Source organism: [Scytonema hofmanni] UTEX 2349, assembly GCF_000582685.1.
Lineage (GTDB): Bacteria > Cyanobacteriota > Cyanobacteriia > Cyanobacteriales > Nostocaceae > Hassallia > Hassallia hofmanni.
On record NZ_ALWD01000002.1, the window covers coordinates 1 to 57,671 of the forward strand.

At 42.3% G+C, this 57,671-nt stretch carries 42 protein-coding genes and 1 pseudogene (1 of these 43 running past the window's edge); 19 read left to right on the plus strand and 24 right to left on the minus strand.

The window, feature by feature from the left end:
* Positions 1 to 490 precede the first annotated feature (490 nt).
* Together TOL9009_RS0100230 and TOL9009_RS46685 are read right to left on the minus strand one after the other, a co-directional pair.
* Positions 491 to 805 carry a Zn-binding domain-containing protein gene (locus tag TOL9009_RS0100230; RefSeq protein ID WP_029630355.1) on the minus strand — a complete coding sequence of 105 codons (315 nt, stop codon included), beginning with the start codon at positions 803 to 805 and terminating at the stop codon, positions 491 to 493.
* Positions 806 to 1,394: 589 nt separating this feature from the next.
* Entirely contained in the window at positions 1,395 to 1,535 is a 141-nt protein-coding gene (locus TOL9009_RS46685) for a hypothetical protein (RefSeq protein ID WP_186227436.1), read from the minus strand.
* 94 nt (positions 1,536 to 1,629) lie between these two features.
* On the opposite strand from TOL9009_RS46685, the gene TOL9009_RS0100240 reads away from it, so the two are divergent.
* The 3 genes from TOL9009_RS0100240 to TOL9009_RS0100250 all read left to right on the plus strand — a co-directional run bounded on the left by TOL9009_RS0100240 (position 1,630) and on the right by TOL9009_RS0100250 (position 5,085).
* Entirely contained in the window at positions 1,630 to 1,830 is a 201-nt protein-coding gene (locus TOL9009_RS0100240; RefSeq protein WP_029630357.1) for a hypothetical protein, read from the plus strand.
* 704 nt (positions 1,831 to 2,534) lie between these two features.
* Positions 2,535 to 3,185, plus strand: a complete 651-nt coding sequence (locus tag TOL9009_RS37185; protein WP_242055760.1) for a hypothetical protein — start codon at positions 2,535 to 2,537, stop codon at positions 3,183 to 3,185.
* 466 nt (positions 3,186 to 3,651) lie between these two features.
* Positions 3,652 to 5,085 (plus strand): vWA domain-containing protein, encoded by a 1,434-nt coding sequence (locus TOL9009_RS0100250; RefSeq protein ID WP_029630358.1) that lies wholly within the window; start codon positions 3,652 to 3,654, stop codon positions 5,083 to 5,085.
* A 62-nt stretch (positions 5,086 to 5,147) separates the two neighbouring features.
* On the opposite strand, the gene TOL9009_RS0100255 is transcribed toward TOL9009_RS0100250, so the two are convergent.
* The 3 genes from TOL9009_RS0100255 to TOL9009_RS0100265 form a co-directional block, all read right to left on the minus strand.
* A complete protein-coding gene (locus TOL9009_RS0100255) occupies positions 5,148 to 6,662 on the minus strand; it encodes an IS5 family transposase (protein ID WP_029630360.1) in 1,515 nt (504 codons plus the stop codon).
* Between the two features lie 233 nt (positions 6,663 to 6,895).
* The gene (locus tag TOL9009_RS0100260) at positions 6,896 to 8,305 is read right to left on the minus strand and encodes a hypothetical protein (RefSeq protein ID WP_029630362.1); all 1,410 of its coding nucleotides are present in this window, start codon (positions 8,303 to 8,305) and stop codon (positions 6,896 to 6,898) included.
* A complete protein-coding gene (locus TOL9009_RS0100265; RefSeq protein ID WP_029630364.1) occupies positions 8,295 to 8,525 on the minus strand; it encodes a hypothetical protein in 231 nt (76 codons plus the stop codon). Before TOL9009_RS0100265 ends, TOL9009_RS0100260 begins: the two co-directional genes overlap by 11 nt.
* A 531-nt stretch (positions 8,526 to 9,056) precedes the next feature.
* On the opposite strand from TOL9009_RS0100265, the gene TOL9009_RS0100270 reads away from it, so the two are divergent.
* A complete protein-coding gene (locus TOL9009_RS0100270) occupies positions 9,057 to 9,890 on the plus strand; it encodes a hypothetical protein (RefSeq protein WP_029630365.1) in 834 nt (277 codons plus the stop codon).
* 51 nt (positions 9,891 to 9,941) lie between these two features.
* Positions 9,942 to 10,580 carry a HesA/MoeB/ThiF family protein gene (locus TOL9009_RS0100275; RefSeq protein WP_029630367.1) on the plus strand — a complete coding sequence of 213 codons (639 nt, stop codon included), beginning with the start codon at positions 9,942 to 9,944 and terminating at the stop codon, positions 10,578 to 10,580.
* A 385-nt stretch (positions 10,581 to 10,965) separates the two neighbouring features.
* Here TOL9009_RS0100275 and TOL9009_RS0100285 read toward each other — a convergent pair whose 3' ends face one another.
* The 4 genes from TOL9009_RS0100285 to dnaX form a co-directional block, all read right to left on the minus strand.
* Positions 10,966 to 11,889, minus strand: a complete 924-nt coding sequence (locus TOL9009_RS0100285; RefSeq protein WP_029630370.1) for a ParB/RepB/Spo0J family partition protein — start codon at positions 11,887 to 11,889, stop codon at positions 10,966 to 10,968.
* Positions 11,870 to 12,511, minus strand: coding sequence for an AAA family ATPase (locus TOL9009_RS0100290; protein ID WP_029630372.1), 642 nt, complete (start codon positions 12,509 to 12,511; stop codon positions 11,870 to 11,872). Before TOL9009_RS0100290 ends, TOL9009_RS0100285 begins: the two co-directional genes overlap by 20 nt.
* 341 nt (positions 12,512 to 12,852) lie before the next feature.
* On the minus strand, positions 12,853 to 13,845 hold the full coding sequence (gene holA, locus TOL9009_RS0100295; protein WP_029630374.1) for a DNA polymerase III subunit delta: 993 nt from the start codon (positions 13,843 to 13,845) through the stop codon (positions 12,853 to 12,855).
* The gene (gene dnaX / locus TOL9009_RS0100300; protein ID WP_029630375.1) at positions 13,842 to 15,284 is read right to left on the minus strand and encodes a DNA polymerase III subunit gamma/tau; all 1,443 of its coding nucleotides are present in this window, start codon (positions 15,282 to 15,284) and stop codon (positions 13,842 to 13,844) included. The genes holA and dnaX overlap by 4 nt, the downstream gene beginning before the upstream one ends.
* A gap of 140 nt (positions 15,285 to 15,424) precedes the next feature.
* Here dnaX and TOL9009_RS44895 point away from each other — a divergent pair, with 140 nt between their 5' ends.
* Positions 15,425 to 15,640 (plus strand): hypothetical protein, encoded by a 216-nt coding sequence (locus TOL9009_RS44895; RefSeq protein WP_144238092.1) that lies wholly within the window; start codon positions 15,425 to 15,427, stop codon positions 15,638 to 15,640.
* 186 nt (positions 15,641 to 15,826) lie between these two features.
* Here TOL9009_RS44895 and dnaN read toward each other — a convergent pair whose 3' ends face one another.
* The 5 genes from dnaN to TOL9009_RS0100325 form a co-directional block, all read right to left on the minus strand.
* Complete coding sequence (dnaN, locus tag TOL9009_RS0100305; RefSeq protein ID WP_029630377.1) at positions 15,827 to 17,059, minus strand: DNA polymerase III subunit beta; 1,233 nt, start codon at positions 17,057 to 17,059, stop codon at positions 15,827 to 15,829.
* Between the two features lie 269 nt (positions 17,060 to 17,328).
* Entirely contained in the window at positions 17,329 to 18,633 is a 1,305-nt protein-coding gene (locus tag TOL9009_RS0100310) for an ATP-dependent DNA helicase (protein WP_029630379.1), read from the minus strand.
* A 240-nt stretch (positions 18,634 to 18,873) separates the two neighbouring features.
* Positions 18,874 to 19,293, minus strand: a complete 420-nt coding sequence (locus tag TOL9009_RS0100315; RefSeq protein WP_029630381.1) for a hypothetical protein — start codon at positions 19,291 to 19,293, stop codon at positions 18,874 to 18,876.
* A 130-nt stretch (positions 19,294 to 19,423) separates the two neighbouring features.
* The gene (locus TOL9009_RS0100320) at positions 19,424 to 22,339 is read right to left on the minus strand and encodes an NHLP bacteriocin export ABC transporter permease/ATPase subunit (RefSeq protein WP_029630383.1); all 2,916 of its coding nucleotides are present in this window, start codon (positions 22,337 to 22,339) and stop codon (positions 19,424 to 19,426) included.
* Positions 22,340 to 22,370: 31 nt separating this feature from the next.
* Positions 22,371 to 23,087, minus strand: coding sequence for an S-layer family protein (locus TOL9009_RS0100325; protein WP_029630384.1), 717 nt, complete (start codon positions 23,085 to 23,087; stop codon positions 22,371 to 22,373).
* Between the two features lie 112 nt (positions 23,088 to 23,199).
* Between TOL9009_RS0100325 and TOL9009_RS0100330 the strand changes: the two genes are divergently transcribed.
* The gene (locus TOL9009_RS0100330; protein WP_029630386.1) at positions 23,200 to 24,723 is read left to right on the plus strand and encodes an IS5 family transposase; all 1,524 of its coding nucleotides are present in this window, start codon (positions 23,200 to 23,202) and stop codon (positions 24,721 to 24,723) included.
* 45 nt (positions 24,724 to 24,768) lie between these two features.
* Here TOL9009_RS0100330 and TOL9009_RS37190 read toward each other — a convergent pair whose 3' ends face one another.
* Together TOL9009_RS37190 and TOL9009_RS44205 are read right to left on the minus strand one after the other, a co-directional pair.
* The gene (locus tag TOL9009_RS37190; protein WP_051502707.1) at positions 24,769 to 25,077 is read right to left on the minus strand and encodes a reverse transcriptase N-terminal domain-containing protein; all 309 of its coding nucleotides are present in this window, start codon (positions 25,075 to 25,077) and stop codon (positions 24,769 to 24,771) included.
* Between the two features lie 310 nt (positions 25,078 to 25,387).
* Positions 25,388 to 26,493, minus strand: a protein-coding gene (locus TOL9009_RS44205; RefSeq protein WP_144238094.1) for an IS630 family transposase whose coding sequence is annotated in 2 segments (ribosomal slippage) — positions 25,388 to 25,984 and positions 25,987 to 26,493 — 1,104 coding nt in all. Because the reading frame shifts where the segments join, the coding sequence is not laid out codon by codon here.
* A gap of 369 nt (positions 26,494 to 26,862) precedes the next feature.
* Between TOL9009_RS44205 and TOL9009_RS44900 the strand changes: the two genes are divergently transcribed.
* Positions 26,863 to 27,093, plus strand: a complete 231-nt coding sequence (locus tag TOL9009_RS44900; protein ID WP_144238095.1) for a hypothetical protein — start codon at positions 26,863 to 26,865, stop codon at positions 27,091 to 27,093.
* An 896-nt stretch (positions 27,094 to 27,989) separates the two neighbouring features.
* Complete coding sequence (gene ltrA, locus TOL9009_RS0100355) at positions 27,990 to 29,660, plus strand: group II intron reverse transcriptase/maturase (protein ID WP_029630392.1); 1,671 nt, start codon at positions 27,990 to 27,992, stop codon at positions 29,658 to 29,660.
* 97 nt (positions 29,661 to 29,757) lie between these two features.
* Here ltrA and TOL9009_RS0100360 read toward each other — a convergent pair.
* The 8 genes and pseudogenes from TOL9009_RS0100360 to TOL9009_RS0100395 all read right to left on the minus strand — a co-directional run.
* Positions 29,758 to 30,138: pseudogene (locus TOL9009_RS0100360) on the minus strand (two-partner secretion domain-containing protein); the annotation flags it as partial.
* Positions 30,139 to 30,309: 171 nt separating this feature from the next.
* Positions 30,310 to 32,565 carry an NHLP family bacteriocin export ABC transporter peptidase/permease/ATPase subunit gene (locus tag TOL9009_RS0100365; RefSeq protein ID WP_029630395.1) on the minus strand — a complete coding sequence of 752 codons (2,256 nt, stop codon included), beginning with the start codon at positions 32,563 to 32,565 and terminating at the stop codon, positions 30,310 to 30,312.
* 423 nt (positions 32,566 to 32,988) lie between these two features.
* Positions 32,989 to 36,906, minus strand: a complete 3,918-nt coding sequence (locus TOL9009_RS0100370) for a two-partner secretion domain-containing protein (RefSeq protein WP_029630397.1) — start codon at positions 36,904 to 36,906, stop codon at positions 32,989 to 32,991.
* Between the two features lie 606 nt (positions 36,907 to 37,512).
* Positions 37,513 to 38,952 carry an NHLP bacteriocin system secretion protein gene (locus TOL9009_RS0100375; RefSeq protein ID WP_029630399.1) on the minus strand — a complete coding sequence of 480 codons (1,440 nt, stop codon included), beginning with the start codon at positions 38,950 to 38,952 and terminating at the stop codon, positions 37,513 to 37,515.
* Positions 38,953 to 39,553: 601 nt separating this feature from the next.
* Complete coding sequence (locus tag TOL9009_RS0100380) at positions 39,554 to 40,645, minus strand: cyclic nucleotide-binding domain-containing protein (protein ID WP_029630401.1); 1,092 nt, start codon at positions 40,643 to 40,645, stop codon at positions 39,554 to 39,556.
* 70 nt (positions 40,646 to 40,715) lie between these two features.
* Positions 40,716 to 40,991 carry a CTB family bacteriocin gene (locus TOL9009_RS0100385; RefSeq protein WP_029630403.1) on the minus strand — a complete coding sequence of 92 codons (276 nt, stop codon included), beginning with the start codon at positions 40,989 to 40,991 and terminating at the stop codon, positions 40,716 to 40,718.
* Positions 40,992 to 41,189: 198 nt separating this feature from the next.
* Entirely contained in the window at positions 41,190 to 41,441 is a 252-nt protein-coding gene (locus TOL9009_RS0100390) for a CTB family bacteriocin (RefSeq protein ID WP_084763046.1), read from the minus strand.
* 78 nt (positions 41,442 to 41,519) lie between these two features.
* Positions 41,520 to 41,771, minus strand: a complete 252-nt coding sequence (locus TOL9009_RS0100395; RefSeq protein ID WP_029630406.1) for a CTB family bacteriocin — start codon at positions 41,769 to 41,771, stop codon at positions 41,520 to 41,522.
* Between the two features lie 322 nt (positions 41,772 to 42,093).
* On the opposite strand from TOL9009_RS0100395, the gene TOL9009_RS0100405 reads away from it, so the two are divergent.
* The 10 genes from TOL9009_RS0100405 to TOL9009_RS0100445 all read left to right on the plus strand — a co-directional run.
* On the plus strand, positions 42,094 to 43,170 hold the full coding sequence (locus TOL9009_RS0100405) for a Tll0287-like domain-containing protein (RefSeq protein ID WP_029630410.1): 1,077 nt from the start codon (positions 42,094 to 42,096) through the stop codon (positions 43,168 to 43,170).
* A gap of 84 nt (positions 43,171 to 43,254) precedes the next feature.
* A complete protein-coding gene (locus TOL9009_RS37195) occupies positions 43,255 to 44,076 on the plus strand; it encodes a MinD/ParA family ATP-binding protein (protein WP_051502708.1) in 822 nt (273 codons plus the stop codon).
* 151 nt (positions 44,077 to 44,227) lie between these two features.
* Positions 44,228 to 45,628, plus strand: a complete 1,401-nt coding sequence (locus TOL9009_RS37200) for a S8 family peptidase (protein WP_072022069.1) — start codon at positions 44,228 to 44,230, stop codon at positions 45,626 to 45,628.
* 525 nt (positions 45,629 to 46,153) lie between these two features.
* Positions 46,154 to 47,614 (plus strand): hypothetical protein, encoded by a 1,461-nt coding sequence (locus TOL9009_RS0100420; RefSeq protein WP_029630412.1) that lies wholly within the window; start codon positions 46,154 to 46,156, stop codon positions 47,612 to 47,614.
* A gap of 49 nt (positions 47,615 to 47,663) precedes the next feature.
* Positions 47,664 to 48,956: a DUF1822 family protein gene (locus TOL9009_RS0100425; protein WP_084763041.1), complete on the plus strand. Its 1,293-nt coding sequence runs from the start codon at positions 47,664 to 47,666 to the stop codon at positions 48,954 to 48,956.
* 179 nt (positions 48,957 to 49,135) lie between these two features.
* The gene (locus TOL9009_RS46690; protein WP_186227437.1) at positions 49,136 to 49,303 is read left to right on the plus strand and encodes a hypothetical protein; all 168 of its coding nucleotides are present in this window, start codon (positions 49,136 to 49,138) and stop codon (positions 49,301 to 49,303) included.
* A 12-nt stretch (positions 49,304 to 49,315) separates the two neighbouring features.
* Complete coding sequence (locus tag TOL9009_RS0100430; protein WP_029630415.1) at positions 49,316 to 51,742, plus strand: CHASE2 domain-containing protein; 2,427 nt, start codon at positions 49,316 to 49,318, stop codon at positions 51,740 to 51,742.
* On the plus strand, positions 51,735 to 52,457 hold the full coding sequence (locus TOL9009_RS0100435) for a hypothetical protein (RefSeq protein WP_029630417.1): 723 nt from the start codon (positions 51,735 to 51,737) through the stop codon (positions 52,455 to 52,457). The genes TOL9009_RS0100430 and TOL9009_RS0100435 overlap by 8 nt, the downstream gene beginning before the upstream one ends.
* A 168-nt stretch (positions 52,458 to 52,625) precedes the next feature.
* Positions 52,626 to 56,612 (plus strand): beta strand repeat-containing protein, encoded by a 3,987-nt coding sequence (locus tag TOL9009_RS37205; RefSeq protein WP_051502709.1) that lies wholly within the window; start codon positions 52,626 to 52,628, stop codon positions 56,610 to 56,612.
* A gap of 198 nt (positions 56,613 to 56,810) precedes the next feature.
* On the plus strand, positions 56,811 to 57,671 hold the start of the coding sequence (locus TOL9009_RS0100445) for a CHAT domain-containing protein (protein WP_029630419.1). It continues 1,779 nt past the right edge of the window; 861 of the gene's 2,640 nt are visible here — the first part of the coding sequence; the start codon lies at positions 56,811 to 56,813; its stop codon lies off the right edge, out of view.

A 57,671-nucleotide genomic window follows, 5' to 3' on the forward strand; every position in this document is an offset into this window, starting at 1 on the left:
AAAATCTATGATTCAAAACGAGAAATAGAGGCTTTCATATTTTTCTTTTTTCGTATGAAACCACCCTGCTCATCGCTTGCGGGGAGGGGGTTGGGGGTGGGGTTCTTGTACCTCATGACACCGGGAAGTGCTGTATATTGCAATGGATATAGAAAAAATATGGCTTGCTAAGTTCCAAAATCCACTCTCATGGTATCCATTCAACTATCTCAAATTCTGCGGTTGGAGTAAGCAAAAAATAGTTTTCCAAAAGATTCTAGAAGCATGAAACTTGAGACAATAAGTATCTAGAAGTATTTGGTATCGGGTTCCTGTTTGAGAATAAGTCTGAGAAAATCTTCTGTTTACTTATGAATCGCCTTATTTTACTTTTCCAGTCTTTTCAAATCTTTTTTAATCTTGGATTCAGCTTAGGAAAAATGTTAAACAAGCGTGGGAGCGTTAAAAATACATTAGCCTCCACGAGTTAATTCCTAGAGGCTTTGATATTTTAGAGAGTTGGGAGTTCCTGGGGGATTGCTCTGAGTAAAGTTATCCCAAGTTGTTTGAGTAGACCTTTATTCCCTTGCGGACACTCATGTTGTTGAAGGCATTTAGGACAAGCAGTTTCGCACTCACAAGACTGGGCAAGCTGTGCTGCTGTACTCGCTAGTTTGGTAAGGTTTTGGAAGACAGCCTCGCTTGCGCCATTGCCACCTTCACTGCAATCGTAGAAAAGACCGTAATATCCTCCATCGCCGATGCGTTCAACAACGTAATTAATGTCGTTGTGCAAAGAAAGAACCACCACTGATAGCGCTGCCATTACCTGATGTCCGAATGAATGGAGCGCAATTAGATTGCTTGTGCCTTTTGGGTAATAGCTAGGACTTACGCACGCTCTCAAACGAATCATCTTGTGTAATAACGTAAATAGGTCGTTTCAGCCTTTTACAAACCATGCTTTGTTATTTGCTCCCGGCAGCTTGCCGTAAGCATCACAAAAATCTAGCTAAAAGCCCTGAAAAGCATATTTGCCATTTCGGCTTTTCTGTCAAGCGTAAGTCCTAATCTTATAAGTAATTAAGCGAACATGACATGACACACATAATTAATACGAAATTTGTAGCATCCCCTTGACATTATGTAGAGTAAGTACTACATTTGTAGTATAAAAATAAAGAGGACAACAAAAGGCAAAACTAAAAGCCCTTGGAACCTTGACAATTGCATAAATGCAACTTTTGGGGCCGCGATTGGTGTTCGACTGCTCCGAAGCCAACAAACGGACGGTTGCAGGATTCGGGTTCAATTCCCGACGGCTCCACTCTTTCTTGACTGCGATTGAAGTTGTGTAGACACTTCTGAGAGCAAGATAAGAGCATCGCAATTATGCTTTCCTTGGGTCTGTAGCTCTAACGGTAGAGATCCCGGATGTCACTTGTGCCCTGACAGAAAAAGCTTACATACTTGCTCAATGGTAGAGCGATCGTATCTAAAACGATAAGTTGCAGGTTCAATTCCTGCGGTGTAACCACAGCTTTTTCAACTTGCATGAGGTGTGAGTGTAACTCTCACAGGGAGGGTATCGGTTCAATCCCGATCAGATCCACTAATATCAGTTCGTAATTACAACAAGAGGTGATTGCAATGGTTCATATTCGATTTGAAGGACGTTCTGTTGATGTCCCAAAAACCCAATTGGGAATTGCAACAGGGATGAATGATGTAGCAGTGAAGGAGCGGGTTGCTCGGCATTTAGATGTGAATAGCGATCGCCTTTCTGCCTATGTAATCGATCGCCGTCCTAGTGGCGATTTGATCGTCCGCCCTGAAGCTGTCTATGGTTAACTTTCAGAGTCATCCGTGCCCCAACAGAAGAAGCATACATACACATTCATAACGGCCCTAAGGTAGTAAAGTTCGAGCGATCGAATAAGCGAAGCATGATTTCTAAGTCTCTCGCAGATTTAGCGTGTGTGCCCACTGCCAATATTTGGTAAGAGCGGCCGTAGCTGTAAAAAGCTTCTTGAACTTGCACGGAATGATTTAAGACTTAATTCCGCGCCCTAACTTGTAAAGCATACACACACTCCGGCAACGGAATGCAGGTTCAAATCCTGTCGCTCCCTTTGATGGGAGCGTAGCCAAATTGGTATAGGCAATTGTGAAAACTGCTTTACTAACTTGTGCGGAATTCCAATTATTTAAATCGGATTTATCAAACAGAATTCAGGAGTCAGGAGTCAGAATTCAGAATGAATTCTGTATAACTGGCGATGAATAACTGGGTTTAATACCCCCACCAAATCGTAGATTTAGTAGTCTTCAATCAGTCGTGAGTCGAATCGAATCTTCGACTGATAGCGTAGCGGTAGCGTTCGCGCAGCGTCTCGTAGAGAGGAACGAGCGTCTTGATTCTGACTCCTGAATTCTGACTTCTGAATTCTTCAATTATAACCTTTATTCAATACGGAGGTGAGTTCAATGATGTTAGCGTTCCTCATGTTTAATAACAACTCAATTAGTACAACTGCATTTAAACAACGTGAGATATGAGCGAACATCGTTTGAGCGAGATTGTAATTGAGCGTCCTCGCGGTGGGAGGAGAATTAGCCTCAAAAAGGTGACTGGCTTTAAGAAGCAATTATACAAAATCACCCAGGATGCAATTCAGGATGGATTGTTGAATCCCTACCTGATTAAACCAATAAATAAATCTAAGTATCTTTCAGACCATCTCGGCCCCTTGCGTCGATTTTTGCGTAGGCGTAGCCCGCCGCAGGCATCGCAAGTCGGACAGCCTTGGAATGACGTTTACAGCCAACTGTGTCAACGACTAGATCCTAGCACAATGGCAGGACAGCATGTTATCGATCATGTGTGGGACTACGTTGAACGGTATGTAGAAATAATTGATGGTGGTTTTTACAGCAAGCCTTATCGAGGGTATCGAATTCAGCTAGATGCAAGCCATCGCGATCGCTTCTATATCCATCCTGAAACTGGAATTCTTTGTGCAGCCGAGAAAATACCTCGAAAGCAGAAGCAAAAGCAGGAACAAACTGATATTGTCATCATTGATAATTATCATCAATACCAGAAGCTAAACGAGATTTGGTATTTAATTACCTTTGAAGATTTTCCACCGCCACCAACTCATTTTGTATTTAAAAATGGAGGTGAGGACGATGAAGAAGATTAATTCTTTCAACATCAAACTAAATCAAGAGCCTGAATATTTCTGGTTTTGAACCATCGAGCAAACGTCGTCGTGGCTACCCATCTGAAAAAGCTGTTAAACGTGGCGTAGGCGTAGCCCGCCGTAGGCATCGCCTTGTTCATGGCAACAAGGAACTACAAGAAAAGCTTGGTAACAATGACCTTTGTCTTTGTGGTTCTGGTCGCTGCTTTCAAAAAGTGCTGTCGCATTCTTCGGCAGATATGATGGCAGCTGGGAGCAGCTACTACTTTTAGGGAGTAGTACCAACGATTTCGATACTTTATATTACATCAAATTTCTATTTGGCAGTTGTTGCCGCGCCCTGATCAAAGAAGCTTACATAACTTTCCACAAGTTACACACAATGCTTCTACAACTTGCGCGGTGACTTTATCGCCCCGCGTGCAACATCTGCCTCCTCATCCATCACAATTAGAGGAGGTTTATAATGAACACCACAGAACGTGACCTGCGCCTGGAAATACTCAACAGTTTGCTGACAACTCCTCACCGCAAGCTTGAGCAAGTCGCAGAAATTCATCAGTTAATTATTGAACTCGATCCCATCTTCTACGGACACCTGGCAGTTTGGTATCAGCGTCATGGTGATGTCCGCGACCACAAGGAAGTGTTTGTTGCTCATTTGTTAACCAGTAATTTGACTGAACACCGAGATGCTGGATTTATGATGCTGCAAGAGTTTCCACCCTATCAGGTGGCTCGTGTGGTGGACTTCATGAAGCAGCAGCAGAATAAACTGCCTCGTTCCGCTCGGACTGCGGTACGGCGTTATCTAAAGGTGCGGGAGAGCAATCCGGCTCTATTCGATCGCGCCGCTTTGCGAGGTCGTAAAGCAATGAAGCACTTATATGCTTCACTGCACATCAAGCCAAATGAGCGGGCAAATGCGATTCTATTCTGCGATACTCCTCCAGAGGGTTCCTTAGCAAATGTGCTGAAGCAGCTTGCTAAGGCTGAAAATGCCGCAGAACAGGCACGGCTGATTGTGGAGTTCAAAATTCCATATACGATCGCAATTGGTGCAATCAAGCAACTCACACCAGTTGTATTGGTGGCGTTAATCAACAGCATGTCTCCACAGGAAGCGATCAACAACCTCAAGTCTCTCCAGACTAGAGGTGCAATGGATCACCCACAAGTCAAGAAGCTGATTGATTCCAAACTGGAAGCAGCGTCTAAGAGTGGGCGTGTCTCAGCATTCAAAGCACAGATTGCCACAGACGCAGGAGATTTTGACGCAGACACCGTTGCCCAACTAGAAAAGGTGACAAACGAACAGGTAAAGCGGCGTGGTGCGATCGCTCGTCCAACTGCTTTACTGGTGGACAAGTCTGGTTCAATGGAAAATGCGATCGCGACGGGTTTGCAACTCGCTGCCCTAATCTCTGGTATCACAAAGGCAGAACTGTTTGTCTACGCTTTCGATACCATTCCTTACGCTGTTACGGCAAAAGGCAAGGAGTTGACCGACTGGGAGCGTGCCTTCCAGCACATCAATGCAGGCGGTGGTACTAGCATCGGCTGTGCATTGGAAGCAATGCGGAAGAAGAAGCAGGTAGTTGACCAGATAATTTTGGTGACGGATGAGGGCGAAAATGCGGCTCCTTACTTCGGTGAAGTTTACAAGAACTACTGCCGGGAGTTGGCAATAATGCCCAATGTGGTGATTGTCCGCGTGGGTACTCATTACAACTGGGTGGAGAGTCAACTGAAGCAGCAGCAAGCACCTGTAGATACGTTCACTTTCGCGGGTGACTACTACAGTTTGCCGAACATCGTCCCACTGCTGACACGCCCCTCTCGTCTGGATTTGCTGATGGAGATTTTGGATATGCCATTGCCTGTGCGATCGGATAAATGAGATTATAAGTAGGGTTTGCTGAAAAAGTATGAAAAAGCAATTCTTTTGGGTTGACTAGTTATTCAAGTAAAATCAAAGATAAGCTTTTGTTGTTTATAAATAACAAAATCATAATTTTCAGTTATGCGAAACTGCATAAAAGGTGCAGTTTTCAAAAATAGACATAAAAAAGCATAAAAAACCCGCGACAGGTGAGTAGAAAGATTCATCACTAAAAAAGTAATAGCAATTGCAGTAAGAGAAGTGTGGGAAAGTTTCGCCATCACTCGATTGAGGCTAAACCTTCTTTTAGCTTGCCCAAATTTTCCTTCAATACAATTACGAATTCTCTCGGATTCTAAATCTTGCTTCTTTTTTTCTTTACTAACATTTACTGGTGGTCTTCCCAAAGCCGGTCCACTCATGATAATACCTCTTTCTTTGCACCAAGCTCGATTCTCTCTCGTTCGATAAATTTTATCAACATGAACGGATTCTGGATAATAGCCAGTATAATTTTTATATGCTTCTACTTGTGCTTTTAAGTCTCCAGATTCATTAAAATTATTCCAACTAATATGGTCTAAAAATACATATCCCTCAAAACAACTAGCAGACAATTTTGCCCCAAATTCTACAGGTTTACCTGCTTTACCCCGGACGATTGGACGGATATGCGGTTGGGTTAAACTAACAATGCGGTCGTCAATACTCTGTTTTTTATTTTCATACAACCATAGTTGTTGACGATAAACTTCTACAACTACAAGCAACATTTTATATTGTCTATTACTGAAATTTTCTAAAGTTGCTCCGTATATGATTAGCTGGTCAATATGGGATAAGTTTCTTTTGATATATTGAAGCTGCTTTTTAATCGCTTTTCTCCTATCTTTTTGGGATACACGACGCTTTTTAGCGACTTCTAGGTAGTCTTTTCTCCCTATTTCCCGATAAGTCCTTGGTTTTTTCTCTAATGTACCTTTTATCTGTTCATAAAGAAGGTCTATTATTCTTTCTGTCTGTTTTCTTGCTTGATTTAATAGCTCTAAATCTGTTGGATAGCTGATGTCTGCTGGCGCACAAGTCGCATCTAATATTAATTTTCCCCGATTTTTTGGCGTGTTATCTTCTTTTTCTAATTCTTCTGTTTTTTTTTCAGTTGATTCAGTTGCTAAAGTCAAAGATGTTGTCTCTAGCATCCTCTTAACAGTTTCTTCATTCACTTTGTTTACTAAGTCTGCACTAATTCTTTCACGAAAATGGACTAACATAGATGCATCAAATGGAGCTTCATTAATATAAGATGATATCCCTATGAAGTACTGTAGATAAGGATTTTCTTTGATTTGTTCTACTGTCTCTCTATCACTTATTCCTAGTTTTTCTTTGATTATTAATGCCCCTAATGCCATCCGAAACGACTTTGCTGGCGCTCCCATCTCTACAGAGAATCCGGATGAATATTCCTCTTCAAATTCTGCCCAGGGTATTAAATTTCCCAGAATAATCCAACGATTATCTGATGACAACTTTCCTTCAAACGGAAGTCCAAAATTTTCTGGTGAGACTGGAGGTTGCCCCTGTTTTCGATACATATGTACTAATAACCCACTCCTGAGTGCTAGTCACGTAGATGCAAGGATTTTGGGTTATTTTAGCCTCTTATCTTGCACCTGAATATATTTCTTTGGTCTGATGATCTGAGAATGTAAGCTTTTCTTTCTTTTTCAGCAAACCCTAAGTAGCATTGCCTATCATTTAACTATGGTGGGCAATGCTATACCTGTAACCTGCTACTCCTAACTCAGTTCGTTCTTAATTAGCGAAATTATTTATAATTATTACGAAACTCCTGCCATGATCTCCTAGTCTCCAAAGACCAAAAGATTTCATCCTGATCGCCATTTATAAACATATCTAAAGCTTGGACTACTTCCGGCCAACCATCAGGTAATATTCTGTGGTTATTTGTTGGTTCTCCGATAGGAATATCGGTGTAAAAATCTGTATCAGATTTAGATATTTTTTTTAAGATATGAAGCATGGCTTCTAGTGCTATACCCTCTGCAACTTGACTAGAATAAATTATTGGAAGTTCTGCATCTGTATATTTTCCATGCAGCAAATTGTTTCTTATATTCAAAAAATCAGGTGTTCCCTTAGATGTTTTGATATATTTATTCCAACTAACTCCTAGAGAATCAAGAAAAAATCGAATTGTTAAGGAAAGAGGTGGTGTTCTACCATTTGCATTCTTCGCTTCATTTAATGAGTCCTGAAAACTTCTATTTGAAGGCAAAAGAGGTGATTTTTGAATCAATGCATTTTCAAGTTCTTGAATACCTCCCAACTTTTTTAACCAGTAAGAGTAGAAGTACTCAATCGCAGAACAAGATGCATATAATTTTAATTCTGAAGTGACATCCAAAACTGTTGTCTTAAGCTGAAGAATACCATTACTAAGTTGCTTATCCAATGGACAGCACTCTAGGAAGGCTTCAGCATTATGATGTATAGAAACACCTAGCGTTGGCCATGCCTTTGATAATCTAGAAATCCTTGCTTTTTCCTGTATAGGAACTAATTTTCCTTGAATTTCCTTATCTAGGGATTTTGAATAAATTATAAATTCATAGTAAATTGGTATAATTTCATAGTCACAAAGTATGCTTAAAAAAGCACAACATTCAAACATTGCTTGTTCAAGCTCTTGAATCTTCTGTATTAATAAACTTTGATTAGTTTGAGGATTAATAGAACGTAATATATCTATGAAGCTAAATCTGTAGAATGTTTCTATATTCGGTTTTCTAAATGAATCTTGACTGTGTATTACATAGCTTTTACCACATTTTAGTTCATAGTGACTATTTAAAAAGCAGTATGGACTGAAAGACTGCGTTTCTGCTAAATTTAAATTATTATCGCGTTTCTTCGGTAAGCCTTGAAACTCAACTCCAAAAATTTCATCTGATGAAGAGACATCATCGTTGAGATATGCCTTTAACCGAACTAAATCACTAAAATCTTCTTCTAGAGACAAATTGGAATCCCAGCCGGAGTATATAAACATTTGGTAACATCTAAAGTTTATGAGTGGTGAATTGTAATTGGGCATATGAGCTATACCCATTAAAATAACTTTTTCTTGAATAACAATACTCTGCTTGTTGGCTTTATGTAATTTTATATTTATACCTGAGTAAAAGCCGTTTTCATCTTTATTATCATCTTTCAAAATTATTTTTAACTTTATGTAATTTTATATTTATACCTGAGTAAAAGCCGTTTTCATCTTTATTATCATCTTTCAAAATTATTTTTAACTTTAGTTCTGTGGCATCTGTAAATCTTAACTGTAGGGTAACATTTACAAGTAAAGTTAACTCATCTAATAAAAAATGGGCTTCACCGTGATAATCGCAGTCGCAAGGAAAGTCTCTAAACAAATTACTCATAAGCGCTCACCTATTTGTTATTAGACCCAAGTCTAAATTACTATTTGTAACATAAAATATTTAGATTTAGTATAAATTAACACTTTAGCTACAAATCCTTTCTCAACCCAACCAGGTGATACTGATGAGCGACATGAAGAAGGCGTATAAAGTAGCAGCGATCGCTTTACTCCAAAATCCCCCTTTTCATCTCTTCCAATTTTATGTAGTATATTGTATTATATTAATATCCTGCGTGCCCTAACTCTTGGAGCCTACATACTAGTACGAGAGGAACGGTACACTGTCAAATACAGTGGGCGTGTGTGAACGGGGAGTGCGAAGAACCTGGGAGGTAGGCTTAAAAGTAGCCATCCTTGAAAGAGTGTGTAACAACTCACCAGCGGAGTCCCTCTAGTAACTGAGAACACGCAATGCTCCACCAACTTGCACGCAGAATTTTATTAATTCGTAATTCGTAATTCGTAATTAAGAAAGTCAGATTTTATAGGGTTGCATTGGTAGCCTTATTTTTGAAAATTGGTATTAGTTATGACTAACATATTTAAGCTAATCAACCAAATAGCGATCGCAGAAGCACAGTTATATACCACTCAATTCCTCGCGCCCTGCGTCAAAGGTGGACGAGTTCGCACAAGGGTAGCCGGGATGATCTACACCTTCACGCCAAAGCCTAGTAAATTTGAAGGTTGGGGCATCTTTCAGGCTGTGGATGAAAAGACAGCAACGGTTGTAGAAGAAGCAGACTTACCCCAAATTGCAGAATATCTACAACACTTTTCCCAAATACGACTGCGGTTAGCACACCAACTGCGGGGACAAACTTGGTTAGTATACCCTGTGAATGAAGTAGATATGCGTCAACGGTTGAAGGTAGTTAAGCCGATCGCAGTTCACTTAGTAACTGAGGGTATCGCCTTTGAGCAAATCATTGCCCGTTGGAATGGACATTCATGCTGGTTCGAGGAAATCGATCGCCGTACCGATCCGACAATTGTGGAAACTCTGCAATCTGCAATGAAGCAACTCATTCCGGCTGACGAATTGCAATTCAAAGGCATCACTCCAGAAATCCGCACAGTGTATGAATTAGCAACTCGGCGCATTGAGGGATTTACTCAACCCCAACAGGATGAAAAGCGATTGAGAAAGGCATTGCAAATGGGTGGCGGTACCTTAAATCAATTCCATGATCGCAGCGATTACTGGACAGTCGATTGGACAACTGCTGATGGTGTTCGCCATAGTAGTGCGATCGCTAAAACTGATTTGACTGTTGTCAGTTCTGGTATTTGCCTGAGTGGACGCGATCGCGATTTTGATTTGCAATCCTTAGTGGGTGTTATGGAACACCAAGAGTATTAATTACGAATTACGTAGCTTGCTTCTCGCCTTTGGCGAGTATTACGAATTATTATGAGTATCTTTTTTCACGAGCAGCTTTACCGCACTAATGCTGTGATGGCAAAGCTAAAGAACTATCCTGTAACAATTTGTGGGGCTGGAGCATTAGGAGCTAACATTGCGGAAAACTTAGCTCGGTCTGGTTTTGATAAACTTACAGTGATTGATCGTGATCGCATTGAGGAACGCAATCTTTCAACTCAGCCTTACTACCGTTCCGATGTTGGAGCCTTCAAAGCGAAGATTTTAGCGAACAATTTATATCGAGCAATTGGTACTAAAGTTGATGCAAAAACAAAGGAGTTGACACCAGCAAATACAACTCAACTACTCAAAGACAGCCAGCTAATTGTTGATGTTTTTGACAATAGCGTGGCACGTCAAGCAGTGAAAGATTATGCAGAACAATTAAGCATACCTTGTCTTCATGCGGGACTATCGGCTGATTATGCAGAAGTGATTTGGAATGACGTTTATCGCGTTCCTTCTCTTGTTAATGATGATGTCTGTGATTATTCCCTAGCACGAAACCTGGTGATGTTAACCGTTGCTGTGACGTGTGAAGCGATCGTTTCATTCATTGCCACAGCAGAACAGCGTAACTTCAGTATCACCCAGAAGGATCTGACTGTTCAATCTCTGTTTTTGTAGATTGCGTAGACGCTCTTAGCGGCTTGTGGCAGACATCGCCCATCATAATTTACCAAATTCTGGGGATTTAAGTAAAGACCTAGAACTAGCCCTTTCAAGGTGTTGTGTAATGGGCTGATTTGTAGTTTGGTTTAGGGAGGTGAAAATATCTTTCTTGGAGAATAGAAATGTTAAGCTTGGCAGCTGTTTGAGCATTTTGTAAAATACAGTCCGTTATAGAGTGATGGTTCACGGACTTTTAGAGAAAGCGCTGTGTCCCCAAATCCTGGGTATTTTGCCAGCAGAATCGGGTAGGATTCGTTGAAGTTTAACTGCTTGGCTTCCCCGGACAGCAATAGAGACCTCTGGAGGTAAGGGATACCTCCAAAGCTTTGTCTGACCACTCTCATTCATTAGTCAGAAGTGTTTCTATCTGCGCTAGTAGTTGCTCTAGGTGTTTTTGCTTCTGGGGGTCATTCCAAATCTTTGATTTTTTTAAAAGACTATAAGTTGTATCCACTCGACTTTTGAGCGTTGCATTTTCTCCTTTATCGCTGGCTAATGGGCGGTTAATAGCGGCTATTTTTTCCTTAATCTGAGTTAACGACAAGTCAGAGGCGATCGCTTCCTCTAATAAAGCTTGACGTAAATCTTGGTCTTTTACCCTGGCAATAACCTGAGCTTTGGTATAAGCTATTGATCCGCTTCGTAGAGCTTCTTTAATTTCCTCTGGCAATTTAAGCAGGGGGAGACGAGTGGTAATAAAGGATTCCCAGCTAACTAGACCTAGTGAGTCAAACAAGGACTGAATAGCTTCACCTTCGGAGTTAGTCAAAACGTTTTGACTAACTATGCCGCTGGCTTCATTTCTCATCCGGTACAATCGTGCCACTACTTCGGACACATCCATTTCTAACTTGAATGACAGTAGTTGCAAAATCCCTTCCGTTTCCTCAACTGGGTTCAGGTCTTCCCGTTGTAAGTTTTCTATGAGGGAAAGTTGTAGTGCTTCAGAGTCACTGAGGGTGCGGATGGTCACAGGAACTTCACTTAACCCAGAGGCAACAGCTGCTCGGTAGCGTCTTTCTCCAGCCACTAGCTCATACTTGCCTTCATTGTCGGGCAGTGGGCGTACCAGTAATGGCTCTAAAATACCATGCTCGCGGACTGAATTCGTCAGTTCCTGAAGCTTTTGAGGATCGAAATAACGTCGGGGCTGACTCGTTGGTAGAGTAATGGCAGTCAACGGCACGATCTGTTGACCTGACGGTTGTGCCTGGGGTTCATCCCCGAAGACAAAATCCTTGAGACTACGCCTTGATGCGGTCATTGAGAACCTCCAGAGATTCTTTGAACAGAGACTCATAATCTTTGGCTGCTTCTTTGGCTGCTGCTCCTGACATTTGAAAAACAGTTTTCTCCTGTCCTGGGGCATCAGCAAGACACTGGCGCTGGTAAATTGTGGTGGAGAGGAGGGGAAAGGGATTTCCCTTGAGAACTTCTCTGGACTCCTGCAACAACACAGTCCCCTTAGTAGCGCGGCTGAGGAACATAGCTGCTTTGGGCATTCCTCCTCTCAATTCCTGAGCGTGCCGAATAAACCTGAGAATCTTGCTACTGCTGTGGAGGTCAAGACCAGAAGGTTGACACGGCACAAGTGCCAGGTCAGACCGAGCGAGTATTGCTTTGGTTACTTCGCTGAGACTACCTGGTCCGTCAATAACTATGGCTGAGTATTGTTGGACAAGCGCTGGCAGGGTTTCAAATAACTCTTCTGGATCGCTGATTACTTGGTAGGGCAGATTCAAGTTTTTTAGCCAGGTGGAACTACTTTGTTGAGCATCGGAATCAACTAACAGTGCCGATCCCCGCTGGTTAAGCCAGTAGGTCATATGAACAGCAGCCGTTGATTTGCCGACCCCTCCCTTTTGATTTGTGAAGGATACAATCATGGTCAGAATGTCAAAATGGTAATTAAAAATCGCTACTTGAATAGCAATAGGTTCGTTTGATATTCAGTAAAGTGGTTTATTTATTGTTGGAGGTTAGCTTGAAATTTACCACATCAAAGCCAAGCTGAACTATTATTTAACTTGTGTGGAGTCTGGGAAGCATTAATTCCCCTGCCATAATATGCAGATTTGGCGGCGGGATCAAAGGACTCTCCAGCGAAAGATGTGGCATTCGATCAAAATTTATTTCTGGCATTGCATCAACTATTTTTATCTTACGACGGATGTTGCCTCTTTCCACCTTTAGTCGGATGGAAAGAGGTTATCAGTGCAGTTTCAAGTTACGTCGATTGGACTGGTTGAAATAATCGTGCAATTGTAAGTATTGAGGGCAGCATAGAATCTGTTTTTGCTCCCCGTTTGAGGGACACTTCCAACTCAAGCAGTAATGTTACAGCTTGAGCGAGAGCTAATTCAGATGTCGCTGCCACTTCTTTCTTGAGAAAATAAACTCGCTTTGGATTGGCAATTTGACAGACTTTGGCTATTTCACCGTCAAGTTTAACTCCAGAAACGATAGCGAAGCGCTGCTGCGAAGCGCAGATCGCTGTTTTAACCCAAAGCCACGTTCGGAACTGAGTGGAGAGCGTTGCACAAATCACCAGTGGGAATTCGGCACGCGCCAGAAGTTCATTGAGCAAAGTTATCGCCTTTCTAGCATTATTTTCTCGGATAGCTTCGGCTAACTGGAGGCTGCTTTGAGTCCGTGATGGAACCAGCGCCTGCACTTCGGCATTGGTAAGGCGGCGACCTTCTCCATAGATGGCGAGTTTTTGCAATTCCGATTCTGCACGGGTTAAATCATTCCCAATAGCTTGAGCCAAATAATCAACTGTGTTAGTGTCGAGTAGCAGCTTTAGGGACTTAGCTTGTGACGATATAGACTGAGCAATTAAATCGGTGCGCCACGGTGGGATCAGCATGAATTCCAAAAGCATGGCATGTAAGATTAAGAATTTGGAAACCTTCAACCGCTTGTCAAAGGACGGTGCAACAAACACCAAGTGGGAGAAGTCCGGTATTTGCGGAAGAAGGCTGAGAGTTTTCAGCATGTCGTCATCAAATTGCTTGAAGTTGCAATCTTCTACGACAATTAACTTTGTTTTTAAAGTGCCGAACGGGATCGTCAAAGCGCAGTCAATAGCATCACTGAGGGACGATTGAGGAAATCGGTGGTAGTTAAAGGTCGTCCAAGCTGGGTCGAGAGCGCTTTTGAAAGACGTAAGTTTTTTTTTGATAGCGTATTGATCGTCGCCGATTAGCAGTGTAATCATTTAACACGACGCTCCTTAATCGATACAGTCACTCTTGCTCCAGTAGCTTTCTGGAACATTTTCTCCACCTTTTCGGTATTGCAATTAAATTTGTGGAAATATTTTGCTTCGACTGTTATGACAGCAAAGTCACTCTTCAATTCAACAAGTTCAGCATGTGTCAGCAAAGAACGATTGTTAGGTGTTGCGGACTCCAGTACTTTGTTCCAAATAGCAGTCAGGTTATTCGTTGAAACTTTCGGCTGAGATTTTCTTTTGGAATTCAATACAGTCTTTGAGCCGTTGCCGTTGTTTGAGCCGTTGCCGTTGTTTGAGTTGTTGCTATGCTCAGATTGTGTTATGACCAGTCCCAACAAGCAGACTTCAAGCCAAAGATGAGGTTGGGCTGCATTGCGAAGTTGGTTTTCCGATTTTTGCAACTGAGTAAGCCCTGCACTGATTGTCTGGTAGTCCCAATTTGTCGCTAGTTGTTTGAGTTGGGAGTAGCTGATTGCCCCAGTAATCAGGTCTTGGCTTTTTGGGGAAGCTATAACTATAACCAAGTCGCGGTAGATGGTGAGCAAATTGCTCAAAATCAGTTTGGGTGTTTTGCCGTTGTCTAGGAGCGAGCGGGACAATTGCAACAATCCGAATATATTGCCAATCTTTATTGCTTGGAGGATTGCCACCAAGTCTGATTCTGCCACACTTCCTGAAAGTTCAATAACGTGGCTTTTAGTAATTTCAACTCCCAAGAGACTCAGCTGATCTAATAGTTGTAAAGCATCTCTTAATCCACCGTCAGCCGTGCGTGCGATCGCCACCAAAGCTTGATCAGCGATCGGCTTCGCCGCGCTGTAGGCGATCGCAATAGATTCTTTTTGGGCTACGAACCGAAGTTGCTCTACAATAGCGCTAATGGACAAAGCACGAAAGTTAAATACTTGGCATCGGCTTGTAATTGTCGGCAGAACTTTGTGAGGTTCCGTTGTGCAGAGAATAAATACTACGTGTGCGGGTGGTTCTTCAATGCACTTCAAAAGAGCATTGAATGCCTGTGGGGTAAGACAATGACATTCATCCAAAATAAAAACTCGATAGCGTCCTACCGCTGGGGCAAAACTACTACGCTCGATTAGACTGCGGGCATCATCGACCCCATTGTTGCTAGCCGCATCAATTTCGGCAACATCCAAACTGGTACTTTTATCAATAGAGCGGCACGAATGACACTCGCCACAGGGATGGGCAGTTGGTTTAGGGCTAGCGGTACAGTTTAGTGACTTCGCAAATATCCGGGCTGTCGAGGTTTTACCCGTTCCTCTGGAACCGATGAAGAGGTAAGCCTGAGCAATTTTGCCTGAAACAAGCGCATTGATAAGAGTTTTTTGAACGTACTCCTGACCTGCCAACTCGTCTAATGTGCGCGGTCGGTACTTTAAGTGCAAAGGTGTGTGCATTTTTGTAATTGTTGAAATTTTCAGGTTCTACCCTTAAGGGCAGTAAATGTGTCATTTTTAGGACTTACGCAAAAATCCTCAAAAACCTTAATTTATCGAACCGTTTTCGCGCCTCGCATCTCCGATAGGAGAAGGAGAAGATGCCAAGAACACCTTTGCGTAGCCGCGTGCCTCTGGTAGAGAAGCGTCTCGTACAGCGCTTCGCGCATGAAAACCGCGCAGCGTCTCCGCGATTGAGAAGAGAAGAATTCGTAGAGAGTCAGCAGATCGAAAACTTTTGGAAGTTGACGCTCATAATGAGGGTTTCAGCCGTCGGTTTTGGGACTGGCAATCATAGCCAGTTGCGATCGCTCTGAAGCCCACTCAGAACAAAAGTTCTTGAAACGCAGATTAAAAGCTGATTTCGGCTCCTGGTATTCCTAAGCGTAAATCAAAGACTGGTAAGGTTTCTGGAAAACTTTTCGGTCTACTGAGAGTGGGTAAGTCCTGATTTTAAGTCTTGAAGACTCATTGGAGGTAAAGAAGAGTGGAAATAAGAAAATTTAGCTTTTCGATTCTTGAGACATTGGCATTAATAAATACTTCGCCTCTATCCGCACATGAGGCTTGTCTCGATTGCCAAAGGGAACCAGAATTGCCGGACCGTCAGGTGAAGTCAGTTGCATTTGTACTTCAGAGCTTTTGATTGCCTTCACTCCGTCCAGCAGATATTTGACATTGAAGCTGATATATAAACTTTCCCCGGAAATGCAGGCTGGTATTAATTCTTCTCCTTCGCCAAAATCTCGCGCTATGAAGAGCGAAAGTTGTTGCAAATCACTGTTGAAGTAGAGCTTGACAGTCTTTTCCTTCTTGTCAGCCAGTACCGCAATCCGTTCTAAGGCTTTTACTAGGGGAACTTTTTCGAGTATTATTTGTTGCTTAAAGTCGTGTTTTAAGAGTTCTGGGTAAGCTGGGTACTGTTCACCTAGACAGCGGCTGACCAGACGTTGTTTTCCCCATTGGAAAGCGACGATTTCTTCTTCTTGTTTGTAGTACAAAGCCACTGGCTCAGTAGAAGTACGTATTTCCAGGATGCGTTCTAATTCACGCAATGCTTTGGCGGGTACAGTGAATGATAGTGACAGTGGTGCATCATCAGTCGTGTTAGACTGTTTCTTCTTTGGAGCGATGCCTTGGGTTGATGCTTGTAGGACTGCTAGCCGATGACCATCTGTGGCGGCAAACTCTAAAGTATCCTGCTCCAGTTTTAGATGAATACCTGTCAAGATTAGTTTGGTTTCGTCGGTGCTGGTGGCAAATAAGGAACCTCGCAATCCTTCTTTTAAAGTCTCTACTGGCAGGTGTATGGCTTGTTGCGCTGTTACTACAGGAATGCGAGGAAATTCCTCTGCACTAAGACAGCGCACCTGATAACGTCCTGAATCGGCAGTCAACGTGGCAATTAACGATTCGACGGTTTCCTCTGATTGCGCTGGTTTGTCTGCTTTTACCGCTTGGTTATTTAGGGTGATATTGCCATTTGGAAAACGTTCAACAATATCACTCAAAATTTCGACTGGGATAGTAATTTCTCCTCCTGTTCGGACTTTAGCATCAAAGCTTGTTTGAATTCCCAGGCTGAGGTCAAATACGGTTAGATGCACTTGCTGCAACGTTTTATCGGCGACCAGGAGAACATTAGCCAGCACTGGATGTGTTGGACGTTGCGGAACAGCGTGACTAACTAGTGACAGATTTGTGCTTAGGTCATTCTGACTGCAAATTATTTGTATCCCTTTAGTTTCTACTAAAGGTTGCTCATCAGTTTCGGTCTGTGGCTGAATTGGTGTTTCAACTGGCTTCGAGGTTTTTGAACGTTGCGTCTTTAGTGTTTTAGGCATTTTCTTTCATGTCAGGTATTCTGACATAAAGCTGCGTAAGCAGCTTGCAAAAAAAAAGAAGTAGCGATCGCACGGTAACGATTGTCCTATACCCAAAAGCAAATTATGCCAAGGTCAATGCGTGAAAGCGATCGCTAACTCAAAAATTGAATTAATTAGTGTTAATGAACAACGAAAACTCGACGACGTGCACGACTGGCAGCGACGTACCACAATTGATTGCACTCTCTAACTTTGTCGTTTTTGTTCAGGTCACATCCATCTATTCCCACTTCGTCAAAAGTGCTGCCTTGACTGTTATGCACAGTAAGCGCATAACAATTACGAATGTCCGCAAATACTTCAAGATGGTTGTAATAGGCTTTCCAAAGGAAAGGATTCTTTTTGGCATTCCGCAACAATTTTGCATTATCTTTCTTATACCTTTTGGTATCATCTTCATGCAAAACGTAAATTTGACGAATTGTTTTTTCATCCGTCACTACCTTTAATTGCCAAGCTTTGTAGCCAGAATATCGGTCTTCACAAAAGTCCAATATTTCAATTTCTGTTGAAGTTGGTAAAATGATAGATTTTCCATCTGGAGCCGTAACTGGACTTCTAGTAATTAGCCTTTCACCAACAATGAATCTAGGTGCGTTTTCTCCGTAAATTTTTGCCCGTATCTTTGAGTTATAGTAATCAACTTTGTTGTTAGTCCAGCACAAAATCCGAAAGCAATCTGGGTTTTGAGTAAAATTTTTCGAGACTTTCTTAAACGCATATCTCAACAAAGTATTTTCTTTAACCATGAATGCTCCATTAGTCTTATCTGGCAAATACTTTGAGAAAGGTTTGAAAGCCTTTTGACTTTTAACTGCTTTTCTACAACTTGTGACAAATTCCAGTAAGGGGCTATCAGTACCTTGTCGAACAACTTCAGTTAAAATCGCTTTATTAGGTACACTGAAGGATAGCGATTTAACTTCATCAACAGGAGGCAACTGGGCTGGATCGCCCATGAGGATTAGTTGCTTATTTGTAATTAAAGACCGACTGATGCTTTCAGTAATCCAATGCCAAAGCTCTTTGTTGACCATACTGCATTCGTCAAGAAAAACAAGGTCAAATAAACTGAGCATAGAAGGTGCGGTCTGCTCTAAAACCTTATTGCCGCCCCTTCTTACCAATCCAAGTCCCAGGAGTTGATGAATGGTGAAGAAATCTACTCCGTATATCTCATTTTTTGATGCCATACGTTGTAACACCCTCACTGCTTTATTAGTTGGTGCAGTCAGGGCAATTCGCTTTCCTCCACCAATAAGTATTTTTATTAACTGAAAGATAATTGTTGATTTTCCCGTACCAGCGTATCCAAGGATAAGGAAAATGTTTTTAGTGCTTTTGAGAAATTCGTTCATTAACTCAAGAGCTTTGAGTTGTTGAGATGTAAGACTAAAGTCAGCAGTTTGTAGGGTTTGGAGCATTTTGACTTTTCCGCTATGTTTTAAATTACAAACACAGCGTTAGCTGTCATAATATTAGCCACTGAAAGAATGAATTTTTCATTATCCCTGCCAATGCCTTGATGTCCTTTTCTACATCTTGAGTCGGTTAATATGCCCTTCAAGCAAACCCTTAGTTACTGAATGTGATTACCGCGATAATTATTAAATTTCCACCCTGTAACTTGGGGATAAAAGTGCGGATTGTTTACATTTTGTCAGTTACACAGTTGTATCAATCATGTCCTTCTTCAAGAGCAAAAGTTGTTCTAGTTTTTGCAACTTCTCCAACCTTTGTCGTCTGGCTGCAACCGCAGCCCCAGTAAGAGGCTTGCCTTTTTTATCCAAAAAGAGTGATGTCTCAAAACCACCATAAATATCATTTGCTTGTTGTTTAAAAGGCATAGTCTGGTGGTTATTTACCTCAACAAAGCATTCTCTATCAACTGTTGATTTGGTTAAGGAGTGCATTTCAGCAGTTGAGAGCATCACTTTTGATGAGCGTGACTGGTTAGGATTTTCAACAGCAGGTTGTTTAAATTGCTGCTTTTTCATGCATGAGCGATAATCAGCCACAAAAATGCACTCCACGCAGAAGATAAAAATGAACAAAGCGATCGCAAACAGTGTGTGTTCTGACATTTATTTAACTCCTAAATTAAATTTGAGAGCGGTGTGCAAAGAACTTAGTAGCGGCGGAAGCGGTAGCTTCCAGGCGTACTGAATTTTTCCGTTCCCAAATAGTTAGGAGCTATTGAACTTGAGCAAAACATTATAGCCGCTGCCGCTGGATGAGTTGACTAAATAGTCCTTCTTTGTGGGCGAGTTGATCAAAATTACCCTCTTGTACTAAGCGTCCATTTTGCAGAACGTAAATGCGATCGGCATTACGAATGGTGCTGAGACGGTGTGCTACAACGATACGAGTAACATTCAGCTTCTCTAAGCTTTTGCTAACTATCGCTTGCGTTTTGTTATCTAACGCGCTGGTGGCTTCATCAAAAAGCAGAATTCGCGGACGGAAGGCAAGCGATCGCGCAATCAATAACCGCTGTCGCTGTCCCCCGGAAAGATTTGTCCCACCTTCACTGACTACTGTATGCATCCCCATCGGCATTGCCGCGATATCATCAGCTAAACCCGCCATTTTTGCCGCTTCCCAGGCTTCATCCATTGTCAAAACGGCGTTACTGGAAATATTTTCCAAAATAGACGCAGACATCAAACGACTGCCTTGTAAAACAACGCCTAACTGTCTGCGGACTGCATTCACATCTAACCCAGCAAGTTCCTGTCCGTCGTAATGGATGCTGCCAGACTCCGGAGTGTCAAATCCTAACAAAATTCGAAATAACGTGGATTTACCGCTTCCAGAAGGACCGACGAGAGCGATAAATTCTCCTGCTTCTGCCCGTAAACTAACATCATCAACAGTAAGCGGTCCGTCGTTACGATAGCGAAATACCACATTTTTAATTTCGACTCGTCCAGATAATCGACCAGGGTCACTTTTACTACCATCAACTTCCGGGATGGCTTGCAGGATTGGTTGGGCACGTTCCCACAAAGGTAAGACTTCCAATATATCTACAACGGTGCTGCTCAAGCTAGTTGTGCCGCTAATAAACGTACCAAATGCAGCATTGAATGCTAAAAAAGTACCCGTGGAGAAAGTATCATTATTTGCAGGCGATCGCAGCAATGTTGTAGCACATGCAAAAATTACTGCCGGCGTTAATGCTGAGAGGATATTGTTAACGACCACAAGGTTATCTTCGATACTTTGCGAATCTAAAGTCAGGTGCAATTGATGCTGATATTGTTTTCCCCAGTAAGCAAATGCTCTAGCTTCGGCTCCAGCAGTGCGGAATTTTGCTACACCGCCGATAATTTGCACCATCATCCCAAAGAGTTTGCCTTGGAGGTTGAGCAAGGGACGGACTTTACGTAACGTCAATATACCAGAAATAATTGTAACTGTAACGTTAATTAAAGCAACAAATGTGGCAATCAGCGCCAAAGGAATGCTGTAGTAAAATAGTAATCCTAAATTGAGCAATGAAAAGACGCTGGAAAAGAAACTTTTCAAAAGAGTGTTGCTCAATTTGCCGCGAATTTGACTGATGACGGAGACACGAGCGCTCAAATCACCAATTGAATAAGAACGAAAAAATGATGCTTTGAGATTTAAAAGGCGATCCCAGACGGCAGCTTGGGTGGAAGTGTCTGCAAAAGTTTCCAAGCGCATAATTGCAACTCCTTGAGTGAGTTGAAATAAAGTCTGCGCTAGCGTTGTTGCAAATAGTCCCAATGCTAGCTGAAATAACAGCGCTCGGTCTGCGTCTGGTATGGCATGATCGATGAGGATGGCGATCGCTTGCGGCGTAATCATACCGATAATGGTGGTAGCAATTCCGGCAAACAGCAGCGTCAAAAGTTCTTTGGAATGTCCTCGCAATGCGAACCCAAGCAAGTTAAGTGGTTGAAGATTTTCTGGTAAGGGGCGATAGAATGTGTAAGCAGTGGGGGATAAAGTCGCAGCAATTTTTTCATTGCATAAAGAGCGCGTTTGTTGCAGGGGGTCGATAATTTGGTAACGGGTGTCAGATATTGGTAATATGGCGACTGGACGATTATCTTCTAATGTGTAAGCTAGTAGCGGACCGCTGTCTTGATGCCACCATTTATCTCGCAGGGTAATGCGACGAATGCGGATGCGGGAAGCACGGGCAATTGCCTCCAGAGGATCGCGATGGCGTCGCAATTCTGAAGAATTGCCAGGGGGATTAATAGTGATGTCTAAAACTCGCGCTACTGCACCAGCGGCAAATAGTAGCGCTTCTTCATTGTTTAGCGGTTGTTTAAGGGGAGAATTCGCTTTTTCGCCATCGAAGATATGAGCAAAGTTATCTAAGGTATTAGCGATCGCTTGATTATTCAGTTGTTCCCGTTGTTTTAAGCGTCCTAATTCTACTTTTATTGCTTTTTGTTCGAGTTGCCCAATTGCTTGTAATACAAAACTTTGCAGGCAATTTAAACCGTCTAATAAACTGCTAGCATCTAATATATCTGCATTTACCGAGTCAATTTCTAGGATATCCCTCGCCTGCAACCATAGATCCCCTAAAAGCGGAATTCGTACTATATCAGACGTGAGTTCTAATTCATCTAAGCCTAGTAAGTTTGCTTGTCCCTGGAAAACTTTTACCCAAACAACTATATCATGTGGCGGTTGAAACACTTCATTACTCGCTAAAACGGCGCATCCTGGTGCTTTTGTGGGAGTGGGTAATGTTGGCGAAGTAATTTCGGATACGGTTGAACTTAGATGATTTACCCAGCGTTGGATTTGGTCAATGGCGGATTTTTCTTGCCTAATTAGATTGCAGAACTCATATTTTGAAAGTTGTAAAAGTTCAGTTTCTTCGAGAGCGATCGCTAAAATTTGCTGCTGTCCATCCGAGGAAGTTAGCATTGCCGAAAACATCGCTTCACCCACTTTGACGCTAAATAAATAACGTCGTTTGCCCTTGGGAACCCCATGTTGAACGTTGATGGCAAAGAGTGCTAAACTGCCAGATTTAATGAGCCAAATAGTTTCTGGGTTGTCGAGTAACAAAGGCTCATTGCTTTTGAAAAAATATGGTTCACCAAATAAATTTAAGCGATGATTACTTTCTGCTAGCATAATTGAATATTTACAGTAGTTCTGTAAATTACTATTTCTGGCTAGGGTTAGGACATGCAGAAGTTGTCGGAGGCGAAGATGGTGTAGCTTGCGGTGCTAGGGCAACAAGAACAATTTTACCATCGGCAGTTTTCACCCAGCCTTGTGCTTCGATGATTGCTGTGGGGGGAGTAGGTGCTTTTATCGTTGCTTGAGATGTGTTCGGTAGATCGCTCTCCAAGGTTGCCAGCGGTGCAATACTGCTTGTACCATTCAATGGTTGCAGAGAATTGGGTGGTATGCCGCGTCCGGTGACGATAAACTCACCTAAAGGTTTGGCATTACGACCTCTACCGCAATCTTGAGCAATTTGGTTGCTGGCATCAAGGACTTGATTTGGTAGTTCGATTAGTCCTTCTGTAGGCTGGACATCGGGTTGTTGGATGGAGATTTGTCCTTGTACTCCTAATTCTGAACTTGCGGTAATATCGTTGGTTGCATCTGATGGTTTCGGACGCGGTTCAATACCGAGAATACTCCGAGCGCGAATGTTAATATTACCACCTTTGCCACTGTAAGCGTTTGCAATGATATCGCTATTTTCATTGGGTACAGCGACGATAAAGGGTGTGTTAATTGTGATGTTACCGCCATTACCTCCAGCTTGTGCGGTGCCTGCGGTGGTAGAAACAAAGCTATTGTTGCGTAGTAGTAAATATTCGGAAAGATTTAAATTAGGGTTTGCTGACAATGTAGAAAAAGCTAACACCGTGCGGATTGTAAAGCTTATACGTCTTGTTAAGTGCAAGAAAAAAGGATACAATAACCCAAAACCCTTGCACTACCATTCATAGTCAGTACAGTTGGTGTAATTAGTACCCATGTACAGGAAACAAGAGCAACCTCCAATTTTACCGGAAAATTTTGAACTGACCAACGAATGCAAATTATCTTCTGATAATCGGTGGGTAATTATGGCAGAACTAATACCATGGTCAGAATTTGAAGAGGAATATGCCTCATTTTTTCATCAAGAAATAGGTGCACCTGCCAAATCTTTTCGGATGGCGTTGGGGGCATTAATAATTAAAGAGAAACTGGGAATCACCGATAGAGAGACAGTAGAGCAAATCAAGGAAAATCCTTATCTACAGTATTTTATAGGGATGTCGTCCTATAGTAACGAAGCTCCATTTGATGCATCAATGTTAGTCCACTTTCGTGAAAGAATAAGTGCAGACTTAGTAAATAAAGTGAATCAAGAAATGGTGAAGAAGATGCTCTTCAAAACATCTTCTCAAGCAACTCAAAAAAAAATAGAAGAAAAAGAAAAAGAAATAAATGAGTCAGCCACACCTGCGGCAGAAACCCCACTAACGAAGCTGGAGAGTGAGCCAAAAAATCGCGGAAAATTAATATTGGATGCGACTTGTGCGCCGGCTGATATCGGCTATCCCACAGATTTAGGACTATTAAATCAAGCAAGGAAACACACAGAACAAATTATAGACTCTCTTTATGAAGTTAGGAAGGGGCAATTAGAGAAAAAACCAAGAACCTATCGGGACATAGCCAGGAGAGATTATCTAGAAGTAGCGAAGAAACGGCGTGTATCACAAAAAGAAAGAAGAAAAGCAATTAAAAAACAACTCCAATATATTAAAAGAAACTTATCTTATATTGATCAGCTTTGTCTCTCAGGCGCAACTATTGAAAGTCTAAGTAACAGGCAGTACAAGTTGTTGGTAGTAGTTGCAGAAGTTTATCGTCAACAACGATGGTTGTATGAAAATAAAAAACAGAGTATTGATGACCGTATTGTTAGTCTGAATCAACCACATGTCCGTCCAATAGTACGAGGAAAAGCCGGGAAAACCGTCGAATTTGGCGCAAAATTGTCGGCTAGTTGCTTCGATGGATATGTATTTTTAGACCATATTAGTTGGGATAACTTTAATGAATCAGGAGATTTTAAAACACAAGTAGAAGCATTCAAAGACTACACCGGATTTTATCCAGAATCTGTCCATGTTGATAAAATTTATCGCACAAGGGAAAACCGAGCTTGGTGTGCTCTAAGAGGTATTAGAATCAGTGGATCTCCTCTGGGAAGACCTCAGAAGAATGTTAGTAAAGAAAAAAAGAAACAAGCCAAAGATGACGAGAGGATTCGTAATTCTATTGAGGGAAAATTTGGACAAGCTAAAAGAAGATTTAGCCTGGGTCGAGTGATGGCAAAACTTTCTCACACTTCTCTAACTGCAATTGCTATTACTTTTTTAGTAATGAATCTTTCTACTCATTTATCACGGCTTTTTTACGCTTTTTTATGTCAATTTTTGAAAACTGCGCCTTTTTTACAGTCTTTTATTAGGAAAAATAATAGTTTGACTGATGCAATATAATACAAACTTATTCAAGACCCTTGCTTGAATATTTTACTAATCCTCCTATGGCTTTTTATTGAGTTTTTCAGCAAGCCCTAAATAGTTCATTTGTTCGCGTTGAAAGGGCTGGGATTTAACCCCATCTATCCCAGCCGTATTCTTTCCTTGGTTGTCTTGAGTTACCCTTCTAACTGCTAACATTTTTCCAGACCAGGACTTCATCAACGTTTTTTGAAGTCTGCGAACTGCTTTTACATCACCACGAATCGAGGCTTTGTAGATTCTCTTTTGCAACTTAAAAACCACCCGTTCTAACTTTCGCCAGTTCGTTTGATTCCACTCCACCGTAGTCTTAAAACTCGTATCGGTCATTTATTGCTACTTAAATCTCCACATTCCAAATCATCGTGAGTACGTTTGCATATCCTGTACATTACACACAGGCATTACTCCCTTCCTGCCAGAAGACTCCCTAAACTGTAAGATAGTAATTTACATATTACATAAATCTAGCTGAGGTTGATATTTGGGTAAATTTATACTTAACACTACCTTTAAATTAGATTAGGCGATCGCGCTGAATAGCCATAAGAGCGAGCGATCACCTGGGGTGTCCGTTCAGACTGTCACTAATTAACTTCTTTATTGGTGGCAAAAAAGACTCTTCTTCAACGATGGGAGATTACAAAACTAAAGCATAAATGTGTTTAATAATATTTTGGATTTGTTCTGCTGTCTGAAGTTGGAAATTTTGAAAATAAGCTTCTAGCTTTTCTCGTATTTGTTGAATATTGACATTGATGGGAAGATGATGTAAAAGTTGAACTCGTAAAAGGTGTATAAGATATTCTACTAAATTAAAATTTGGTGAATAGGGAGGAGTATAGAAAAATTCTACATGAATTTTATCTTGAATATTCAAATCGGATAAATGAGATTGTAAATATGTTTGCATTTTTTGCTTATGAGTTGAGTTATTATCTAAAATCACACTAAGTTTTTGAACACCCTGCTCAATACAATCGCTAATTAGTTCAGCCAAATAACTAGACACATCTTCCGACTTGGATTTTTCTTTTAATTTTAAGTATTCTTCACCCGTAACCGCATCTACACAGAGCATTCCATTTAATTTATTTCGACGTTTCTTTTCATTACTTGGTACTTGAGGACGAGTATTTTTTTCACCCCAACCGTAAAAAATACTTGGGCGCTCATAAACTGCAAATTCATCAAAAAATACTATTTTCTCCTTCTCTTCTCGGCACTCCAGTTTTTTTTTAAAGTAGATACAAATTGTTTCTGTTGCTCTTTATCTGCGTTAGCATAGTCTCGATGAGCTTTTTGGTAAGATAAGTTTAATTCTGCTAAAATTTCATAAATTCGGGCTGATTTCAATTCAATGTTCCATCGATATTTAATTACATTACTTAAAATTTCTCCTGTCCAAATATTTCTATCTATTCCATATTTGATAGGTTTTTGTTCTAAAATCATCCTTTTTAATTCTTGTTTTTGTTCCCTGCTTAATCTGGTCTTTACTTGATGTTTTATTGGTTTTAATAATTCTGATAATCCTCCAGAGATAAACTTATCTATCCAATTTGATAAAGTTTTATATGAACAATTAACCAATTGTGTTACCTCTTCTCTACTTTGTCCTTCATATAAATATTTAATTGCCCATAATCGTTGTCGTTGATATTCTTTTTGATGTAGATAGTATAACTTTTGCCACAAATCTAAATCTAATTGGCATACTTCTAGTCGGAATGTGCGGTTAGCCATAGAGAAAACTGAAAATCCTATTGAGCGTTAATGTGATGGAATATCTTAGTTTTTATTATAAAAAGTCCAATGAGACAAAGGAAGTAATTAGCGATCGCCCTATAGTACAGGTATGAACAAACGGCCATAGCCATCTCCCTTCCCGGACACCCCCTTTGCCTAATTCACAGTCTTTATTGAGTATAAACTCTATTAAGTACTAACCTCAGCTAGATTTATGTAATATGTAAATTACTATCTTACAGTTTAGGGAGTCTTCTGGCAGGAAGGGAGTAGCTTCTTACTCAATCTCACCCACTCGCTGCATCTGGTTAGCACCTACTTAGCAATCGACTTACTAAGAGCTAACAAGGGGTTACTTCGTTCCGAATGACCATACTATGTACCTTTAGAGTGATGCTCTTCACCGGGTTTATAGGAAGTGCTTATTGGTCAACTGAAAAATTGCCAATTCCTTATCCTTCACCATTTTGGTTCCAGCGTGACCCGATAGAAAATATCGGAAGCCTTATTTCGCTGGGTGCTAATCACGATGATTCAAACACACCTTCAATCCTGAGATTTACTCATGGGTACTTTGCTCAATGGACACCAACATAGGCTTGTCAGTGGAGCCATTTTTTACCCCCGCTTTACGGATTGGTAGGCTATCCTCTACCGTAGGGGACACAGTTTTTTTACCGTGTTCTGTATGCTTTCACTCCTGCACCTGGAGGGAGGGGTTTTCACCCTCATGGTCATTCAGTTGTCAAGGTTCTGTGATCATTACCTAGCAGCTAATCCTCTGAAACCTTTACAGGCTCTAGTTTCTAGCTAACGAATCGCACTTTCAGCCTTAGCGTACAATTTTCCCGTTTTGGGTGCGACACGACGGCGCACGAAGGGCTGGAAGCCCCTATATACAAAGCTTCCAAAAGATGAGTGAGGAACCGATTCCTCCAGTCCAGTGTCCAGGACTGTTCCTAACCTTCCCATGCACCACTGGTAACGGTGATGTGTGAAGCGGAAAGTAAAGCCCAAGGAAGCATTTAGCCTAAAAATGTAACCGGGCAAAGGAAAGATTGGATGGGTGAATGTAAATGAATCCTTGTTGAGGCATCGTAAGAAAAGGTCATCGAAAAGGCTGACACGGTGATACGAGTAAAGCACTGAATACCCCAAAATTATTCAGTCAAGGTTCAACTCCCCAATTTGGTTGAACTGGGACACCAAACACTCCGGTGTAGAAAGGACACCCTACCCAATTAAATCTCATCCGTGCGTAACGTAGTAACCCCAATGGAGTCTGGGATTATACCCAGTAAGCAATCCGTAAGGAAAGCCGAATTCTTCAGTGGGTCAAGGATGCTTCCAGAAGCGAAAGCCACCAGCCGAAAGGCAAGGGGAATCCATAACCCGGTGGATAGGGCAGATGTCTAACCTGAAAAGGTGCTGACGGGAAGCAGGTGAGTCAACCAATATCCGTTGTAATGATTTCAAACCGAGGTGTAAGTTAGATGCAGGCAACTGTAAACCGAACCAAGGGACAGACTGATTGGAATTGTGTTAATTGGCGCAAAGCCAATCGGATTGTTCGGAATTTGAGACAGCGAATCTTTAGGGCAAAAACTGAGGGCAACTTAAAAAAGGTACGCTCTCTCCAGAAACTGATGCTACGCAGCTATTCTAATCGCCTAATTAGCGTTAGAAAAGTGACGCAGTATAACAGAGGTCGAAACACACCAGGAATAGATAAAATAGTAGTCAAAACTGCTACTGCCAGGGGTCAGTTAGTAGATAAATTAACTGATTATTCTCCCTGGAAATCATCACCAGCACGACGAATTTACATCCCAAAAGCTAATGGGAAGAAACGACCTTTAGGAATTCCAGTAATACAAGATCGTACCATCCAGGCAATGGTTAAAAATGCCTTAGAACCCGAATGGGAAGCAATTTTTGAAAGGTCTAGTTACGGTTTCCGACCAGGACGTAGCCCCCATGATGCTATTGCTAGTATCTACAACTTTGCTCGTCCAAATAAACGGAAGAAATGGGTGGTAGATGCAGACATTCAAGGATGTTTTGACAACATTTCGCATAATTTTCTGCTAGAGCTTTTAACAGGCTTTCCAGCCCGTGAATTAATTAAACAGTGGCTACTAGCAGGATATATGGAAGCGGGTTCATGGCATCCTACAGATGCTGGTACACCGCAAGGGTCTGTTGTCAGTCCGTTGTTAGCTAATATAGCTTTGCACGGTATGGAATCTGCTCTGGGAGTTAAATATAACTTTGACGGAGAACTCCGTGCATCTAGAGCTTTGGTGAGGTTCGCCGATGATTTTGTAGTGTTCTGTGAAACACTTGAAGATGCAAAAACTGTTGTTCAAATCCTGAATGATTGGATGCAAGCCAGAGGGCTTACTCTCTCCCAGGAAAAAACCAAAATATCGCATCTCACAGAAGGGTTTGACTTTTTGGGTTTCAATATCAGACACTACAAAGACCAAACTACTAAAACTGGATGGAAGCTGTTAATCAAACCTAGTAAAAAGTCTGTGCTAAATATTCGGAGTAAGCTGCGTTATGAATGGCTTAACTGTAAAGGTAAGTCAGTAGATGCAGTCATTAAAAAGCTTAATCCGATTATTCGGGGACAAGCGAATTACTTCCGAGTTGGAGTATCCTCAAAAATTTTCAATTCTCTTGACCACTGGTTATATGAGAAACAGAAAATGTATGCCAAACGTACTCATCGAAATAAATCCGATAGCTGGCGTAAGGCTAAATACTGGGGAAATCTAAATCTTGATAGACCATTTGACCGATGGGTTTTTGGTAATAAACAAACCGGAGCCTATATGTTGAAATTTGCTTGGTTCAAGATTGAAAGGCACATTCTTGTTAAAGGTAAATCATCACCCGATGACCCCAAATTAAGGGACTACTGGATTAAACGGCAAGAAGCTAAAACTAAATCCGAATTAATCAAAAGTAGACAGAAGATAGCTCAAAAGCAACAATATGTCTGTCCTGTCTGCGGGGAATCGCTATTAAATGATGAAGAGTTACATCTTCATCATAAAAAGCCAAAATCTCAGGGTGGTGGTGACAATTACGGCAACCTACAACTCGTACATCTGTACTGCCATCAGCAAATACATTCTGGAACAGTGAGTAGTTAATGACTTGCTTGAGCCGGATGCGTTGAAAGGCGCACGTCCGGTTCTGAGGGGGCGGGATTATAGCGATATAGTCCTGCTACCCGACCACGGTGACGCCATTCTGCCCAAACAAAATACCATTGGGATTAATTAAAAACAAATTTGCCGCACCATCAACACCCAAAGTCCCGAAAATATTTGAGGCATTTCCACCTGTTACCCGCGTCAATATATTTTCTACCCCAGACGGATTGCCAAAATACACTCTTTGCCCATTACCAACATTCAACTGACTGAAACTATGAAAAAGATTGCTCCCTCTTTGAGCGCCACCTTCAATTTTATCTGCGTTTCCACCATTAATTAAAGCATTGGGTGTGAGACGTGAACTTTCTGCTCCAAGGGTATTATCAGGGGTAATTTGAGCTATTACTGGTGAATTTGGAAGTGCTAGAAAACTGCATAATAAAAGCGGGAGCAAACTTTGTTGGTTCTTCATGGATATGCAGATGCGCTCTATTAGCTAGATATATCAGTATTTTGGACTAGGCACAATTTATGCAATAATTGTTAATATGATACTCAAACAAAGCAAAATTGCGCTTGTGAAGGATTGCTAGATTCCCGACTTGTTGAAAAAGTTGAAAATCTAACCAAATCGCCCATCAAATTACTCTAAAATTCCGCCCTCACTTTTAATTAACTCTAAATAAAAGCCTTCAATTTGCCGCAATTCATCATGAGTGCCGCGTTGTACAACCTTACCCCGATTGAGAACAATAATTTCATCGCAATCGCGAATTGTACTCAAGCGATGCGCCACAATCAAGCAAGTACAACCCCGCAACCGTAAATTTTGATCAATAATTTTTTCCGTCTCTGCGTCCAATGCACTTGTAGCTTCATCCATCAGCAAAATTGAGGGGTTATTAACTAAAGCGCGGGCAATTTCTAACCGCTGTCGCTGTCCCCCACTCAAATTGGTTGCACCTTCTAACAAGTCTGCATTGTATCCACCGGGAAGCGATCGCACAATTTCATGCACGGCAGCATCACGGCAAGCTTGCATCAAGTTACTATCAGGTATAGTCGTATCCCACAAAGTCAAGTTGCCGCGGACGCTACCAGCAAACAGCGTAATATCTTGTTCTATGGTTGCAATCGAATTTACCAACACCTGATGCGGAATTTGCGATCGCACTTGTCCATCCAAGTACATTGAACCAGACCAAGGTTCGTATAACCCAGCCACAAGTTTAGCGATCGTTGATTTTCCGGAACCGCTACCGCCCACCAGTGCCACTCGCTGTCCCGGTTTAACCGAAAGACTAAAATTCTCAATCAAAGGCGGTGCAGTTCGATTGTAGCCAAAAGTAATATCGCGTAGTTCCAGATATCCTTCTAGTTTGGGAGAGTGGGGGAGATGAGGGAGATGGAGAGACAAACTGCCCCTGCCCCCTGCCCCCTGCTCCCTGCCTCCTGTCCCCCTCTCCCCCTCCTCTTCCGTCGGATTTTGCAAAACATCATCCAACCGATTTAAGTTTCCTTCGAGTTCTTGTAAATCGCCGCCTAAACTGATAAGTTGATTCACAGGTTGCATAAACTGCTGCATTAAAGATTGAAATGCTACCAGCATCCCGATAGTCAAAGCACCATCCATGACGCGCAATCCCCCAACAACGATTAATAGCATTGAGGTAATGCCAGACAAAAACGCGGGTAAGATCCCTAACCCCTGATTTAAGCTGTCCATATCTTGCCGGACATTAATTGCTTTTGCGTAATATCCTGCCCAACGAGTAAAGAAATCTGATTCTAAACCGCAAGCTTTCAGGGTTTCCATACTTTGCAATCCAGCGATCGCTATGCCGCTGACTTTGCCTTGTTCTTGCATCAAGCGGATATTTGTATCTCCGCGCGATCGCGCTACCCATTGTAAGGCTACCAGATTGACGACAACAAAAGCGACACCAATCAGAGTTAACACCTTGTCGTATTGCAGCATGACAATGGCGTAAAAAATCACCATTACAGCGGAAATTATTGTTGTTGCCAGTTTACCAGAGAGGAGATTTGCAAGGCGATCGTTTAATTGAATTCGGCTGCTAATTTCTCCGGCAAAGCGTTGGTCATAAAAGCTGACGGGAAGGTGGAGAAGATGCCAGATAAACTTACTCGACATTCCCATTGCCAGCTTGATTTTCATCCGTCGCAATAGCTGTAATTGCAATCGCGTTAATAACCCGCTTAATAATGCTGTAAATAGCATTGCAAATATCAGCGATCGCAACCAATCTTCGCGACCTTGAATTAAGACTTGATCGACAAATACTTGTGAAAATGTCGGCATCGCCAACCCAGGTATTACAAGGAAAAAACCCGCTAATACGCAGTAAAGCAGCGACCACATGCTCCCTTGCAAGCGTGACCACAATGCCAAAAATAAACTTGGTTTACGTCCTCCTTTCTTAAATTCTGGACTCGGTTCAAATACTAATACAACTCCGGTAAAAGCCTCGCTGAATTCTGATAGCGAAACTATGCGTCGTCCTGTTGCCGGGTCGTTTAGAAAAACGCGCTTTTTGCTAAAGCCTTCAACTACTAAAAAGTGATTAAAATTCCAAAATACAATATAAGGACATGCAATTTGTTGCAAAGCTGCTAAATCTACTTTGAAGCCTTTGGCTTGTAAATTATAACTTCGAGCCGCACTCAGCACATTTGAGGCTTTACTTCCATCCCGCGAGATACCGCAAGCTTGGCGGAGTTCTGCTAGGGGAACGATGCGATTGTGGTAGCCTAAAATCATACCCAGAGATGCTGCCCCACATTCTACTGCTTCCATTTGTAGTAAGGTAGGTGTGCGGCGAATGCGGTGAGATTTTGGGGGATTTTTTAATAGTTTTTCACGAATTTGTTTAAACATAAGTTATAATTTTTTTTTAATTTATATACAAAAAAATCACAGTTTTCTCTTTACAGTAGTAAGCGCTTTAGAGCTTGTTTTAAGCACTGAAGTGCTTACTACGATCCTAAATTTATGTTTATGCTTAGTCGTCTTAAGACGACTTATGCTATTAGCCATAGGTTTAAACCTATGGCGGGTAATGTAACTGATGTAAGATTTCAGCCATTCATGCAAGCTCAGGCTATAGGAATCATATTTGATTTCTGAAAAAATCTAAGTATTTGTAGGGTGTGTTAGACATAAGCCGTAACGCACCAAAAGCTTGAGATGGTGCCGTACTCTCGCCTAAGACACCCTACGTATATTTCAAAAATCAAATACTAGTCCTATAGCTAGCAAAGTATTAGCTTTAATTTTCCTTACTTTTCCCTCTTAAACTAACTATTTAGAGACAGGGCAAACTGATGCACTGACGCGAGAAGATAACGTAGTTTCGGGTGCTTGGGCAACAAGCATGATTTTACCGTCGGGAGTTTTCACCCAACCTTGAGCCTCAACGAGTGCAGGTTGTGTAGGTGGAATGCTGGGAGTTGAGGATGAGTTTGATACTTTAGGAGAACTGCCTTCTAAAGTAGCCAACGGACTCAAGTTAGATGTACCCACAAGTGGTTGAAAAGGACTGGGTGGTATGGCACCGCGTCCGCTAACGACAAATTTGCCCAAGGGTTTCTTCGCATTACTCCCTCTAGGGCAGTCTTGGGCAAATTGATTAGTAGCGTCGATTATTTGGTCTGGTAGTTCGATTATTCCTTGAGTTGGTTGGACATCAGGTTGAATGATGTTGATTTGTCCTTGTACACCAAGTTGAGAACTGGCAGTGATATCGCTTTGTGCGGTGGGGAAGGAAGCGGGAACAATGCCAAAAATTCCTTTAGTGTTAATGGTCACGTTTCCGCCGCTTCCTTGAAAGGCGTTGGCGCTGATATCGCTGTTTTCTTTATCGACTGCGACGATGAGGGGAGCATTAATTTTGATATTACCACCGTTTCCTACTCCTTGGGCAAGACCGGCTGTTGCAGAAATATTACCACCGCGCCGCAACAATAAAAGATTGGTATTTAAGGTAATATTACCGCCATCTGCTGCAAAAGATTCTGCATTAATCACACCTTTATCTTTAACACTGATGCGTGGTGAATTTACGGTGATATTTCCGGCTTGTCCCTCACCTCGGCTGCGAACAGAAAGAAAGCTTGGCAGGCTACCATTATTCGAGATACCAACTACCTCAACTGAATCAGAAGCGTTAACAGTAAGATTACCACCTCGCCCCGTGCTACCTGGCGCTGTACCAGCAGAAATTGCCCCACCATTGCGGACGCTGAGACGTTGAGTGCGGATGCTTAAATCTCCGGCATTGCCAGAGCCACCAGTTGATGTAAATATTCCGTCAGCTAGGTCGGTGTTTGCGGGGTTTGCTACAATTTCTACGGAGTCGGTAGCATTAATGTTTATATCGCCGCCTCGCCCTGTACTGCTTGTACCTGTAGTGATATATCCACCTTCGCGGATACTGAGACGATTAGTGGTAATACTTAAACGTCCAGCATCGCCAGTACCTTCGGTGAAGGTAGTTAGAAAGCTACCTAACATATTGTCTGGAGAGTGACCAACTAACTCTACCAAGTCTGAGGCGTTAATAGTTAAATCACCACCATGCCCCGTGCTTCCTTCAGCCGCCGCTGTTGAGATAAATGCCAGATCGCGAATGCTGAGGCGACGAGTATTGATGTTTAAGCGTCCAGCATTCCCAGAACCAAATGTAGCAGTTGTCAGAACGCTGCCAAGTTGACCGTCTGGAGAACTACCAACGACCTCCACAAAGTCAGAGGCGTTGACGGTTAAATTACCACCTTGCCCAGTGCTTCCTGAATTTACCGTTGCCGATACAATTCCAAGATCCCGGACGCTAAGAGAGCGGGCATTGATGGTAAGATTACCAGCATTACCAGCCCCACTAGTTGACGCTGTTAGCCTGCTAGAGAGTTGACCATTTGGAGTGATACCTACACCCACAACTTCAACATTTTCAGAAGCATTCACAGTTAAATTACCGCCCCGCCCTTTGCTTCCCAAACGAGTATCCGTCCCCACCAATGCGCCACCGCGAATGCTCAGACGACCTGTGTTAATCGTTATATCCCCGGCATCACCAGCCCCTAAAGTTCCAGCAGAGATGTCGCTGAAAAATTTATTATCAGGTGAAAGACCCACAACCTCAACAAAGTCAGAAGCGTTGATAGTTAAATTGCCACCCCGCCCCGTGCTAGTATTAGTAGCCGCCGAGGTAGTTACCGTTCCCCCGTCTCGAATGCTGAGGCGAGGGGTGGTGATGGTCAGATTTCCAGCATCGCCAGAACCAAGAGTTGAAGTTCCAATACCACTCAATTGTCCGCTATTGGGTATAAAGCCAATGACTTCTACTGAGTCTTTGGCATTGATAATTAAGTCTCCTCCCCGACCAGGCTGATCAATTCCAACGCCTGTGGCGATATCCCCTCCATCACGAACGCTCAGTTTTCCAGTATTAATAATTAATTGCCCACCGTTTCCTGAACCTTGGGCGCGAGTTGCTAGGCGGCTTCCTGTGATAAAACTTTCTCCATTTCGTGAACCAAACACAGTTGAACCGCTCAAGCTGACAGAATCAGCATTAATCAATAAATTACCACTATTACCCTGTCCTTGCGTCTGCGTACCAATATTAGCACCATTGGAGAGTGTCAAAGTTCTCGTTTGAAGTTGGATATTTCCCCCGTCACCTTTACCGTTGGAGGAGGAAGAAATACTAGCAAACCCATTCAGCGAAATTGAATCGTCGGTAGTAATGCGAATATCGCCAGCTCGACCTTCATCGAAATTTCGAGAACTAATAATTGTATATTCACCCTCAAGAGAAAGGGTTCTTGCTTGAATTTCAATATCACCACTCGCTTCGCTATTCGTTCCCCCAAAAACAGACGCACCCGAACTGCTAGAAATCCTAGCGCCATTAAACAGCGAAATCGTATCCTGTGCTTGCAAAGTCGTCTTTCCACTTCGCCCTTGCCCAATGTTCCCAGAATCAATCACTGCTTGGTTACTCAAGTTAATTGTTCGGGCTTTGATAGCAATATCGCCACCGTTGCCAATCGAATTTTGCGATCCAGAAGTCGATATCTGACTATTATTATCTAGCGTCACATCCTCTGCTGCATTCAAACGGATATTTCCCTGACTCCTCTGACCACCGGTGGTGATTTGGCTGGTATTATTCAAACGAATCGACTGAGCATCAATCGTCACATTTCCGCTATCGCCCAGAGAATTGTCCAAACCAGTATTGGTAATAAAACTTTTACTATCTAGCGTGACGGCACCAGTGGCATTAATGACAACATCCCCCGCTGGAATACCCGCCTTACCTTCACCAGCTTGAAGCGCTGTAGCGATAAAGCTAGTTTCAGAGAGGCTGAGGTTACGAGCATAAACGGTAACTGCACCCCCTCCAGTTGTAAAAGCAAAGGCGTTGTTTTGCAGTGTCACATCGGCTCTGGGTAGATTTTCTGGGAAATTTAATTGCATTTCATTACCACTACCAGTCAGCCCAACGGTTCCCACTCCCGCCAGTCCGCCCAATTCTAGGCGATTACCTACCGCAAATACACCACCACCATCAAAAGTAATATCTCCACCCACTAAAAAGCGGCTTCCTTGTTGCGGAGAAAATGACGCACTATTTGCAGTATCCGTCTCATTTGGGCGGGAGCGGTTGGTAATTGCACCTTGATTAAGTTGGTTAAACAACAACGCTGAAGGCTGAATAGTCAATAACGGTGGTGCTTGGGGATTCGTGGCACTAAAATTTCCCTGGTTTCCAAATTGAACCGCGTTCGCTGTCGTCCCCAAAAAGGAACCTCGCACATCTAACCGTGCATTCTGCCCAAATAAAATCCCATTGGGATTAATCAAAAACAGATTCGCAGCACCATCAACACCCAAAGTCCCGAAAATATTCGATGCATTCCCACCTGTCACCCGCGTTAGTATATTTTCCACTCCAACAGGGTTGCCAAAATACACTCTTTGCCCATCACCTACATTAAACTGACTAAAACTATGAAAAAGATTGATCCCCCGTTGAGCGCCACCGTCAATTTTGTCACCTGGTACGTTATTAATTAAAATATTCGGAGTCAGTCGGGAAGCTTCTGTTCCAAGGGTGTTATCTGGGGTAATTTGCGCGTTTGCGGGAGTACAGGCAAGTATAAAAACGCTGGTAAATAAGAATTTTTGCAGCAATTTCTGTAGTTGACGCATTACAAAATCTAGGTAGGGGTAGTAAACACGTTGTGTTTAAGTTACATATATCACTATTTCTGGCTATGTTTAACTAATGCAATAGTAGGTTGAGTAAAGCATTTGATATCTTGCACCAGTCTCAATAACCCGCCGAGGAATAAATTCCCCGGCTGATAGCTAAAGTCGTCTAAAGACGACTGAGTAAGAATTTTAGTCCATTGAAACTGACATCTTGCAGCATTCTCAATTAGCGTCCAGACCCGCCCAGAGTTAAAACTCCACAGCTTTTAGCTCAAGTCCACGCTTTGTGGACTCAAACCTTTATCTAGTCGTCTTTAGACGACTTTAACTATTAGCCTTAGAATTTATTCTGAGGCGGTTTTGGGATTGGTGCAAGATGTTGGATACAACGAAAGTAACCGTAGTCAAGTTTATCTAAATGCTAAACCCAGCGTTCTACATGAGGCTCTTGTACCTCTTAAAGGTCGTGCCTCTGTTAATGTCGATAAATGCGACGTATCGTAGAGACGTTCCGGCGGAACGTCTCTACGAGTTTTTACGGTTTTTTATTATGTTATGCCGGACATGATATGAGAGCGGTAAACCGCTCACTACACAGTTTCTTCAACCGATACCTGACCAATCTTTGAGAATTGGTAACACAAATTCGATGGGTTTGCGTTTTTCCACTGTTATCCGCACTGTGGTTGTGGTTCCTGGTGTCATTTTTAGCTGCGGTCCAGTGGAGGATGACCAGCGATATTTGCTGAATGTTGAGGAATCGGGCTGAAGTTCTGTAAATACCGTAAGTTGTGGTCCTTGTCCCATCACACTAGGTAAAATATCCGCATTGCCAATTAAACTGACTGCACCTTGTTGTGTGACAGGGAATGCAGATATATTTGTTACTTTGCCTTCGATGCCGCCAAATTCTTCCCGCTTTACTGTAGAGGGTGTGATTTGCACTTGACTACCCGGTTTAATTTTCTTGCCTTCACTGACGGGCAGAAAGACAACATTAACTAACTTAGCAGATGACTCTTGAGCAGCGATCGCACCAATTCCTACACCTGGTTCTAACTGTTGCCCCGGTTTGGCGGTAATTTCCAAAATCCTCCCCGTGTAATCGCTGATAATTCTACTACTCTTTTGTAACTGTAATTCCAATTGAGCAATCAAACGTTGGGTTTCTTGAATTTCTTTGGTACGGTTGGTATTAATGGTTAAATCTTGTTCTTTTTGCGTTGCTTGACGACTATCCAATGCTTTTAATTGCGCTGATAACTCGTTAGCTTGATTGAGATTGCGGAGATATTCACGTTGAGCATCAGCTTCTTTTACATCTAATTGATTTAATTGCGATTCTGCTTCGTTGATTTGCGCTTCGGCATTAATATATTCTTGCCGTGCTTGTAAAGCCATATCTTTAGGAACTGCACCTTGACGAAATAGATTTTCGCGCTCATCCCACCGCTGCTTCAATGTGGGTTGCAATTCGCGTAATGTTTGCAAACGCTGTTTGAGATTTTGGCGATCGCGTTTCAATACTTCTAATCCCTTTGATCGTAAAATGGGAGTGAGGGACTGTACCGTTTGCAGACTTTGCTGTATTGTGCGTCGCTGCTCTTGCGTGGCTGTCTGTTCGAGAGCATAACGTTGTATCTGCACTTGTGTTGCAGTTTGGTCTTGGAGTCGCAATTGTGCTAGTTTATCGCGGGAAAGCTGCAATTGCTTTTTTAACTCAGATTGGTCAATCGTTGCTAAAACCTGACCCTTTTTCACCATTTCCCCTACTTCCACATTTAATTCCAGAATCCGTCCGGGGTTAGATGCTTGAACTGTGACAACTTTACTCGGATAAATTAGCACTCCTCGACCTGTAACAATAATCGGAATGCGTCCGAGTATACTCCACGTTAAGCCTGCCGCAACCAATGAACCAAGTGCAAATAAGGAAAACCAACGTTTGGGACTAGTTATTTTGATTAATTGGTCGAGTTGTTCGGGAGAAGCTACCTTTTCTAAAGCTTCTTTGCGAAATAATTGATTTTTCTGCGTTACCATTGAATTTACCTTCAATTTCTATAGAATTTACCGAAATGTTGGGTCTAAAGCCCCGTCCTTTAGTACTGGTTTTCTGGTATACTAATTGCAGTGGCAAGGTAATCAACCACTTAAAAAACCTAGCTGTCGAAAGACAAAGCACGCTGAAAGAGTGAAAATTAAATCTATAGGGTTCTACTGCATTTTTCTAGCTTCCTCCTAGCAGTGGGTAAAAGATTTATAGGGACTAGACAAACAGTATTTTGAAACAAATTGTTTCAGTTAAACAGGACTTGTAGAAATGCAACTAGGGTAGGGCATACCCAAAGTAACGCTTGGGAGCCAGTGCGTTGGGCGGCTCTGCCGACTTGAAGCACCTGGCGTGGAGAGTCTCACCTCTGACTTAGACGACGCAAGGACTTCTTCGTTAAGTGATCTCAGTGAACCAAGAATCCCCGTTCATTTATGTCGGGGAGTGTCAACCCAAGATTCTTTGCATCCCTCTTTGCATCTTCTCCTTCGGAGACGCCAAGGACGAACGCGGTTCGTTTCTCTTTAAAAGACCAGAAAACGAACCGCCAAGACGCCAAGGACGCCAAGAAGTAAGAGGAGTGAGAGAGTTTCAATCAATTCCGATTCTTTTGAGCATCCATTCAAATCGCGCCCCCGCTAAGGCAACTTGTGTGAGAAAATGGGCATTAAGTTCGTTAGCGTAAGATTTGTCTAAAGATTGTCCGCTACTGTAAGTTAACCTGCCATACCCAAGCCGCTGAACGATCGCTTGTTGTTTATCGGCTAACAAAACAGACAGCACGCGATAAAATCGAACTGCAAACCCCACATCATGCAGCAGTTTAGCTGCTAAACGCCATCGAGGAATCGACAGCACCCGCGAATTCCGCAGCGCTTTTACTGTCACTGCCGGCGGTTGTGCTTCAATAAAGGGAGTTTCACCAATAATATCACCACGGGATAACCGGGCAAATTCTTGTTCTAATGGTTGAGTGTCCTCTAAATTAGAAAAAGCTCGTGTTAATGGATTGCAGTCTTCTGTAGCTGCGTTCAAAGCGATCGCACCATCAAGTAAAATATGTAGTGCTTCAATTGGTCTACCACTGCGAATCAACACGGTGTCTGCGGCAATTTGTTGGACTCTTCCCGCAGCAATCAACCACTCAATATCGCTATCGTGTAACTCTGCAAAGATAATCAATGCTTCCCGTAGTTGCGGTTGACTTAATACAACTGTGCTGCGTCCGAGTTGATTCATCATTAGTTCTAGCCGATTTGCTAACAGCACTGCACTTGCTCTTGTCAGGTGTGCGGCAAAATTGAGGTCTTGTTGCAACTTTTGTAATAGATGCGATCGGTCAATTGTCAAAATTAAAGATTTGCTTGTCGCACAAACTGTGGTAGATGGTAAGTAAGTTTCTACAAAAGGAATTTCTCCTACCATCTCTCCACTCGATAATCGAGCAATTTCCCGTCCCGGCAGGGCACCACCTTCAAGCGCTGCAAAAGCTCGACCCAGCGGATTTGCATTACTCTGAGTCAGCGAAACCGTCAACGCACCATCTAAAAGAATATACAGCGCATCTAGCGGTTGACCTTGCTGAATCACAACAGTTCCTGGCTCAATTTCAACTTGATGTCCGGTTGCCAACATCCAGTCTATATCTTGATTGCTAAGTTCCTTCAATAGAACTTGTGTCATTGATAAATAAACTCCCTTAAAGAATAATGTATGGGAGAACAAATAATTTGGAAATAGCTTGAAAATTTCATTATTTTCTGCCAAAAAATTTGGCTAATCCGCTAAAAAAGCTCATAATATCGCTTGGAGAATTCAAATCTAAACCAATAATTTGAAAAGCCGAAGAAAATGTTTGAGAAGATTTGAAAAGAGAACTTCGTCTTGAACCTTTTCGGTGCGCTGAAAATATATCACTTTTTTCAAACATCGAGCCAGAGATTGAAATACTAATCCCCCCTGCGATTCCTTCAAGTTCTTCTTCAGATAATTCCACCGGAGTATTATTTACATCTGTTTCATTAGACATTATTTTCTCCTTGCTCAGGTAAAACATTTCTGGATTTAGTAGATTTGTCCATTAAACCAATTAATGATTTCTGAAATTACACTATTTCTAGTGGAGTGGTACTTATGCAGATTCAGAGGTAAACCCTCTAAAAGTTAAAGCAGAGACTGTTCGTGCAATGAAACAGCCTCTGCTTAAGTCCCAGTCAGAGTAAACAAATTAGGCGATCGCGATCGCTTGACCAGCCGAGCTAAAGATTTCTTGGACATTAGTCAAAGAAGCAGTACCGCTACCATTTGGACCTGCGAAGGTTTGTTGACCTACAGTCAGATTCTTCTGAGAGAAAGTATTTGTAGCATCAGATGCAAAACCTTGAACATCACCGAAACTGATTGCTAATCCACCTGCTACGGTGTCGAGTTCCAATTCAGATAGTTCAACTGCACCGATGTTGTTGATTTCGTTAGTCATTGTTTTTCTCCGTTGTTGTGTAATTTTGGATATTAAGATTTGTTGTCGGGTGAGCATTGTACCCACCCAGGTTGTGAATTACTTAACAGCGATCGCTTGACCAGCCGAGCTAAAGATTTCTTGAGCATTGGTCAGGGAAACTGTACCGCTACCATTTGGACCTGCGAAGGTTTGTTGACCTACAGTCAGATTCTTCTGAGAGAAAGTATTTGTAGCATCAGATGCAAAACCTTGAACATCACCGAAACTGATTGCTAATCCACCTGCTACGGTGTCGAGTTCCAATTCAGATAGTTCAACTGCACCGATGTTGTTGATTTCGTTAGTCATTGTTTTTCTCCGTTGTTGTGTAGTTTTGTGATTCGCAGCGTGTTTTAACTGGTTTATCGTTAGCTTGGTTGTGTCTGCTGCGTTTGTTTGCTTTCGATGTGTTCATAATAGGAATTTTGCTTTTAGCTGTACATCGGAAAAACGTTGGGTTTGCAACCTGCTTTTTATCCATCAAAGTGACTCCAACTTTAGTTGGAGGCTTTAAGTTCAGATTAGGATTTACGCTGGTATGGTGGTTGCAGCTTTGGATTGAAGAAAAATCTGATCGAGTTAAGGTGTCTCAGATATATGAGTAAACAAGACCGTTGATAAAATTAGAGAAATGCTACGTCGTCTTAAGCTTGCATCTCAATTTACGTTACTGCTGTCACTAATTTTTATTGCTGGAATTGCCCTAGGGGGATTGGCATTGTCTAAAGCTCTAGAGCAAAAAGCCGAAATGGAAATGAGTCATCGAGGAGAAATGGCTATGCAGATGGTGAATGCAGTAAAAAGTTATACGAGTAAGGATATTGCACCGCTGATTGCTCAAATAGCCGATCCCCAAACTCAGTTTATTCCGGAAACTATACCCAGCTTGGCAGCAAGGCAAGTATTTGACACGCTCAAACAAACCTGGAAATACAAAGATTTTATTTATAAAGACGCAACACTGAATCCCACAAATTTGGCTGACCAAGTTGACCGATTCGAGGCAAAATTAATTGAGCGGTTTGAGAGCGATCGCACTCTCAAAACTTTATCTGGTTTTCGCACTCAAGCTGGAGAACGATTATTTTATAGCGCTCAACCATTAGCTGTAACAAACTCAAGCTGTCTGGTGTGTCACAGTACACCGCAGCTTGCACCAAAAAGCCATGTGGAAAAATATGGTACTCAAAATGGTTTTGGCTGGAAGCTGAATCAAATTATCGGCACTCAGATTATCTATATCCCTGCAAGTGAAGTATTTAGGAACGCTCGTCAAGCGCTTTTTCTATTCATCAGCATATTTATGGGCATTTTTGCATTAGTAATTGTGTTCATTAACTATTTACTTAAGTGGAGAGTAATTCAACCTTTAAAACCAATGGCTCAACTTGCCCAAACAATTATTTTAGATCACCTTAGCGTCACCGAAGTCAGAAAACTCGAACGCGAAGGGTTAACCCAAATCGCACAACGCACCGATGAACTGGGGCAACTTGGACGTGTGTTTCAAAAAATGGTGCGGGAAGTATGCGATCGCGAAGCGCACCGCAGGCATCGCGAACAGCAATTATCCGAGCAGTTGCAGCAGCTTCAAGTAGAAATTGACTCCTCAAAAGTAATAACTCAAGTTGCGGAAATTGCTGAAAGTGATTATTTTCAGAAGCTACAAAAAACTGCAAAAGAGATTCGCAATCAATGGAGTCACTAGTGGTGATTAACCTATAAGGTCTCTACGATTCATCCCCCAGTTATGCAAAAAAATCAGTTTTAAAATCAAGGAAAGTAGATAATAATGGCTAAAATTGTCTCAATTCATTCTTTTAGAGGCGGAACGGGTAAATCTAACGTCACTGCCAACCTCGCAACCTTGATTGCTCGTGCAGGCTACCGCGTAGGCATAGTAGACACAGATATTCAATCACCAGGAATTCATGTCCCTTTTGGTTTGGATGAAACCAAAGTCAAGCACACACTGAATGATTACTTGTGGGGACGCTGTACAATTGAAGCTGCTACTTACGATCTCAGTTCTGTCTTTACAACATCAAAGAACTGGTTTTCTCAGAACCGAGGCAAAATCTATCTGATTCCATCTAGTATCAAAACTGGGGAAATCTCGCGGATTTTGCGTGAGGGATATGATGCACGTTTGCTTAATGATGGGTTTCGTCAGATAGTGCAACGTTTCGGGTTAGATTATCTCTTCATTGATACTCACCCTGGAATCAACGAAGAAACGCTTCTTTCTGCCATTATCTCGGATGTACTCATAGTAATTCTACGTCCCGATAAACAAGACTATCAAGGGACAGCAGTAACAATCGATGTGGCACGTAAATTAGATGTGCCAAAAATGCTATTAGTTGTGAATAAAGCATTACCTAGCTTGAATCATGAAAGATTGCGGCAACAGGTTCAACAAACTTACAACGTTCCAGTTGCAGGAGTGCTACCTGTTTGTGAAGAAATGTTTCATTTGGGAAGTAGTGATATTTTCTGTTTGCGCTATCCAGAACATCCTTGGACAAAAACAGTCAGTGCGATCGCACTTCACCTAAGTGAAAATAATAAACCTGTAAATAAGCCGTTTCATCTGGGAAGAATCAACGGCTAATATAATTTTGTCAAAATTGAGAGTTTCAGAACCCCGACTTATCGAATAAGTCGGGGTTATTGCTATTCGTAGTTGCGTGGAAATTGCATATGTCTACTTCACCAGAAATAGTGAATAACATACAGGCAAAAAATTACTGGTTTCCAATACTATGCTTAACAATAAAATAGATAATGGTGGCGATTTATTAGATAATTCGTCTCATTCTTTTGCGCCGATACATACAAATTCATTAGATGCAGATAGGCTGATAAGTACATATCGTAGTGCTTGCAGTTTTTATAATGAATTATCTAATGTTCTGGAAGATTCAATTTATAAATTTGACAGCGCCACAGATACTAACAATCAAGATTTCCAATATACTAATACACCTGACGCTTGGCTTGATAGTTCAACAACAGGTCAATTAGGTATTAATTATGCTCCCGGAATAATTGATTACAATACAGGTAAATTGATTGGTGATAGTAATAACGAGTTTGATACTAATAGCTATCCATCAAATACCGATGACCTACAGGTAAGTAATTCTGATTTTGGTGAGGCTGAATTATATCAATTAAGCACAGATACTGGCTCAACTGAACCATATTTGACTGCACAATCTCGCCGATTTAGTGAAGTGTATGGCTACGGCTTAGTTGATGCAGCAGCAGCAGTTGCACAATCTATAGGGCGATCGCCTTTTGCTGATGTTGTTAACCGAAGTAATTACTACGATTGGGGACTGGATGCGATTAGTGCCCCGGAAGTCTGGACACAAGGATATTCGGGCAAGAATGTTGTTGTCGCAGTAATTGACACGGGAGTGGATTATACTCACGCAGATTTGAACGATAATATTTGGATCAATTCTGGCGAAATTTTCGGTAACGGAATTGATGACGATCGCAACGGATACGTTGATGATATTATTGGCTGGGATTTTGTTAGCAACGACTATGCCCCAATGGATTATGAGGGTCATGGAACTCATGTTGCTGGAATCATTGCCGCTGAGAACAATGGATATGGGACAATCGGTGTTGCCTATAACGCTAAAATAATGCCGATTCGGGTGCTGGATGAAAATGGAAGTGGTAGTTATAACAATATTGCCCGTGGAATTGTCTATGCTGCTGACAATGGCGCAGATGTAATCAATCTAAGTTTGGGTGGTGGTTACTCTTCTGCACTTGAACAAGCGATCAAATACGCAACCCAAAAAGGTGCGGTTGTTGTTATGGCAGCAGGAAATGAAGGTGCATACAAACCGACAAATCCAGCAGCTTTGGCGACAAATTACGGTATTGCAGTCGGTGCAATTGACTACGACAGGTATGTGGCTGATTTCTCAAACTGGGCGGGTGACAATAGTAATCTAAATTATGTAGTTGCCCCTGGTGTTGATATTTATTCCACAGTTCCCGGTAATAAGTATAAATTCATGGATGGCACTTCGATGGCTACACCTTATGTTTCCGGTGTGGCTGCACTGATGCTGAGTGCTAATCCTAATTTGACTCCGAATCAAGTACGTCAAATTATTACCGGAACTGCGATCGGTTGATGCGTTCCTTTTTGAAGGGGGCATTGGGCATTAGTAATAATATCAGGTTTACATGATTAATATAATACCCGCTTAACCTCGCCCCTTTCCTTAATAAGGCTACCATGTACACACAACTCGGAAAAACCTCACCCTCGCTTTTAGCTACGCTAAAATCTTTCCCTCTCCTTGTTAAGGCTATCGTGTACACACAAGTCGGAGTGGCTTGTTCAACCCGCGTTTTACCCCCCTTAATCCCCCCCTTATAAAGGAAAATCTTGTTCCCTCCCCTTTATAAGGGGAGGGTTAGGGTGGGGTAATTCAAGGACTGGTAGTGATTCGATTACTTGTGTGTACACCGTAGCCGCAAGTTCGGAGAGGGATGTCCGGAACGGACAGGGTGAGGTTTTTCAAATCGGGTGATATTTTTGCATGAGTTCACCTTTGCCAGAAATATAAAGCTATAAGGTCGTACCGAATAAATTGCTTTTACTTGCAGGAGGTGGAAAAATTGAGGATAATTGGTTTTGAGTATGTAAAAACACCGTGGCTTCGATATCAAAATACTGGGAATTTGTCAAGTTAGATTCTACTAGTAAACGCCGGGTTGAAATGATTGTTGCTGCTCAAACTTATTTGAAAAAACAATTTCCAGAATTGACTGAAAAGGTTGAAGTTTCCGATGCAAGGGTACAGCGTCAACTTTGGCAGCAAATCCAATCAGGCAAAGAAACCGATACGCATGAACGTCAATTAGCAGAAATTTGTCTGCGCTGCTACATCTCTGGGCAAATTTATCAAGTTTGCCTTAATTTGGCAACGAAGTTTGGCAATCAAAATGGCTTTAATTGTCAAGATTTGTTACCGTTTGTGTTGGATGATGAGATACTGTTAGCAACGCGAAACCAGCCAGAAAAGCTTGCATCAAAGTCAACTCAAAGGAGTTCCTATCAATCTTTAGCGACTAATGTTTTGAAAACATTCGATCCAGCTAAAGGATCGCTCAATACGTGGGTAAGTCGTTATGTGAAACAACATCCAGAACTGAAGCGGTATTTACTTCAGCATGGCGTTTTTTTAGTTAGCGATTGGGCACTTTTGAACGATACAAAGCCGAAGGAATTGGAACGAATTTTAACTGATATGTATCGTTTGACATCAGTGGAAATTCAGCAACTCTACGAACTTTTAGTAAGTTACCACACAGTTTACCGGGAAGACCGTTTGCAACAAAGACTCACAGGAGGGACGCTACCGTGTCAGCAGCCTACATCTGAGCAGTTAATTCGTATTGCTAAGGCTCTGCAAACTTCTACTGGGCATAAACTTAGCACTGAGGGGATATTAAGTCAACTGCACGCGATCGCATCCAAACTTAGACGATATAAAATCACTGCACAAGGAGGAAATGTTTCTTCGATTTCTTTTGATCAACCTGAAATTCAACCAATTGTAGAGCGATCGCGTAGCGTCTTTGACGGAGAATCGCAAGCTACTGAAGACGATGAAGAACAACTTGAATTTGTTAAGTTATATCAAAATCAATTTATTGAATGTTTAGATCAAACTCTTGCCCAAGTTATTGATGAGTATATCACTAAACTTCAACGCAAACGTTCTTCAGTTGAACAATCATTTCTCACCGCTTTACATCTTTTTCATTGTCAAGGTCAATCGATGAACCAAATTGCACCACAAATTAATTTAACAAAACAATATGAAGTTACTCGCTTATTAAAACTGAATGAATTGCGTGCCGATATTCGTCAGCGGTTGTTGGTGAAGTTGCGCGATCGCGTTCTTGATACCGCTAAATTCTTTGTAGATTCTGAACGCTTGCTTTTTTTAGACCGACAACTAGAATTGATTTTGGATGAACAAATTTCTGGCATTATCCAAGAAGCAGAATCTGAAGCAAAAAATCCAATTCGCAATCAACCCTTACGCAGTTTATTAGCACGTCGTCTCTGCCGTTATCTCGAAAGTAGGAGACAGGAGAATAATTAAAAATGCATAATCTCAAATCGAAAATTAACTTTATCTATCTATTTCAACTATGATGAATCAACCTCTAGCAACATCAGATTTGCCGGATTTACCCGATTGGCAATCTCTCAACGAAACCCGCATTGAACTATTACCAAAGCATTTCCAAAAAGCTGCACGTCTAAGTCAATCTATACATCTGCCAGAACAACGCTGGCAAGTTTACCTTTGTGCGTTGGGGGTTTTGGGGTTTGAACAATGGCTTCAAGAACGCGCTCCCGATTTGCAATTGCAGAGCGATCGCGCTTCGATTTGGCAACCCGCATACGCAAATTTGTTTGCAGCAGCGTGCAATATCCAAATTGGTGATTTTAAAGTTTGTCTCTTAACTTCTAACAATTTAACTAATCAACATAGCGTCCCTTTCGCAGTTTTAGATATACCTGATTTTGCCGCTCATTTCTACGTGCTAATGCAGGTTGAGGAAGAGGAGCAGCAAGTTGCTGTATCCGGGTTTATGAACTACAACCAGTACCTTCACTATCAACAAACAGAACGCTTACAAGTAGATGCAGATTGGACATACACAATACCTGAAACCTGGTTTGACTCAAACCCTGATGCGCTTCTGCTCAATCTCCGCTGTCTGGATGCAGATGCAATTCAACTACCTGCTAAAACAACTAGACAAATTGATACAAATACAGCGTTGCGACAAAAGCTGACTACGCTGACATCTCAACTGCAAAAACAGCCTTTTTCGCGACTGCTCACAGTCAAAGAAGGCACAAGCCTACTGAATAATCCAGACTTGATTCACTATTCCTATAAAATTCTAAGTCCTTCCCTTGCCCAACCATTAATCAACGTTGGTTTTTGGTTACGCAATCAAATCGATGCGGTAGCGAGTGAATTGGGGTGGATGCTGATGCCATTTCCAGCATTATCAGAATTACGGACGTTGCAAGACGAATTTGACCAAATTCGCTCTGGATTAGAGCAAAACTCAATTCATATTCCCTCAGCAGCGCGGGGTGCTTACCGTGATTTGGAGTGCGATCGCGGTAGTTTGCGGCTATACGCAATTATGTGGGTGCTATCGGAAACAACGGAAAACCGAGAATGGGTCTTGCTGATTGCCTTGGGTTCTCAACCACAAAGGCAAATGCCAAAAACTTTGAAATTAGAGGTGCGTGATGAAACACAGTTATTATTCGCAGAATCCCTTGAAGACACAAGTAAAAACATACTCTACGCTCAAGTTATTGGCAATTGGGACGAGCGGTTTTGGGTGACAGTAACTGTAGACAATGAAACTGTATTTGAAATTCCTCCTTTTGGTATGGAATTGCAAGCCACTTAAATATAAAACAACAGTTAGTAAAATATAGTTTTTCTGCGGATTTATGTTACTGTAAAAAATAAATTCCATTTAATAACTATCAACAAAGTGGAGCATAACAACATAAATTGCTAACTAAAACAGATATTTTTTAGCTAATGGTAAATTTACATTTATTTATTAGGAACATGTAATTACAAATGTTAATATTATATCTGGTAAATCAGAAATATTGTAGAGACGTTCCGGCGGAACGTCTTGACGACCGTAGTAGTGTTTTGATTATTGTTAGAGAATATATCAGAGATTTATATAACAACAATACGGCAAACTCCGCATCTTTAGAGCGTCTTAATTATCATCTTTAATTCGCCAGAAATATGAAATATAATTCCCATCTTTTTAATCTAAAAGTTCAAAAAATCGAGCAAATCTGTTTGTTCGAGTTGTCTTGGGGACAAGGACAAAGATTAACTCAGCAGGTTAATTATCCAACTAATTTAACTTTGTTGTATCAAGAGTGGCGACAGGCATATCTGTGCTTTTATCAGTCAGAACAAATGCGGGGACGGACAGTTGGTGGTGGAGTGGTCGCACTCTCGTTAGACTGGCACGCAGAACTTGTGAAAGCGGAAACCAAATTGATGTTTGAGTTTCATCGCTGGTTGCGTAGTGCCGAATTATATGAAATCCGGGCAACTATTGCTCAAATCAGCCAGGAACTTGTCAAAGGGAATCCAGGAGTTAGCGAAGCGGTAAAAGTCTTTCTTACCTGTGCCCCGATTGAATTAGATCGCTTTCCTTGGGAAGCGTGGGAGATTGGCACCGAATTTGCTAGCGCTGGAGCGATTCAAATCATTCGCGCACCTTTAAATATTGGAGCGAAAACTGAAACACCGCAGAAAAAGCAACATCAGCGACGTGCGCGCATTTTAGCAATTTTGGGTGATGATACAGGGTTGAATTTCCAGGCAGACAAAGAAGCCGTAAGATCGCTCCTTAGCATCGCGGAGGTTGAGTTTGTTGGTTGGCAACCAGAGCAAACCCCAAGTCAAGTTATCCAACAAATTAGCGAAGCGATCGCTTGCGAACAAGGATGGGATGTGCTGTTTTTTGCTGGACACAGCAACGAATCAGATATGACAGGGGGTGAATTGGGTATTGCCCCTGGTATATCGATTTCCATCAACGAAATTGCACCCCAACTGAGTGCAGCCAAAAAACGCGGACTTCAGGTAGCAATTTTTAACTCATGCAGCGGGTTAAATATCGCCGATTCCTTAATTGACTTGGGTTTCAGTCAAGTTGTAGTCATGCGGGAACCGATTCACAACCGCGTCGCCCAAGAATTTCTGGTACGATTTCTGCAAGGATTGGGGAAACACCTTGATGTATACGAATCGGTGATGGAAGCGCGGCAATTTCTCCGCATGGAGAAAAGCCATACTTACCCCTCGTCTTACTTAGTACCTTCCTTATTTTGCCATCCTGGGGCGAAATTATTTCGCATTCCTCCCTTTCAGTGGAAACAGCGTTTGCGGCAAAGTTTACCAACTTACATTGAAGGGATCGCTCTTGTAGCAAGTCTCACCCTTAGCGTACTTCCCCCCATACAAAATTTGCTGCTAGATTCGCGAATGGTGGCTCAATCAGTTTACCGCAATGTCACCGCCCAAATTCCATCGGAAGAAGTCCCCCCAGTCGCATTAATCGAAATTGATGCCGAATCGATTTACCGCGCTGGACTTCTTGATTCTCAACTTCGACCCATGAACCGCAGCTACATCGGCAAGTTAATTGATAGCACCAGAAAGTTGAATGCTTCCGTCGTTGGTTTAGATTTTACCTTCGATACGCCACAAAAAGACCCGCCATCCGGGGATGAAGATTTAGGCAAAGCGGTGCGTCGTGCAGTCGATGGGAATATGTGGCTAATTTTTGGGGCAATTCTAGAACCGAATAGAGAAATAGGCACAAATGAAGCGATCGGCATTAACAAGTGGAATTGGACATTGCAAGGATATACTGATGCTTATCATTACCTTGTAGAAATGCCCGATCCCCAGCGAGATTGTCGTCAAGCTTGCCCGATCGCTTATTTGATGTCTCTGGTGCAGACTGCTAACCAGGAAATGACAGAATTACCCAAGCCCCAAACTAATCGGGTAACAAATTTACGCGCTCAACTACTTGATGTCATTCAGCAGCAGCACCCCGAAAAAGGCAACTTATCTGCATTGTTACAGTTGCGTTCTCCTGTTGGGTTGCAGCCGTTAGTTGATTTCTCCCTACCTCCCGATCGCGTCTATACCAAGATTCCCGCTTGGAAATTGCTGGAAAATCCAGATATCAACAAGTTTCCCTTAATTTCCAAACAGGTAGTATTAATTGCCACAGGAAGCGATGAACGCTTGGGAATTGCCGCCAGTCAGCCAGATCGCTCACCCGCACCCCCCGCTATAACTTATTGGACAAAGCAAGATTGGCTGACAGGAGGTGAATTTTTAGCATACATGACCCAGCATTTTCTCACACGTCGTTTGGTTATTCCCATCCCCGATATTTGGATGATTGGAGTGGCGGTTATTTTCAGTAAAATTGCGGTATTTGCAGTTAATCGTAAGTCTCAATTAAATCCCAAATTTCGCCTAAAAATTATCGCTAGTTCCCTTGGTACAGTCATCATCTATGGCATTCTTGGGCTGCAAATTTATATATCTGCTGCGGTTTTAGTTCCCTGGTTTTTACCCTCGGCTGTTTTTTTAGCTTACGTTTTACCTGCTACAAGGAGAAAGTATCATGTTTAATCAATCATTCTTTAGCCTTGCACTTATTCCCGTCATCAGCTTTGGTGGTGTCAGCAGCGAAATAGCTACACCGTTCAGGCAAAATCGGCAAATTGCTCAACAAGTTACTACTAGGGCAGCTTTATTTTGGCAGACTCGCCCCCGCAAACGAAATATATCACGATCGCTTACAAGTCAGGTTTGTGCGATCGCACCTGGTTTACTAGAGACATATCAAGTTTGGAGCGATCGACCATTATTTTTGTGGCACAGTCAAGGGAAAAATAAAGACCTTCAATTAACACTCCGCGACTTTGATACTCAAGAGGAAGTCTGGACGCAAAAAGTCAACATTGCCGATCAAAAAGTATCCTACAGCGGTAAAGAACCCTTAAAACCGGGCAAGCGTTATCAATGGCAATTATCAGGAAGTCAAGCTTGGGCAACATTTCAAATAATGCCAGCAGACCAGCGCAACCAAATTCAACTTGACTTGCAAGCATTAGAGCAAAAACTAAAAGCCAATAAAGCCTCACAAGAAGAAATTGCCCTGAAAAAAGCAGATTACTTTCTCAATTACGAAATCAAACACAAAAACGAACCCGGAATTTTTCATCCTTGGTCTGATGCTTTGCAGGCTCTGTACATTGAAAATGCATCTCCATCCTTCGTTGAGAAACGCGAAGCATATATAGCCAACTTGTGTACAGATCCTACAGCCACTAAGCAAAAGTAATTTTGATAGGTTTCTCTTCGTAGTAAGCACTTCAGTGCTTTCTTTCTTAAGCGTTTATTTTTCCTCAAGATTACATCAAGAGTGCTTTCTTTCTTAAACGCTAAAGCGCTTACTACGGTTTATTTTTCCTCAGGATTACATCACCGAACCTTAATCAAAATACATTTTATGACAAATAAACCGAATTGGCTTCAATTACTGATATTCAGCTTCATCACATTTGCCAGCACACCAGCGATCGCCCAAATTACCCCTGATAATACTTTAGGTGCAGAAAATTCTCGCTTCACACCCAACGTTTTAATTAACGGTGCATCTGCCGATCAAATTGATGGTGGTGCAACTCGTGGTAGCAATCTTTTCCACAGCTTCACCCAGTTTAGTATCAACGATGGGCAAAGAGTGTATTTTAGCAACCCTATTGGAGTAGAAAATATTCTCACGCGGGTGACAGGAAAAGAAGCCTCAAATATTTTCGGAACCTTGGGAGTTAATGGTGCTGCAAATCTATTTTTAATCAATCCCAACGGGATTTTATTTGGAAAAAATGCCCAGTTAGATATACGCGGTTCATTTCTGGGCACGACAGCGAATCAAATTCAATTTGGAAATCAGGGAATTTTCAGCGCGACAAATCCCGCAGCACCACCTTTGTTGACAGTTCAGCCTTCGGGGTTGCTGTTTAATCAGATTAATTCGGGGGCGATCGCTGCTAACCAAGCTCTGTTAAGTGTAGCCCCAGAAAAAAATTTGACATTGGTCGGCGGTGATATTAATTTAAACCGAAGCATTCTGGAGGCTTTAGGTGGACGGGTTGAACTCGCCGCGATCGCAGGAACAGCAACTGTTGGTTTAAATCCCGATACTAGTCTCAGCATTCCAACGGATCTTCCACAAGCAGATGTGTTGCTTAATCAATCGCAAATTGATGTCAGATCTGGCAATGGCGGCAGTGTTCGCATCAATGCCCGCAATCTAAACCTCACAAATAGCTTTGTTTTAGCTGGTATTGCGTCAGGACAAAACGCTGGCGGTCAAGCGGGAGACATTAGCATTAACGCGATTGGAGCTATAAAACTTGATGCAGGCGCAATTGCTAATTTAATATTCGAGAATGCCTTCGGCAATAGTGGCAATATTAATATTAATACGGGTTCTCTTTCACTGACAAACGGTGGTCAACTAGATGCTAGTGTATTTGGACAAGGAAATGCTGGAGATATCACAATCAACGCTCGTGATACCGTTTCGCTAGAGGGTGTCAATCCGAATGGACTTGCCAGCACAATCTTTACCGAAGTGGTTAGTGGTGCAAGCGGCAATGGAGGTGATATCAGAATTACTACAGGTTCTCTATCGGCTACCAATGGTGGTTCACTCGTTTCTAACACTCGCGGACGCGGCAATGCCGGGAATATTTTCATCAACGCTCGCGAAGCAGTCACGTTTGCAGGGAGGGGACCGAATAACACCAGTGGCGCTTACAGTCGTGTTACGCAAGATGCAGTTGGCAGGGGAGGCAATATTGAAATCACTACAGGTTCTCTTTCCCTTACAAATACAGCGTTACTGGTTACTAGTACCAATGGACAAGGGGATGCGGGTAATGTAATTATCAATGCACGCGATCGCGTTCTATTAGATGGAACGAGAGCAAATGAAAGCTTTATTCCAAGTTCCATACTCAGCAGTGTCGGAACGAGAGCAGTGGGCAATAGTGGTGATGTGCGAATTACGGCGGGTTCGCTCTCCGTCCTTAATGGATCTGAATTGAATGCAACTACCAGAGGACAAGGCAACGCAGGTAATATTATTCTCCAAGTAGGAGATCGCACCGTATTTGATGGGGGCACTGCCTTAAGTAGCGTGGTTCAAGGAGCAATAGGCACAGGGGGCAATGTGGAAATCTCCACAGGTTCGCTTGCGGTTATCAATGAAGCTGTTTTGGCTGCAAGTACTAATGGACAAGGTAATGCAGGTAGTGTGAGAATCAACTCTCGCGATCGCATCACCTTAGATAGAAGTGGCATCTCTAGCAATGTTCGGAGGGAGGCAGTAGGCAATGGGGGCAATATTGATATCACCACTGGATCGCTCATAGCCACCAATGAATCGCAACTCAATACCTTCACTTCTGGACAAGGCAACGCAGGTAATATCACTGTCAACGCCCGCGATATTGTCTCCTTGGATACAGATACAATCCTCCTCAGTGGTATCGAGCCAGGGGGAACAGGCAAGGGCGGTAATATTACGATTACAGCAGATTCCCTTTCGGTAACAAATGGTGCTTCGCTAAATGCCAGAACCCGTGGAGGCGGCAATGCAGGAAGTATTTCCATCACTGCCCGCAATTCAGCTCTGTTTTCGGGTACTGGTGCTAGCGGATTTTCTAGCGGAGCGTTCAGCCCAGTGAGAGAGAATGGAGTGGGCAGAGGCGGTAATGTTGAAATCACAACGGGTTCTCTAGTGGTAAACAATGGGGCGCAACTGGCTGCTGGTACTCAAGGAAGAGGTGATTCAGGCAGCGTCATCATCAATGCCCGCGATTCTGTTGTACTTGGAGGAGGGACAGCCGATAGACAGTTTAGTAGCGCTATCTTCAGTAACGTAGATGAAGGCGCCATAGGAAGAGGGGGAAATGTTGAGATTACAACGGGTTCGCTTTTGGTTAGCAACGGAGGGCAACTGCTTTCTGCAACTGAAGGACAAGGCGATGCAGGCAATGTAATTATTAATGCCCGCGATCGGATTACTTTTGACGGGAGTAGCGCTGATGGTCGCTTTGTCAGTGGTCCTTTCAGCAGCGTCCAGGAGAATGCTGTGGGAAATGGAGGAGATATTCGGATTTCAACCAAAAATTTGTCGTTAACTAACGGAGCGCAATTGGTTGCTGCAACCAGAGGAAATGGAAATGCAGGAAATGTCATAGTCAATGCCCAAGATTCCATCTTGCTAGACGGTATAGACAATCGTGGTCGTCCCAGCGGTATTTTTACCAGTGCATTAAATACAGCCACCGGACGTGGTAGCAACATTACGATAAATACCAATTCACTCCAGTTGCGTAATCTGGGTGAGATTAATGCTGCAACGGCAAACAATCAACCGGGTGGGAATATTTCCATCAGAGCCAACACAGTTACAGCCTCAACAGGTGGCAACGTAGCAACCACAACTTTCGCTCAAGGAAAGGCAGGTAATATTCGCCTCAACGTTACCGACTCAGTTACTCTGACTAATCCTGGAAGTGGGCTATTTGCCGATACTACTCGTGGCTCTAGTGGGGACGGTGGAAGCATCTTCATCGCTCCACAAACCCTTACTCTCACCGACAAAGCGAGAATTTTCGTTGGTAGTCGGGGCACTGGGCAGGGGGGTAATATCCAAATCCAGGCACGCAACCTGCGGCTTGATCGCGCCCAAATCTCGGCGGAAACTGGCAGCACTGACGGGGGTAATATTAACTTACAGGTGGATGATATTTTGCTAATGCGAGATGGTAGCATTATTTCAGCAACTGCCGGAACTGAGAGTCAAGAAGGGAATGGCGGCAACATCACCATAGATGCCGCAGCGATCATCGCAGTTCCTAAAGAAAACAGCGATATCCGTGCTAACGCCGTTCGCGGACGCGGCGGCAATGTCACAATTAAAACCAATGGACTGTTTGGTATCGCTCCTGCTTCCTTCCCCACAGCGCAAAGTGACATTACCGCTAGTTCTCAACTCGGTATCCAAGGACAAATCAACATTATCCAACCGGATGTCCAACCCACCCAAGGAATAATCGAACTACCAAATCAAGTGCTTGATGCCAGCAATCAAATTGCTCAAGATTGTCCCAGAGGTCGCAATGCAAAAAAACCTTTAGGTAATTTTATTGTCACCGGACGCGGTATACCACCAAACGCTACACAACCGCTGAACGGTACACCAAACCTGCCTCAACTTGCAACTTTGGATTTTCAAAGCGCAAGCACAAAACCAAATACATCTTCAACACCGAATCTACCCCCAACTTCCGAAAATGCGATCATCGAGGCTCAAGGTTGGGTGAAAACTCCTGACGGCAAAATTATGTTAGTTGCCCAAGTACCCACAGCTACCCCTAATGCTATTACGACATCTGCTGCATGTCCTGTATCTAGATAAGATGTTTTGACTCTTAACTTGCATCATAATTTTCATCCGCCAAGAAATAAATTTCTTGACTCAAAGCTTAAGTCCGTTAAAACAGACTGGGTAAGTCTTTTAGTCCGTTTTAACGGACTTGAGCTATTAGCCTTGAACTTCAGTTCAAGGCGTACTCAGGTGGAAATGTAAGATTTAAATTAAGCTGCAACCAAAATAATGAAACGCATTAAACGAAACTGGAAAAAATCGATTCGCTTTTGTCTGCCGATGGTGTTGACTGCATTATTGTGCATCACATCACCTAGCTTTGCTCAAATTCCGATTATTTCCAGCGCGATCGCTCAAACTCAAGCGGCTTCATCTGTGGATCAACAAGCGCGAACAAACTATCAACAAGGTAAATTTTCCGATGCCGCAAAGCTGTTTCAACAAGCATCCCTTGCATATCAATCTGCAAAAGACCCGATTCGTCAAGCACTCAGTTTGAGCAACTTATCGCTTTGTTACCAACAATTAGCACAGTGGAACGATGCTAACCGTACAATTACGGATAGTATTACTTTATTAACGTCTCTAAAAGAAACAAATTCCGACAAATTATCTGCATTAGCCCAAAGCTTTGATATTCAAGGTGGGTTACAATTAGCACGCGGACAAGCCGATGCTGCTTTGAAATCCTGGGAACGAGCCACAACTCTTTACACCCAACTCGGCAAACCCAATTTAGTACTGACGAGCCAAACTAATCAAGCACAAGCTTTACAAAATTTAGGTCTTTATCGCCGGTCAATTCCCCTACTTTACACTGCGTTAAAGTTGCCGCAAGAGACAACAGACAATAAATTAAAAAGTCTTTTGTCAGGAATTTCTGATTCCCCAGAAACAGCAACAGCGTTGCGTACTTTAGGAGACTCGCTACGAGTTGTTGGCAACTTGCCGCAAGCGCGTCTGGTTTTCGAGCGTAGCTTGGCGATCGCCAATAAATTAAATCTACCCGACATAATTACATTAGCTCAACTCAGCCTCGGTAACACTGCCCGCGCTGAAGCTGATTTCCCAGCAGCTTTAAATTTCTAT

Excerpts from the sequence above, each read along its gene's own strand:
- TOL9009_RS0100230 (WP_029630355.1), bottom strand. The coding sequence starts at position 805 with ATGGCAGCGCTATCAGTGGTGGTTCTTTCTTTGCACAACGACATTAAT.
- TOL9009_RS46685 (WP_186227436.1), bottom strand. The coding sequence starts at position 1,535 with ATGCAAGTTGAAAAAGCTGTGGTTACACCGCAGGAATTGAACCTGCAA.
- TOL9009_RS0100240 (WP_029630357.1), top strand. The coding sequence starts at position 1,630 with ATGGTTCATATTCGATTTGAAGGACGTTCTGTTGATGTCCCAAAAACC.
- TOL9009_RS37185 (WP_242055760.1), top strand. The coding sequence starts at position 2,535 with ATGAGCGAACATCGTTTGAGCGAGATTGTAATTGAGCGTCCTCGCGGT.
- TOL9009_RS0100250 (WP_029630358.1), top strand. The coding sequence starts at position 3,652 with ATGAACACCACAGAACGTGACCTGCGCCTGGAAATACTCAACAGTTTG.
- TOL9009_RS0100255 (WP_029630360.1), bottom strand. The coding sequence starts at position 6,662 with ATGTATCGAAAACAGGGGCAACCTCCAGTCTCACCAGAAAATTTTGGA.
- TOL9009_RS0100265 (WP_029630364.1), bottom strand. The coding sequence starts at position 8,525 with ATGAGTAATTTGTTTAGAGACTTTCCTTGCGACTGCGATTATCACGGT.
- TOL9009_RS0100270 (WP_029630365.1), top strand. The coding sequence starts at position 9,057 with ATGACTAACATATTTAAGCTAATCAACCAAATAGCGATCGCAGAAGCA.
- TOL9009_RS0100275 (WP_029630367.1), top strand. The coding sequence starts at position 9,942 with ATGAGTATCTTTTTTCACGAGCAGCTTTACCGCACTAATGCTGTGATG.
- TOL9009_RS0100285 (WP_029630370.1), bottom strand. The coding sequence starts at position 11,889 with ATGACCGCATCAAGGCGTAGTCTCAAGGATTTTGTCTTCGGGGATGAA.
- TOL9009_RS0100290 (WP_029630372.1), bottom strand. The coding sequence starts at position 12,511 with ATGATTGTATCCTTCACAAATCAAAAGGGAGGGGTCGGCAAATCAACG.
- holA (WP_029630374.1), bottom strand. The coding sequence starts at position 13,845 with ATGATTACACTGCTAATCGGCGACGATCAATACGCTATCAAAAAAAAA.
- dnaX (WP_029630375.1), bottom strand. The coding sequence starts at position 15,284 with ATGCACACACCTTTGCACTTAAAGTACCGACCGCGCACATTAGACGAG.
- TOL9009_RS44895 (WP_144238092.1), top strand. The coding sequence starts at position 15,425 with ATGCCAAGAACACCTTTGCGTAGCCGCGTGCCTCTGGTAGAGAAGCGT.
- TOL9009_RS0100310 (WP_029630379.1), bottom strand. The coding sequence starts at position 18,633 with ATGCTCCAAACCCTACAAACTGCTGACTTTAGTCTTACATCTCAACAA.
- TOL9009_RS0100315 (WP_029630381.1), bottom strand. The coding sequence starts at position 19,293 with ATGTCAGAACACACACTGTTTGCGATCGCTTTGTTCATTTTTATCTTC.
- TOL9009_RS0100320 (WP_029630383.1), bottom strand. The coding sequence starts at position 22,339 with ATGCTAGCAGAAAGTAATCATCGCTTAAATTTATTTGGTGAACCATAT.
- TOL9009_RS0100330 (WP_029630386.1), top strand. The coding sequence starts at position 23,200 with ATGTACAGGAAACAAGAGCAACCTCCAATTTTACCGGAAAATTTTGAA.
- TOL9009_RS37190 (WP_051502707.1), bottom strand. The coding sequence starts at position 25,077 with ATGACCGATACGAGTTTTAAGACTACGGTGGAGTGGAATCAAACGAAC.
- TOL9009_RS44900 (WP_144238095.1), top strand. The coding sequence starts at position 26,863 with ATGACCATACTATGTACCTTTAGAGTGATGCTCTTCACCGGGTTTATA.
- ltrA (WP_029630392.1), top strand. The coding sequence starts at position 27,990 with ATGCAGGCAACTGTAAACCGAACCAAGGGACAGACTGATTGGAATTGT.
- TOL9009_RS0100365 (WP_029630395.1), bottom strand. The coding sequence starts at position 32,565 with ATGTTTAAACAAATTCGTGAAAAACTATTAAAAAATCCCCCAAAATCT.
- TOL9009_RS0100370 (WP_029630397.1), bottom strand. The coding sequence starts at position 36,906 with ATGCGTCAACTACAGAAATTGCTGCAAAAATTCTTATTTACCAGCGTT.
- TOL9009_RS0100375 (WP_029630399.1), bottom strand. The coding sequence starts at position 38,952 with ATGGTAACGCAGAAAAATCAATTATTTCGCAAAGAAGCTTTAGAAAAG.
- TOL9009_RS0100380 (WP_029630401.1), bottom strand. The coding sequence starts at position 40,645 with ATGACACAAGTTCTATTGAAGGAACTTAGCAATCAAGATATAGACTGG.
- TOL9009_RS0100385 (WP_029630403.1), bottom strand. The coding sequence starts at position 40,991 with ATGTCTAATGAAACAGATGTAAATAATACTCCGGTGGAATTATCTGAA.
- TOL9009_RS0100390 (WP_084763046.1), bottom strand. The coding sequence starts at position 41,441 with ATGACTAACGAAATCAACAACATCGGTGCAGTTGAACTATCTGAATTG.
- TOL9009_RS0100395 (WP_029630406.1), bottom strand. The coding sequence starts at position 41,771 with ATGACTAACGAAATCAACAACATCGGTGCAGTTGAACTATCTGAATTG.
- TOL9009_RS0100405 (WP_029630410.1), top strand. The coding sequence starts at position 42,094 with ATGCTACGTCGTCTTAAGCTTGCATCTCAATTTACGTTACTGCTGTCA.
- TOL9009_RS37195 (WP_051502708.1), top strand. The coding sequence starts at position 43,255 with ATGGCTAAAATTGTCTCAATTCATTCTTTTAGAGGCGGAACGGGTAAA.
- TOL9009_RS37200 (WP_072022069.1), top strand. The coding sequence starts at position 44,228 with ATGCTTAACAATAAAATAGATAATGGTGGCGATTTATTAGATAATTCG.
- TOL9009_RS0100425 (WP_084763041.1), top strand. The coding sequence starts at position 47,664 with ATGATGAATCAACCTCTAGCAACATCAGATTTGCCGGATTTACCCGAT.
- TOL9009_RS46690 (WP_186227437.1), top strand. The coding sequence starts at position 49,136 with ATGTTAATATTATATCTGGTAAATCAGAAATATTGTAGAGACGTTCCG.
- TOL9009_RS0100430 (WP_029630415.1), top strand. The coding sequence starts at position 49,316 with ATGAAATATAATTCCCATCTTTTTAATCTAAAAGTTCAAAAAATCGAG.
- TOL9009_RS0100435 (WP_029630417.1), top strand. The coding sequence starts at position 51,735 with ATGTTTAATCAATCATTCTTTAGCCTTGCACTTATTCCCGTCATCAGC.
- TOL9009_RS37205 (WP_051502709.1), top strand. The coding sequence starts at position 52,626 with ATGACAAATAAACCGAATTGGCTTCAATTACTGATATTCAGCTTCATC.